The sequence below is a fragment of the Streptomyces sp. XH2 genome (assembly GCF_049725035.1).
Taxonomy (GTDB): Bacteria; Actinomycetota; Actinomycetes; order Streptomycetales; family Streptomycetaceae; genus Streptomyces; species Streptomyces roseoverticillatus.
The window spans coordinates 1-57,671 of the sequence record NZ_JBMMMZ010000027.1; the positions used below are offsets into that span (position 1 = coordinate 1).

Consider the following 57,671-nt stretch of genomic DNA (forward strand, 5'->3'; position numbering starts at 1 on the left):
TGCGTGAGTCGACGGGCAACCCCCGCGCCATCAACGACTGGGACGTCAACGCCGTCAACGGCGTCCCGTCGAAGGGTCTGCTGCAGATGATCGACCCGACGTTCAAGGCGTACCACGTCGAGGGCACGTCCTGGGACATCTACGACCCGGTCGCCAACATCACCGCCGCCTGTAACTACGCGGCCGACAAGTACGGCTCGATGGACAACGTGAACTCCGCGTACTGATCCACGACAAGCAGCCGAACGGCACCGTGAGGGCGGTGGCACCCCTGAGGAAGGGGCGCCACCGCCCTCACGCATGTGCGGGGAGGAATGGACGGCCCCGGATGTGGCAAGCGGTGGAGAGACGACCGATGAACACCGGAGGCACGCGATGTTACGGAACACTTCGCCCCTGACAGCAGCCGCCACGGCCGCGGCGATAGCGGCGGTGGCCGCCCTCGGCGCCGCGGGAACCGCCGCGGCCGATCCGGCGGCCGCCGGGAGGACGCCGACCTGCGACGTCTCCGGCCTGCAGGCCTCGCTGTCGGACAAGGGCGGCCACCAGAACGGCATGTCCCACGAGGGGACCGTGCTGGTGCTGACGAACACGTCCGCCCGCACGTGCGCCCTGCGCGGCTACCCCGGCCTGCAACTGGAGGACGCCCGGCACAAGGCGGTCACGACGCACACCACCTGGGGAAGCACGTACTTCGTCCCCGACCCCGGCAAGAACACGCTCCTCATACGCCCCGGCGGTACCGCTGAGGCCGCGCTGGCGTGGGCGCACGCCGATGCCCCGCTCATGGTGCGGGCCGGCTACCTGCGGATCACACCGCCCGCCTCCCGCGGCTTCCTGACGATCCCGTTCGAGAAGACCGTGACGAACGGCGACCTGTCCGTCACGGCCTTCGCGCGCAGCATCGACGTCTCCTGACCACGCACGGACGCCGAGCGCCCCCTGTCACCGTCGACGTAAAGTGCCGGCGCCCCCTGTCACCGCCGGCGTGCCGGCCCGCGGGCGCGGCGCGCCGCGCCCGCCGAAAGGACACTCGTTCGGCGTAACACCCGGTGGGCCGTCCGGGGTAAGTGACTGGTGGTACCCCACGGGTATCGGCGGCGTCCCGGATCCGCGATGCTCGCTCCTGCGAGCACCCGGTCCGGCGTACGGCAACAGGGGGCGAGATGAGCACACCCGCAGCGATCCGCATTCTGCGCGGCACCGACCTGATGGACCTCTCCTTCGGCTTCCCCGGGCTGCGGCTCGACGACTCGGCGGGCAGGCGGCGGCTGGTCCGCGCGGATCCGCAGCGGGACGGGCTGCTGGTCGTCACCTTCGGTCCGCAGCACGTGGTGGAGCACGCGTTCAACGACCAAGTGCCGGGCGAATCCCGGGACCTGCCGGTGGACTCCCGGATCAGCGGCCGCAGCGTGCTGGTCTTCGAGGTCGGGCCGCAGGAGGCGATCGACTACACCGAGGACGGGCTGCTCGGCGCCATGGGCAGACTGCCCCTGCGCGTCGTCGACGCGGCCCGGGAACCCGAGCGGCCGCCCCTCACCGTGACCATCCGGCCCGCCGCCGCGGAGGGCGGTCCCGGCGAGGGCGCAGGTGCCCGGGACTCCACGGCCAGAACTCTCGCCCTCGTACGCCTGCTGCGCACCACCGCCGAACTCACGGCGCGCTACGGCCTGCAGCCCACACGCGAAGCCGCCGCCGCGGCAGGAGCGGTGATCGAGCCGTCCGGTGCCGGTGCCGGTGCCGACGTCGGCTCCTCCGAAGAGGCCGGCCACTCCGAGGAGGCGGTCGCCGCCGGCCCCCAGGATCCGCTCGCCGACCCCGACCACCCCGCCACGGGCATCGAACTGCCCTACCGGCTCTACCTCTCGCCCTCCCAGAAGGGCCGCTGGATCCACCGCGGAGCGATCCCCGAGCCCGGACCGGGCGAGCGCGTCGAGCTGTGGCACACGAGGCTGGAGGGCACCAAGGTGCGTGCCCTGTGGGACCGGGAGGGCGGCCGGGGGCCCGGCCCCGTCGAACCCCCGCCCTTCCGGCAGGCGCTGCGGCCGGAGGACCGGCACGACATCGTCGACCTCACCTCCAACGCCGGTCTCCGGGGGCCCGGCGGGCAGCCCTACGTGCCCAGGCCCGTCGACGTGACCGTGCTGATGCTCTCGGCCGTCGGCGGCTGGCTGGACAGCCTCGGCACCTGGCCCGAACGTCCCGTGGGCATCTCGCTGTCGGAGTGGCGCAACCGCACGTCGATGGGGCGGGACCACTACGTCAGGGTGATGCGGGAGGGGTACCTGTGCCCGTTCGGGCACAAGGCGGTCCTCGTCACGGTCACCGAGCGCAAGTTCGACGACCCCCGCGCCGCCTATCTCGACCAGCGCGAATTCGTCGTGGTCCGCGAGCCCCTCCGCACGTACGACCCCTCGGTTCCCCTGCCGGGCAGCTCCGATCCGGCCGCCCCGCTGACGAACATGCTGTTCCCGTTCCGCAGCGTGCGCGTCGACACGGTCGTGACGCCCGACATCGTCCCGCCCGCGGACCGCAAGAAGTTCTTCCCCGCGACGCGGACAGAGACCCCGTTCCGGTTCGCCGTCACGGCGGTGGACCACAGCGGGCGGATGGTGGAATTCCGTACGCCGCTGCAGTTCCTCGACGAATCCAAGGCGTCGGGCAGCGAACTCGCCCGCGCCGTGGACGAGTACAACGCCCTGGACCGGAGCCCGCCCACCGCCGCCACCCCCGCCGCGGCCGTCGAGGTCCCCACCCTCAGCGGCGCCGACCTGCTCGGGCAGACCGTGGCGCTCGCGCCCACGCAGCGGGCCGACGACACGAGCCTCGACGTGGCGCAGATGGTGTGGGGCATGGCGGCCCCGCCCGCCCTCGCCGACCCCGCCCCGGCCGATCCGGCCCGCTCGAAGGCCGCCCAGTTCCTTCCGCAACTCCGCTGGGCCCACGCCACCGTGCCCGCGGTCAAGGCGCTCGCCGGCGGGGACGCCACCGTCCCCGTGGCCTACGCCAAGCGCTACGCCCTCTCCGGCTTCTCGCAGACCGCCGACCCCGTCCGCCTGCCCAACAAGGGCCAGGTCTTCCTCAGCCTGCTCACGCCCACCGGCAATCCGCTCACGATGGACTTCCAGCGGCAGAGCGACCGCTCGGGCGGGCTCTCGGCGCCCAGCATCGCCGTGGCGGGGCTGTCACGCCTGACGGGCCCCGTGTCCGGCGTCGCGGACGCCCTCCACACGGATCCCCTGGACCTCATCGCGAACGGCACCTTCCAGCCGGACAAGTACTTCCGTCCGCTGGACCTGATCGACAAGCTCGGCCCCAGGCTGCTCGGCCTGATCCCGCTCGCCCAGGTGATCAAGCTCGTGGACACGCTGGACAAGCCCCTGAAGGTGCCGAACTTCTTCACCGAGACCATCACCGCCGTCACCGGCTTCCTCTCCGACCTCCAGCGCGTCCGCGAGCTCATCACCCACGAGATCGACCGCTACCCGGCCGCCGCGCGCCGCGTCGCCGACACCGCGGAGGCGTTCGTCAGGACCGTCGGCGACTTCATCGAGCAGCGGCTCCCCGGGCGCACCGCACCGCCCACCACCTCGATGCAGGACGTCGACAACGCCTTCAACGCCTTCAGCGCCGCCCTGACCGACCTCCTCAACGCCCTGCCCGCCGACGCCGACCCCGGGGTGCGCGCCCTGCTGGCCCGCGTGCAGCAGCAGGTCGCGACCTGGACCACCGGCGCCGGACAGGCGGTCGCGCTCCGCGACGCCGTGCAACGCGCGGCCCAAGGCGCCAAGCTGCCCGAGACGGTCAACGCCCGGCTGGAGTGGAACCCCGGGATCCAGCAGTTCCCGGCGACCGACCCCGTCTTCGTCCCCGAGCCCGGCGGCCGCTTCTCGATCGTCGTCGACGTCCGCGGATCGCTGCGCTCCGACCTGACCGTGGGCGCGGACATCACCTGCAGCCTGGAGAAGTTCAGCCTCCTGCTGATCCCGCCGCCCTTCCGGGTCCTCAAACTGACCTTCAAACACGTCCGCTTCGGCATGCGCGCAGGCAAGAAGCCCGACATCGACGTCGTCCTCGACAGCATCGACTTCATCGGCCCCCTCTCCTTCGTGCAGACCCTGCGCCGGCTCATCCCCGTCGACGGCTTCAGCGACCCGCCGGGCATCCAGGTCACCCCCTCGGGCATCACCGCCCGCTACGCCCTGCCGCTGCCCAACCTCGCCATCGGCGTCTTCAGCCTGGAGAACATCCGCCTGGGCGCCTACCTCGATCTGCCGTTCATCGGCCGCACGGTCGAGATCGGCTTCTTCTTCTGCACCCGCCAGGCGCCGTTCCGGCTCACCGTCTCGCTCCTCGGCGGCGGGGGCTTCTTCGGCATCGTGCTGACCCCGGAGCGGGTGGCCGTGCTGGAAGGCGCCCTGGAGTTCGGCGCCGCGCTGTCGATGAACTTCGGCGTCGCGAGCGGCAGCCTGTCGGTGATGGCGGGCATCTACTACCGCCTGGAGCTCGATACGGGCGAATCCCGGCTGACGGGCTACTTCCGGGCCCGGGGCGAGGTCGACATCCTCGGCATCGTCTCCGCCTCCATCGAGATCTGCCTGGAGCTCACCTTCGAGCCGCCGAACACGGTCTCCGGACGCGCCCGGATCTCCGTCAGCGTCCACATCGGCTTCTGGTCGCAGTCGGTCACGATCGAGTGCGAGAAGCGGTTCGTGGGCTCCGGGAACTCCCTCACCCCGCTGACCGCGGACAGCGTGGAGGCGGCCGGCGCCGGCCGCCCGGTCACCTTCGCCGAGATGATGGCGCCCTACACCGACCCGGTCACCGGCGCCCGCCGCGACCCCGTCGCCGAGTACTGCACCGCCTTCGCGGAAGTGAGCTGAGCCATGCCCGAGACGATCCGGTGGACAGTACTGCCCGACGGGACCGCAGCCGACGGAAGGCTCCGGCTGACCGTCCTCGTCAGCCCGCGCCTGACCGGAGGCGACACCCTCAAGTCCTTCCCCGGCTTCAAGGACGACTGGCCGAAGACCCTGCGCGGTTACGCGGCCGCCCTCCAAGTGGAGTTCCAGGGCCCCGGCGGGACCTCCGTGACCGTGCCCACCCAGCCGCAGACCGACCGCTACCCGCCGGCCGACAGCGCCCTGTGGCCGAAGCTGTTCGGCCCCGACACGAAGGTGAGCCCGCCGCCCGGCGCCCTCGCCGCCGCGCCCGCCGGGCCGCCCACGCTGCGCTCGTTCCCCAGCAGGGCCGTCCACGAGCAGATCACCGCGCTGTACGAGGCGGCGGCGACCGCCACGGCCCACCGGCGGGCTTTCCCGGACACCGGCTCTGGACAGCAGCTCGGCGCGGCCGCGACGGCCACCGGGTCTTCGGCCACCGGGTCTTCGACGGCCGGCGCCCCGGCCGCCGAGGCTTTGGCCGCCGAGGTTCCGGGGAGCTGGGACCACCCGCGGACACAGGACCTCACCGGCAACCTCACCCGGACCGTCCGGTCCTTCTCCAGCGACGTCGCCACCCTCTACGGGCGGCTCGACCAGCTGATCCAAGGGACGTCCGGCGGCGGAGACCCGCACGCCGCCCCGGCCCCCGACCCGTACAGGCCGCTGTGCATGGACCGCACCCGGCCGGAGTACAAGGGCGACCAGGCCCTGCTCGGCCTCGCCGAGATGTACCGCTTCTACGACCGCGCGACACCCGCGAAGCCCGCCGTACCACCGGCCCGGCAGGCCGGGGACGCCCCCGCCGCGCCGCCCCCTCCGCCTCCGCCGCCCCCTCCGCCGCCCACGGTGCCCGACCTCGACTTCCACGCGGCCTGCGCCCTCCTCGCCGACTACCCGGAACTCCTGCGCCGCTTCGGCCTCGCCCTCGACCTCCTGGTCACGCCTCCGGCCGGGCTCGCCGACCAATGGCAGGCCCGGGTGTCCTTCACCGCACCGCAGGAACAGCTCAACGCCGACAAGAAGCTGCGCCCGTGGACCGCGCTGCGCTACGCCGCGGGCCGGCGCTTCGAGGCGTACGCGGCCGACGACGGGCTCCACGGCCACCGGATGCTGAAGCTGGGCGTCGACGAGGTCCACACCCTCGACCTCGACGTGGACGGCGCCGCGATGAAGTACGTGGAGTTCTCCCGCATCGTCGACCAGGTGCTCACCGGCGTGAGCGACCCGGGCCACGCCGCCTCCGGCGAGCCCACCGCGCTGCCCGCCCTCCACGGCGCGGGCCTGACCGTCCTCTACGAGGGCCGCGACGCCTTCCTGGCCGACCAGATGGCGGCCGACGCCCATCACACGGCCGGAGTCGGCCCCGACGGCCGGCCGGTCGAAGCGGCCGTCCTCGACGCGGCCCACCTCGTCCGCGGCTACCGCGTCGACGTCGGCGTCGTCGACGCCGCCACGGGCCGCGTCACCACGTGGTACCCGCTGTGCGCCCGCACCGGCGACTACGCCATCAGACCGCCCGGCAAACCCGCCGTGCCCCTCACGGCGGCCCCTGACGAGGGACAGGTCAAGGCCACCGCCGTCACCGGGGACAAGACCGGCGCCAACCAGCTCTTCGTCCACCAGGCCCTGTTCGGCTGGCACGGCTGGGCCCTGGCCGCGCCGCCGCCCGGCCGGACCATCGGCGCCGACAACGAGCCACGGGTGCCCGACCCCGAGGTGTCGGACAGATTCCCGCTGGACGCCACGTTCCGGCCGACCCCCGGGACCCTGCCCGCCCTGCGCTACCGCCGCACGTACCGGCTGCGCGCCCGCCTGGTCGACCTCGCCGGCAACAGCCTCGCCCCCGGGGCCCCGGCCGTCGAGGGCACCGCGACCGACCCCGTCACCTACGCGCGCTGGGAGCCCGTACCGCCGCCCGCGATCGTGCCGAAGTGGCCTTTCCTGGAGGGCGAGTCCGAGCCGCGGCTGGTGATCCGCAGCACCGTCGACGAGCAGGGCGCGCCCATGTCGCCCTTCGCATGGGCGGCGCGGAGGAACGGCGAAGTGCCCGACCACGGCCCGGGCGACCCCTTCGAGGGCCCCGACCGGCGCTACCGCTCCTTCGACGAACGGCACATCAGCCCGCCCAAGACCTCCCTGCTCATGGCCGAGCAGCACGGGCAGTACGACGGCGTCTTCGGCCCCGGCAAACCCGCCGACGTGCGCAGCGAGTACTTCGCCGCCGCCTCCCGCGAGGACGGCACCTACCTCGACACGGTCGTCCGCCTCGCCGAGAACCCGCGCGTCACCCGCGACCTGAAGGCCGCCCACGCCATCCACGTTGTCAAGCACAACCCGCACGACACCTCGGCCCTCACCCAGCTGCCCGTGGCCCGCGGCAGCGGCCTCAAACAGGGCGAGTACGTCATCCACAGCGCCGACCAGCTCCTCCTGCCCTACCTGCCCGACGTCCTGGCGCGCGGCGTCTCGCTGCGCGGGCTGCCGGGCGCGCGCCCCAACGAGACGTACGAGTTCACCGGGCCCTGGCCGCAGGCACGGCCCCTGCGGCTGAGGATCGAGGAGGGCAACGGCCCGCCGGCCGCCGGGGCCGGCGGCGTCGTGACCGTCTTCCTGCCCAAGGGCGAGACCGCGACCGTCCGCATGAGCTGCCGGGTCGACGCCGCCGACCTCGACCTCTTCCGCGCGTGGCGGATCCTGACCGGATCGGCCCTGTGGAACGACCCCGTGCGGCTGCCGCAGCCGAAGAAGGAGGAGCTGACGGCCGCGGCCGCCGCCGGCGAGAACTGGATGATCACCCCGTGGGTGGACGTCACCCTCGTGCACGCCGTGGAACGGCCCCTGGAACCCCCGGTGCTGGGCGACCTGACGTTCTCCCGCAGCGCGGGCCAGACCTTCGCCCAGCTCACCGGGGCCCTGCGCACCCATGCCAAGAGCACCGGGCGGGTCGGCCTCGACGCCACGTGGACGGAGTGGCACGACGACGTCACCGAACCGGAGCCCCGGCAGATCAGCGGGCACGACCACGTCGGCGAGATCACCGTGGAGCCGTTCGACAACGACATCAGGCTCGGCGACTTCCGGCACGGCGACGTCCGCCACGAGTTCCGCGACACCCGGCACCGCAACGTCACCTACACCCCGACCGCGACCACCCGCTTCCGGGAGTACTTCCACCCGGCGATCACCGACCGGACCGAACTCATCACCAGCCGGGGGCCCGGCAGCGCGGGGCCCTCCGGCAACGGCTGGGCCGTGCCCTCCACCCGCCGCCCCGAACCACCGGTGATCAGCCACGTCGTGCCCACCTTCGGCCGGCAGCGCACCGTCGACCACACCCTCCACCGCGTCACCCGGACCCGCCGGCACGCCGGCGTCCGCGTCTACCTCAGGCGCCCCTGGTTCTCCTCCGGCGACGACGAACTCCTCGCCGTCGTCCTCGACCCCGGCAGCCGGCTGCCCGCCGAACTGGTCACCCGCTGCGGCACCGACCCCGTCTGGGCCGACGACTCCGTCCTGCCCCGCCTGAGGCCGGGCAACTTCCCCAACGCCGAACGCGCCGCCACCGGCGTACTCGCCGAGCAAGTCGGCGACGCCCCCGTGACCGTCCCGCTGGCGCTCTTCCCGCCCGCCTTCGACCCGCGGACCGGGCTCTGGTCCTGCGACATCGACGTCGACCTCGGCGACCTCGCCGACAGCCCCGCCTACTTCCCGTACGTGCGCCTGGCCCTCGCCCGCTACCAGCCCTGCTCCCTCGACCCCCTGCACATGTCGAAGGTCGCCCTCTCCGAGTTCGTCCAGCTGCTGCCGGACCGCACCGTCACCGCCGCCATGGCGGCCACCGGCAACCAGATCCACCTCGAACTGACCGGGCCCGCCGCCCCCAACGCCCTCGGCGCGCTCGCGGGCACGGGCCAGGCCGCGATGGCGGCCAGCCGCCGCGTCGCCGCCACGGTGCAGAAGCGCGGCCGCGGCGCCGGCGACCTCGACTGGGCCGCCGCCACGCCGGCCCTGGAACTGACCTGCACCGCCCGCGGCACCGGCTTCGCCTGGACCGGCGACATCACCCTGCCGGCCACGGCCCTGTTCACCGACTACCGCCTCCTCATCGAGGAACACGAGACCTACCTCACCGACCGCGCCACGGCCACCGGCACGGTCACGGCCGGCGGGGCCGCGCGCCCTGTGGCGCGCCGGCTCGTCCACGCCGACTACTTCGGCCTGACCGTGTCGCTGCTCGGCCGGATCGTCCTGGAGGAGTGAACCGTTCCGGAAGGGTGCGGGGGAGGGGAGGCCGTCCAGGGGGAGTTCAGCCGGCTCCGGATCGCCTCCGCCGTCGTGGGCGCATGCTCCTCGTTCATGCTCCAGTGGTCGCCGGGGACCGTCACGGTGACGTGAGGTGACGGCCAGGAGGCCGCGGGGAACTCCGGGAGCCGTTCCGCGGCGCGGACCAGCAGCGTGGGGACGTCCGCCGGCTCCGGGCGCCAGCCTCGGGTCATCCGGGTGTAGGCGCCCAGGGCGGCCATGGACAGGTCGTCCACGGCGGTGTCGAAGGCCTCGCCCATGCCCAGAGCGAGGCGGGCGAGCATGCCGGACAGCCACGGCTCGGCCTCCCGCTCCGGGGTCACCTGGTAGGTGTCGACGATGACGAGGCCGGCCGGCGGCCTGCCCGTGGCGGCGAGCCGCGCGGCCACCGAGTGCGCGGGGCAGCCGCCCATCGAATAGCCGAGGACGACGTACGGACGGTCGCCGATACGCCTGCGTACGGTGGTGGCGTGCAGGTCCACGAGGGTCTGCCAGTCCCGCGGGACGGCCTCCCCGGCGGTGACCCCGGGGTGCCGGAGTTCGACGACATCCCGCTCACCGGCGAAGCAGGAGGCCAGCGCCCCGTACCAGGACGCGCCGATGACGGGCGAGAAGCCCGGCAGGCACACGAGCAGCGGACTGCCGCCGCCTTCCGCCAGTTCGAGCGGCGCGAGCGCGTGCTGCGCACCGGCGGCGCGGTCGAAGACGGGGACGGCGAGGGAAGCGGTCATCAGCAGGCGCATCGCCGCGACGGCGTCACCCGCCTCGCACACCCGCCGGTAGAGGGAGGCGAGGGTCTGCCGCGGGCGCGCCGCCCCGCGCGGGGCGGCAGGAGCTGCGGCGGGTGCCGCTGTGGCGACGGCGCTTTCGGTGGCGGTCCCTTTGGTGGCTGTCCCTTCGGTGGCGGCCTCTTCGGTAGTGGTCTCTGCGGTAGTGGTCTCTTCCGGCAGGGCCGGGGCGAGCTCCTCGTACAGGCGGCCGGCCAGCTCCGCCGCGCTGGGATGGTCGAACGTGACGGTCGCGGGCAGCGGCAGCCCGGTCAGCAGGCCCAGCCGGTTGCGCAGCAGCACTCCCGTCAGGGAGTCGAAACCCAGCTCCGTGAAGGGTCGTCCGTCAGCAACAGCGGACGCCTCCGGATGCCCGAGTACGGCGGCGACCTCCGCGCGGACCAGCTCCAGGAGGGTGGGAGCCCGGTCGGGCACGGGCAGCGCCGCGAGCTTGTCGCGCCACGCACCGGCCGCGTCCGCAGGCCCGTCGCCCGGCCTCTCGCCTTCGGACTGTGCGGCGACGGGGCGGGCCGCGCGCACCAGCCCTCGCAGCGGCGGTGGAACGGGCGGCCCGGCGGGGGAGGGCGGCCGGGAACGGTTCAGCAGGAGCGGGGCGAGCACCGGCTCGCCGCTGCCCAGCGCGGCGTCGAACATCGCCAGCCCCTGCGCGGGCGACACCGCGCTCAGCACGCCGTTGCCGTGCTGCTCGCCGCTGGGGTGGTTGGTGCGTGCTGCCATGCCCTCCCCCTCCGCCCACGGCCCCCAGACGAGGCAGAGCGCGGGGAGGCCGCGAGCGGCGCGGTGCTGCGCGAGGCCGTCCAGGAAGGAGTTCGCCGCGGCGTAGCCGGCCTGGCCCGGGTTGCCCAGCAGCCCGGCCGCCGAGGAGAACAGGACGAAGTGCGCCAGCGGCAACTGCCGCGTCAGCTCGTGCAGATGCCAGGCCGCGTCCGCCTTCGGCCGCAGCACCGCCGCCAGCCGCCCGGGTGTCAGCCCCTCCAGCACACCGTCGTCCAGGACCCCGGCGGCGTGCACGACGGCGGTCAGCGTGGGTGCGTACGCCCGGACCACGGTGGTGAGCCGGTCACGGTCGGCTGCGTCGCAGGCGAGGACGTCCGCGCGGGCGCCCGCCTCGCCGAGCACGGCCTGCAGCCGCTGCGCGCCCGGGGCCCGCAGGCCATGACGGCTGAGGAGGACCAGGTGCCGGACGCCGTGCCGGGCGACCAGGTGCCGCGCGAGCAACCCGCCGAGGGCCCCGGTGCCGCCGGTGATCAGCACGGTGCCGTCGGCCAAGGCCGTCCGGGTGCCGGCGCCGTGTGCCGTCAGGCGAGGGGCCCTCACCGCGCCTGCGGCGAGGGCGAGCTGCGGCTCGCCGGTGGCGAGGGCCGCGGGCAGCAGCCGAAGGGACCCGGGTCGTCCGTCGGTGTCCACGAGCACGATCCGCCCGGGGTACTCCGCCTGTGCCGAACGCACCAGGCCCCATACGGCGGCAGCGGGCAGATCCGGCACGCGCGCGGTGGCGTCCCGCGTCACCACGACGAGACGCGCGCCGGGCGCCGCCGGGGCGGACAGCCGTTCCTGCAGAAGAGCGAGGGCCCGCGCGGTCAAGGCGTGGGTGTCCGCGACCGGACCGGCGCCGGGGGACGGGGCGGAGAGGGAGACGACGACCGTGGCCGGGACGGTCTCCGGTGGGTACGGGGGCGGGCCGGGGAGTACGGAGCGCAGGCCGAGATCGTCGGGCGCGGCTACGGAGAAGGCCGGTGCCGTCGCTTCCGGTGCCGTCGTTTCCGATGCCTGCACCATTCCAGGGGCTTGCCCGCTGCCGGTGGGCAGGGCGACCCACCGCGGGGCGTACAACTCGCCGGTCCGGCCGGCGGCCGTGGCTTCGGCTTCGGACGGCCCCCGCACCGGCCGCGTGGTCAGGGAGTCCACCCGGGCCACCGGCCTCCCCGCGGGGTCGGCGAGATCCACCGTGACGGTGTCCGCCCCGGAGGCGCGGATCCGTACGCGCAACGCCGTCGCGCCGACGGCGTACACGCGCACGCCCCGCCAGGCGAACGGCAGCCGGGCGGGCCCGCCGCCGCCCGGTTCAGCGAGGAGCGCGGCATGCAGGGCGCAGTCCAGCAGGACCGGATGGATGCCGTACCGCCCGGCGCCGTCCCCGGCATCCTCCGGCAGCCGTACCTCGGCGAACACCTCGCCGTCCGGCCCCTTCCAGAGGGCTGTGACCCCCCGGAAAGCGGGCCCGTAGGCGTAGCCGGCAGCGGCCAGGCGCTCGTAGGCACCGGTGAGTTCCACGGGCACGGCACCCGGGGGCGGCCAGGCGCCGGCGGCCTTCCCCGGATCCCCGTCGAGACGTTCGCCGGCAGGGCGGCCGAGCCGCCCGGTCGCGTGGTGCGTCCAGGTGCCCAGAGCTCCCGTCTCCTCCGGACGGGAATGGACGTCGGCGGTGCGGTGGCCGGAGGCGTCCGGCTCCCCCAAGGTCACCTGCACCTGGACGCGGGCACCGCTGCCGGGCAGGGGCAACGGTGCCAGCTGGACGAAGTCCTCCAGCACCTCCGTCCCGCACGCGTCCCCCGCGTGGAGCGCCATCTCGGCGAACACGGCGGCCGGTACGAGCGGTTGCCCGGCGATGACGTGGTCACGCAGCCACGGCTGGGCCGCGGTGGACAACAGGCCGGTGCACAGCAGGCGTTCCGTGCCGGGCAGGGCCGTCGTATGCGTCAGCAGGGGGTGGCCCTGGGTGCCTTCCGCAGCGGGGGAAGCGGGGGAAGGGGCGGTGGGGCCGGACAGCCAGTAGCGCCGCCGCTGGAAGGGGTAGGTCGGCAGGTCCACCCGCCGGGCGCCGCTGCCCGCGTACACCCGCTGCCAGTCCACCGGCAGACCGTGCACGTGCAGCCGCCCGAGCGCCGCCAGGACCGCGTCCGGCTCCCGCGCGCCGGATCGCACGGCGGCCGTGAACAGCCGTCCCCCGCCGGCGAAGGCGGCCGAGGCCGCCGCGGTGAGCTGCGCGTCGGGCCCGAGCTCCGCGAACGCGGTCACCCGCTCCTCGTCCACGAGCCGCCGTACGACGTCCCCGAACCGTACCGCTTCACGGGCGTGGCGCACCCAGTACGCGGCCGAGCGCAGGTCGTCCCCGGTGGCCGGCCGTCCGGTCAGCGCCGACATCACGGGGAGCCGCGGCGGCCGGTACGCCACCCGGGCCGCCACGCGCCCGAACTCGGCCAGCATCGGCTCCACCAGCGGGGAATGGAAGGCGTGAGCGGTCCGCAGCCGCACCGTACGGCGCCCGCGCGCGGCGAAGCGAGCCGCGACGGCGAGCACGGCCGTCTCCTCCCCGGAGAGGACCACCGACCGCGGACCGTTCACGGCGGCCACCGCGACCCGGCCGCCCGGCCCTGCTGAAACCTCCAGCGACCCTGAAGTCTCCAGTGCCTCCAGGGCTTCCTGCTCGGAGGCGTCGACCGCCACCATGGCCCCGTTCCCCGGCAGCCTGCGCATCAGCCGGCCCCGCGCCGCGACCAGCGTCACCGCAGCCTCCTCCGACAGGACGCCCGCCACGTGCGCTGCCCCCACCTCGCCCACGGAGTGCCCGGCCACGACGTCCGGCCGTACGCCCCACGACTCCAGCAGCCGGAACAGCGCCACTTCGAAGACGAACAGACCCGCCTGCGCGAAGTCGGGACGCTCCAGCAGCGCGGCATCGCCGCAGCCCTCCTCCGCCCACAGCACGGCGCGCAGGGGCCGCCCGAAGCCCTTGGACTTGGCCTCGGCCTCTGCGCGATCGCCGTCCTCCGCCTCCTCGCTTTCCTGCGCTTCTTCGGCATCGAACCGTTCGCAGAGCGCGTCGAAGGCGGTGGCGAAGGCAGGGAAGGCACCGTGCAGCTCCCGCCCCATGCCGGGCCGCTGCGCCCCCTGGCCGGTGAACAGCAGCGCGAGCCGCCCCGGGGAAGCCGGCTCTTCCACGGCGCCGGCCTCGCCGAGCGCGTCCAGCGCGCTCAGCAGTGCCCCGCGGTCACCCGCCGGGACGGCCGCACGGTGCGTGAGTGCGGTCCGGGTCGTGGCCAGGGAGAACGCGATGTCCAGCGGGCGCAGCCGGGGCCGGCGCCGCAGCAGGGACGCCGTCCGGCGAGCCTGCGCGCGCAGGGCTTGCGGGTCGGCGCCCGACAGCACGAGCGGCGGCACCGCCTGCCACGGCTCGTGCTTCGACAGCTCCGGCTTCTGAAGCCCCTGCTTCCGAAGCTCCGCTCCGGCGCTTTCCTCGGTGCCCCCCTGAGCGACTTCCTGAGGGACCTCCTCCAGGATGACGTGGGCGTTGGTCCCGCCGATGCCGAACGCCGACACCCCGGCCCGGCGGGGCATGCCGGGGACAGGCCGCCACTCCTCCTCCTGCACCGGCAGCCGTACCCCGCCCCGCGACCAGTCCACGTGCGGCGACGGCTCATCGCAGTGCAGGATGCGCGGCAGCCGCCCGTGGCGCATCGCCTGGACGGTCTTGATGACGCCGCCGACCCCGGCGGCGGCCTGGCTGTGCCCGAGGTTGGACTTGAGCGCGCCGAGCCACAACGGCCGGTCACCGGGCCGCGCCCGCCCGTACACGGCCTGCAGCGCGCGGGCCTCCACCGGGTCGCCGAGGGCCGTGCCGGTGCCGTGCGTCTCGACGGCGTCGATGTCGGACGGGGACAGCCCGGCGTCGGCCAGCGCCCGGCGGATCACCTGCTGCTGGGCCGGGCCGCTGGGCGCGGTCAGCCCGTTGGAGGCGCCGTCGGAGCCGACGGCCGAGCCGCGGAGCAGGGCCAGGACCGGGTGGCCGTTGCGCCGCGCGTCGGACAGCCGCTCCAGCAGCACCACTCCCGCGCCCTCGGCCCAGGCGGTGCCGTCCGCCGAGGCGGCGAACGGTTTGCACCGGCCGTCCGGCGCCAGGCCGCGCAGCCTGCTGAACGCGACGAACGGCACCGGCGTGGCCATCACGGTGACGCCCCCGGCGACGGCCAGTGAGCACGCGCCGGAGCGCAGCGCCCGTGCGGCCTGGTCCATCGCCACCAGCGACGACGAGCAGGCGGTGTCCAGCGTGACGGCCGGCCCGTGCAGGCCCAGCGTGTACGCGACGCGGCCGGACGCCACGCTGCCGGCCGAGCCGAGCGCGAGGTGCGCTTCCAGGGCGTGCGGGCCGTGGTGCAGGAAGCGGGCCGCGTAATCGTCGTGCATCACGCCGACGAAGACGCCGGTGTCGCTGCCGCGCAGGGTCGCGGGATCGATGCCCGCCCGTTCCCAGAGCTCCCACGTGGTCTCCAGCAGCAGCCGCTGCTGCGGGTCCGTGGCCAGCGCCTCGCGCGGGGACATGCCGAAGAACGCGGCGTCGAAGTCGGCGGCCCGGCGCAGGAAGCCGCCGCGGCGGGTGACGGAGGTGCCGAGCCGGTCCGGGTCGGGGGAATGGAGGGCTTCGAGGTCCCAGCCGCGGTCCCCGGGGAAGTCCGAGGTCGCGTCGGCCCCGTCCGCGACGAGTTGCCACAGCTCCTCGGGGGAGGTGACGTCCTTCCCCGGGCCCGGGTACCGGCACGCCATGGCGACGATGGCCACGGGCTCCTGCGCGGGCGTGCGCGCTCCACTGCCGGTGGTACGGGCCGAAGGCGTTGCGGAGGGTGCGGGTGATTCAAGTGACGCAAGTGACGCAAGTGATGCAGGTAAGGGACTGCTGCCGGGCAGCAGCGCAGACTGCAGGAATCCCGCCGCGGCGGCAGGCGTCGGGTGGTCGAAGACCAGGGTGACCGGCAGCTCCAGCCCGGTCGCCGCGCCGAGCCGGTCGCGCAGCAGCACGCCCTGGAGCGACGTGAACCCCAAGGCGGTGAACGGCCGGTCCGGGGTCAGGTCCTGCACGGGCGCGCCGCCCGCGTCCTCCGTCGCCGCGAGAACGAGGCGCAGGACGGCGTCGTACCGCGCGGACGGCGCCAGGCCCTGCAGGCGCCGGCCCAGCGCGGCCGCGGCGTCCTTGCGGGCCGCCGACATCCGCTCGGTCAGCCGGCGTGCCAGTGCCGGGCGGTCGGTCTTGCCGGTGGCGGTACGGGGCACGGCGCTCGTTTCGAACACCTCGTCGGGCACCTTGAAGTCCGACAGCCGCTCCCGGCACGCGGCGCGGATCCGGTCCGCGTCGACGCCTTGCGCGCCGGGGACCACGAACGCGACCGGCACCTCGCCCAGCACGTCGTGCGGGCTGCCGATGACGGCCGCGTCCACGACTCCGGGGCAGGCGAGCAGCACCTGCTCGACCTCGACCGGGTTGATGTTCTCGCCGCCACGGATGATCAGCTCCTTGACGCGGCCCGTGACCCGCAGACCGCCGTGGCGGGTGCGGCGGCCGAGGTCTCCCGTGCGGAACCAGCCGTCCCTGAACGCCCGGGCGGTGTCGTCCGGGCGGCGGTGGTACCCGAGCATGAGGTTCGGGCCCCGGACCCAGATCTCCCCCTCCTCCGTGGCGGCCACGTCACCACCGCTCACGGGATCGGCCAGGCGCACCTCGACGCCGGGCAGGGGCGGGCCGGCGGAGCCGTCGTCCCGGGAGTCGCGGGAGCCGTCGAGCCGGGCGACCGCGATCTTCCCGCAGGTCTCGGTGCTGCCGTAGCCGTCGAGCAATGGAGCGCCCAGCACTTCCTCAACGTCCGCGCGCAGCGCCGGGGGACAGGGCGCGCCCGCGGTGGCGCACAGGCGCAGGCCGGGCCGCGGCCGCCGGCCCTCGCGCACGGCCTCCATCAGCAGGTGGTAGGTGGCGGGAACACCGGCCAGGACGGTGAACGCACCGTCGGCGAGAGCGTCCGCGACGCTCGCGCCCCGGTCCAGGAGGTGGGCGCTCGCCCCCACCGCGACGACTCCCAGCAGGCACAGGGAGAGTGCGTAGGCGTGGGAGACCGGCAGCGGCCACAGCAGCCGGTCCTGCGGCCCCAGCCCCCACAGCGGCGCGTAGGCCGCCGCCACCGACCACAGTCCGGCGTGCTGACTGCAGACCACGCCCTTGCTCCGCCCCGTGGTGCCCGACGTGTAGAGGATCCAGGCAGGCTCGTCCAGGCCCAGGTCGTCCCGCGGGGGCCGTCCGGGATCCGTCCGGGCGAGTTGCTCGAAGAGGTGCGCGCCCGCGGGCGGTGCGGCCGGGGCGGCACCCGTTCCCACGACCACGGTCAGCGGCGGCCCGGCTGCCGCCCGGGCGACCCGGGGCAGCAGCGTGTCCTCCGCGACGACCGCGACCGCGCCGCTGTCTCCGAGGAAATGGGCCAACTCCTCCTCCGCAGCCCCGGGATCGAGCAGGACTCCCACCGCCCCCGCCCGCAGCACCGCGAGAAGGCCCTCCGCCGTCTCCACCCGGTTGCCCAGCAGGAGCGCCACCCGCTCCCCGCGCCGCACCCCCAGCCGTACGAGATGACCGGCCAGCCGCGCCGTCCGCACCTCCAGCTCCCGGTACGTCACCCCACGCCGGGCATCCTGGAAGGCGGTCCTTCCCCCGGCCCGTGCCCCGTGCTCCCTGAGTAAACCGGGCACCGCACGGATCAACTCGCCGCGCACGTCCGCCATCCCCACCCACCTCTTCGGCCACCGGGTCGACTGCCATCGCTCGCGCCCGGACACCGTACCCAGCGGCCCCGGGCCGTGCCGCCCTGGAAGACGGACCTCCTTGGACCGGTACACGCACCGTCACCCTGAGTGCCGGATTTGCTGAATATAGCGATCGATGACATTTTCGTTCCGTTTGCGGCAATGCCTGGCGGGAAGCCTGGCAACGGGCGTTCAGGCGATGGGCGGGGGAGTGCGGTAGTGATGGGGCATCAGTTGCGGGTCGGTGCGGGCGTGGCGCTGGTGTGCGCGGCCGGACTGGCGCTGGCGGGCTGCGGCGGGGACGGCAAGGGGAGCAACGCCGACGGCTCGAAGTCGCCGGGCCGGAGCGCATCCCCTTCCCAGGCGGCCCCTTCGCAGGGAAACGGGAAGGGCGGCGGCCGTGACGTCCTGCCGGGCCTCCCGTCGGCGGGCGAGGCACGCAAGGAGCTCTCCGGCCTGACGGTGGCCAAGCCCCGCCCGATGACCGGCTACAGCCGCGACAAGTTCCCGCACTGGGCCCAGCAGGGCAACAAGTGCGACACCCGCGAGACGGCCCTGGAGCGCGACGGCCGGGACGTGAAGCGCGACGACCAGTGCCGGGCGGTGTCCGGCACCTGGCAGAGCTTCTACGACGACAAGACCTTCACCGCCGCCTCCCAGGTCGACATCGATCACATCGTGCCGCTGGCCAACGCCTGGCGCTCCGGCGCCGACCAGTGGACCACCGACCGGCGCAAGGCCTTCGCCAACGACCTCACGCACCCCCAGGTGCTGACCGTCTCGGCCGCGTCGAACCGCAGCAAGGGCGACCAGAGCCCGGACCAGTGGCAGCCTCCGTCGAAGGCCGCCTGGTGCGTGTACGGCCGGGCCTGGACCTCAGTGAAGTCCACCTACGGTCTGACCGTCACCGACGACGAGAAGAAGATGCTCACCACCATGCTGGACACCTGCACCTCCTGACCCCGGCCCTCATGCGACCTCCCGGAGGGCGTTCGTGGCGCAGTGCACCTCACCGCCGCCGAGATGGGCCCAGGAGAAGTTCTCCACCCAGTGGACGCGCACGCCACCGGTGGCCAGCGCCCGTTCGGCCTCCGCACGGAAGAGGTCGCGCCCACCGATCTGCGGCCCGTGCGGACTGGGGGCGGCGTAGTCGCGCGAGGTCAGGGACAGGCCGTTGGCGAGGGCGGGGGAGAGCGCTATGTGGCGCTTCGGCAGGCCCTCGCCCACGTCGGTCCTGAAGTAGAGCACCGGCAGCCGGACGATCTCCTGAGGCTTCAGCCCCGTTTCCCGCAGCAGCACTGACAGCTGCCCGTCGATGCGCCGGGCGGCATCCTCGTTGTCACCGGCGTGCTCCTCGTAGCGCAGGAACTGATCCACGGTCGGCTTGGCGTCGGCGACCGTGTCGGCGAAGAGGCGCTGCCCGCCCTCACCGGCCCGCCGGGCCTCCTTGAGCAGCTCCACGGCCTTGCGGGGATCGGAGACGGCCAGCGTCCAGCCGCGCGCATTGTTCGCCCGGACGACGTGGACGGTCTCGTCGACATGGCCGACCAGCAGCCAGGACGTGTCCAGCACGACCGGAGGCTGCTGCCCCTGGGCGGTGAGCATGCCCACGAACGACGGGTCGGGGCGGCGCTCCGCGCTGCTGCCGTAGAGGATCCGGCCCTGCGGATGACCGGCGTACGGCGGCAGGGACTCGAAGTTGCCCGTGAAGTTCAGCAGCTCGTCGACGTTCTTCCCGCGCTGCGCGGTGGGCGTGTACTGCTGGACCACGCCCACGCCGGGACCGCGCAGGTCGCGGTAGAGAAGCCGGCCCGCCCGGCGCAGGCTCGCGGAACGGCCGTCGGCAGAGGTCCAGTAGTTGGGGGAGCGCAGCAGGATGCGCAGGGTCTGCGGGCCGCGGGGCGTCGGCCTGGTGGCGTATCCCGGCTCGGCGATGTCCTGCCGCCAGATGTCACGCCACCACTGCGAGGTGCCGGGCTGGAAACGCAGCCCGCTGTCCGGCAGACCGGACTCCTTCGCCGCCTTGCGCAGGGAGCCCGCGAACTCCTGCCACTGCCCCGGAGGCCGCTTCGCGGCCGGGACCTCGACGGGCTGCCCCTCGCCCGGCCCGGGGGCCGCGGCGAAGACGTGCTGCGCGCGCTGCAGGTCGTGCTGCAGCAGCACCGGTGCCACGTGCAGGTCCGCACGGGCGGACCGCGTGACCCCGTGCTCCGCCACGGACAGCGTCACCTCGATCCGGCCGTCCCAGCGCTTCGGATCGCGCACGATGTCACGGGCCTCCACGGCCAGCCTCACCCCGCGCCGCAACTCCTCCGCGCCGAGCCGCCCGTCGGACCCCAGCGAGACGTACTTTCCGTCGCGTACGGCGAAGACGCGCGCGTAGGGACTGTGGGCGGCCGGCAGGGAGACCCTGGCCCGGGCACCCCCGCCCACGGCCATGGGCGCCACGGTCAGCGGGGTGAGGTCCTCGGCGTCCTCGGCGCCGTTGACCACGTCGTCGGCGGCGTCATTGCACGCGGCCAGCCGCTCGTCGACGGCCACGTCCAGCCGGTCCAGATCGTCCGGGCGCATGGTGCAGCGACGCGCGTCATCATCGAGATTCGGCAGCACGACCGAACCCTCGGGCATGCGCAGCTCGGGCCGCGCGGACAGCGAAAGGGACCCCGAAGCGGACTGGGCGCCGGCCGGAGACACCAGCGCGCCGGCGACCGCCGTACAGGCCAGCACGCCGGCCAGGGAGGTCCGTGTGAGCAGTGGTCTTTTCATGCCTTTTACTCTGGCGCCGCCGGGCACCGCGCCGCATCGGCCGACGGGTGGAGCGCGGGTTGAACCCTTCGGCGCAGCCTGGGGTGGAGCCGTCTCCACTCACGGGTGGAGACGGCTCAGTTCGCCAGGCCGGAGGTGACGACGGCGATCAGCCGCTCCTGCACCACCGGGTCCATCCGGATCCGCCCGTCGCGCACCGCCCGGATCGCCCGCTCCTCCCAACCCACCTGCCGATCGTCGGCCCGCGGGTTGAGCGGGGGGTTGATGTGCGGCTCGGCGGGCTGTCAACCCACGGGCTGACGACGAGGGATGACTCGACGGCGCCGCGGACACCGCTGCGGCCGGCGCGCGAAATGCGGGCGTCAGACCTTGGTGAAGCACATGGTGAAATCGGCGGCCCGGCGACTCGAGTACTGAATGCCGTAATCGAATGACGGACCGCACTTCTTGTCGGGACCGTAGAGCTTTTCGCCCATCTTGTACTGGGCCTCGCTCGATCCGCAGTCGACGATCACCGGCAGCGGCTCGCCCTGGGGGTCCTCGATCCTGACGCAGTCGCCGATCCGCGGATCGTGCTTCTTGTTCTCCTCGGCCTGCGCGGCCTGTGAGGCCTCCTTTTTGGCCTTGCCGCCGTTGGGGTTGGTGTTGTAGTCCCACACGTACCAGGCGCCGCCGCCGAAGACGGCCAGGACGACGAGGACGTTGATCAGTCGTCGCAACGGGCTGTTCCCTTGCGGTCGTTGCGGTGCCTGGGGGTGCTGCGGTCCTTGAGACGGCTGCGGATAGCCGTGCTGAGGCTGCGCATATCCCTGCGGATTTCCCTGCGGAGGCTGGTTCTGGTAGGGCGGAGGCGGTGTGGACATGGGTGACGTTCCCCGTGATCGACTGCACGAACGAAGACCAACGTGATGTTGACCGGTGCAGGTTACCCGCTGAATTCCGTCGGTCAATTCGGCGCGGGCCATTGCCCCTTGATGGCCGCTTGACGGACTTGGCGGGTACTTGATGGGAATTGACGGGTAATTGCGCCCGAATACGTGTCGGCGGGTGCCCCGCCGTGGGGGGTGGAGCAGGGCTCCTGCCCCGCACGGCGGGCGCCGGGACGTCAGATCCCGAAGGGGGCCGCGTAGCGGACGGTGCCGCTCGGCAGCGGGTGGGTCTCGTCCAGTGGCATGGCCATCATGGCCTCGTCCGGGACGTCGATGGTCAGGCCGATGCCGTGCGCGGAGGCCCGGCCGAAGCCGAACCGCGGGTAGTACGCCGGGTGTCCGAGGACGGTGACGTACCGCTCGCCCATGCCCTTGGCTGCCGCGAGCGCCGCTCGGACGGCGGCCGAGCCCGCGCCGCCGTGCTGGTACTCGGGCAGTACGGCGACGGGGGCCAGGCACAGGGCCGGGGTGTCGCCGATGTGGCAGCGGGTCAGCAGCGCGTGGCCGACGGGCTTGCCGTCCTCGCCGGCGCTGACGAGGGACAGTCCGTCGATCCAGGCCGGGTCGGTGCGCAGGGCGTCGACGAGGTCGGCTTCCAGCGGCGTCTCGAAGGCCGCGAGGTTGATCTCACGGACGGCGGGGATGTCTGCGCCGGTCTCGGCGCGGGTGATCCAGTGGTTACGGGTACGCATGACGGGATGGAGATCCGTTTCAGGGTCGGAATCGTGCGGGGCCGGCCTCGCGGGCTCACGCTCCGCGCGCGAGGCGGGGTGCCTGGGTCAGGCCGTCGCCCGGGACGCGAGGGCGGTCGGGGCGCTGCTCTTCGCAGTGGCCTTGAGCGCGGTCATCAGCCCCACCTCCCTTTCTTCGTCCTCAATCCGGATCAGCACGTACGTTCCCTGTCTATCACGCGGACCGGAACCTCTGCTTCGAATATTTGGGTCGGTGTCCGGCCGTGCCGTGGACTCGATCAGTCCTCAGCTGTAGTCGGCGAGGGCCGGGGCGAGCAGGTCGAACGCCCGGACGGCCTCCCCTTCGAGGACCGCGGCGATCTCCGGGTTGGTGCGCCCGGCCAGGGTGAGCTCCTGGATGCGCTGGAAGAGGACGCGGTGCACTCCGCCCAGCAGCGCCGCGGCCGCGCGCGGGGTGATGTCGCCGGCGGATGCGCCGGTGGCCTCGGCGAGGGCCGCGGCGAGGGCCTCCTCGCGCCGGTCGTGAAGTCCGCGCAGGCAGGCCGAGAGGGTCGGGCTTTCCACGATCATGCGGATGAACTCCGGTCCGGCGAATCCGGCGACGGGGTCCTGGGCGGCGACGGCGGAGAGGAACGCGCGCCGCAGGGCGGCGAAGGGCGACTCGCCGGGTTCCCGGCCGGAGACCGTACGCGCCGGGCCGGCGACGAACTCGTCCTGGTGGTCCAGCGCCATGTCCTCCTTGCGTGGGAAGTAGTTGGTGACGGTCTTCTTGGCGACGCGGGCGGCGTCGGCGATCTCCGCCAGGGTGGTGGCCTCGAAGCCCTGCCGCAGGAAGAGCCTGGTCGCGTGGTCGGAGATCAGCTGACGTGTCTCCCGCTTCTTGGTCTCGCGCAGGCCCGCCGCCGGCTCGTGCGGCCTCCTCTTGCCGGAGGTGAGGCCTCCGCTCGCCTCGGTGTCGATGTCCGTACCCATGCTCATGGGCGAATCTTACCCCGGGGGTATTTTTATATTGACTCTCCAGGGTGACCGAACGTAAAGTTACCCTCGATGTAAATTTGCTGGAGAGAAGATCGCCGAGACGCGGAGCGACAGCGGTGACGGCAGGAACGACGACAGTGACAGCGACACTCGCAGGAACGGGGCCCGTGACAGCAGCAACGGCAATGACCACGACCACGACCGAGACGGCATTCGACGCCGGAGCCGAGTTCGACCGCCAGGTCCGCACCCTGACCGGCCTCGGCTACCCGGCGATGGCGGGCCTCGCGCCCGAGGAGTTCGGCGCCCTGGTCGCACCCTTGCGCGCCGGCGCCGTGGCACACGCCGGCGCCGCGGCAGAGGCCGGTGGCCGGGAGCCGTGCGACGCTGAGGGAGGCCGCGTGCCCTTCCTGCTGGTCGTCCCCCGGAACCTGGCGCCCATCGAGGAGACGATGCCGCGCACCGTCCTGCACCGCGGGACCCGCCCCGGCTTCGTCGACCGATCCTTCGAGCCCGGCGCCCTCGAACGCTTCGTCGCCACCCGGGAAACCGGGCTTCCGCACGATCAGGACGCCGGCGCGTACCTGCTGTTCGACATCGAGCGCGGCGAGGAGTTCTGCGGCGCCGTGCCCCACGAGGCCATGGACACCATCGCCGGGCGAGGACGCACCCTGCTCACCATCGAGGAGGGCATCGCGCTCGTCACCCTCTTCCCCCGCATCCTCGTGAAGAACAAGTGCTTCTCCCTCGGCGGTTCGCGCTCCGGCGACCGCCGGGTCCCCGCCCTCTGGATCAGCCAGAAGGCGCCCAAGCTCGGCTGGTGCTGGCAGGGCAACCCCCACACCTGGCTCGGCATGGCCTCGGCGGGCGCCCGCAGCGCCACGGGGCCGCAGGAGTAGGGGCCGCAGGAGTAGGAGAGGACCACGGGACCCCCGCCCCGCGCCGTCACGGCGCGGGGCGGGGTCCAGGGTTTCATGGCTGATCTTGGTCTCCCTCCCCCTCGCGATCCGGGACAGCATGAGTGAGTGATGAGGCCGCCGGTACCGGTGCGCCTCATGACCGCCACGAGTCCCGTACGAAGAGGGGAAACTGAATGAGCGACAGAAGGCGTCTTCTGGCGGCTCTCTCCGGAGCCGCGCTGGCCGGCGCACTGCTCACCGGCCCGGCCTACGCCGCCCCGCAGGCGCAGGGCGAGGATCGGGAGCGAATACCGTCCGCCGCGGCCCCGCAGAGCGCCGGCGCCACGAAGGCCGCCGACCTCCGGGCGAAACTGTGCACCGGATCGTTCGACGCGAAGAACCCCCAGCTCGGCCCCGCCGCCAACACCCTGCCCGGCCCGGCGCAGAAGCCCGTGGGCCCCCTGCTGAGCGGCTACGACAGGACCGGCGGCCTCAAGCCCGACAAGTTCCTCAGCAAGTACTGGACGGGGAAGCCCACCTGGAGCTACCCGCCGAACGACGGCTTCGCCACACGGGGCGGCAAGCTCGACAAGAACAAGACTCCCCTCAAGGCGGGCCAGAAGCTGGACCGCTTCGGTCACGAAGGCGGTAGCTTCCTCGCCCCGGCCGGAGCCCGCTACTCGCAGCGCGCCCTGCCGCCGGACAACCTGCAGACCATCGACGACAAGTACCCGTGCAACTACCACGTCTACACCGTCGCGAAGCCCTTCACGGTCTGGCAGGGCAGCATCGCCGCGTGGTTCGAGCAGCCCGGCGGCGGGCAGCAGATCCAGCTCGACCCGGCGCTGGTCCCCGACGCGCCGAAGCCCAAGCTCAGCGTGGCGTGGCTGGTCGACAAGGGCTACCTCAAGCGCGCCGACACCCCGGCGAAGTGACCGAAGCGGCCTCCGACCGGCAGGCGGCACACGAGACCCTGCGCGCAGCCGGGGTGCCCGCTCGCCTCTACCGCATCGAAGGCGTCCACGAGCCGGCCACGCCCCTGCCGGACTTCCACTTCCTGCGGCTGCGCGACGGCATGTGGGAGACCGGCCTCTGCGAGCGCGGGCAGTACGCCGTGACCGCCCGCTTCCCCGGACACCAGGAAGCGGCGGCCTGCCGGCACCTGCTGGACGAGCTGATGCCGTACGGGAGCGGCTGACCGTAGAGGCTGTGTTACGCCGTGAACGCCGCGGACCGCTCCCGCGACGCCTCGGCGAGGGCCTTGGCGACCGCTTCGGCGCCCGCCCGGAGGCCGTAGACGGGCGTGGCGGGCTGCTGGCGCCAGGACTCGTCGATGCCGCCCGCGTCGACCGTGTCGAAGCCGAGCTCGTCGATGAGGCGGCGGACGGTCTCCTTGGCCGCCTCGTCGTCGCCGGCCACCGGCACGGCGATCCGCTCCGGGTGACCGGCGGGCAGCGGCCGTTCGACGATGTCCTGCGCGTAGGTGCCGTTGAACGCCTTGACGACCGCATGGCCGAGGTGCTGTTCGGTCCACCGGCTCTCCGGCAGGCCGTCCTCGATGGCGGCGATCCGGCCGTCGCGCTCCTTCGGGTAGTAGTTGCCGGTGTCGATGACGGCGGCGCCCGGCGCGGCCTCGTCGAAGAGGCCGGACGGCAGGTCGGGGACCGCCTTCAGCGGGACGGTCACCACGACGACCTCCGCGCCGCGCGCCGCTTCGGCGGCGGTGACGGGGGTCGCGCCCGTCTCCGCGGCGAGCCCGGCGAGGGTGTGCGGACCGCGCGAGTTGGCCACGGACACGTCGTGCCCGAGGGCCGTGAGCCGGCGGGTGAGGTTGCCGCCGATGTTCCCGGCGCCGATGATGCCGATTTTCATGGAGCTTCCTCCGAGGGCTGGTGATGTGCCGGCGGTGTTGCCGTGCCTGTGGCCAACTCCGGGGTCCCCGGGTCTATTCCGGAGGGTTCCCGTGAGGTGCCGCTCCGGGAGGCCGGCGTCCGCCACACGGCCCAAGGGAGGCCGCCGGCAGGGTGATCCCCTGCATCCCCGGGTTCCCGGCCCCGTTGACCACGGTGTGATCGCACTCCGTGACCCGTGGCGCACGGCAGCCGGCATCCTGCTCCTGCCGGCCCTCGGCCTCCTCACGTCCGCACACCCGGCCCCCGCCCCCACGACCCTCGCGCACGCGGTGGCGCGGCAGGCCGGCGTCCAGGACCAGGACCCGCCGTGGCCGGTCGAGCGGTTCCCGTCCCAGGTCAAGAACGCGTGCGGGATCTGGAAGGGGCTCGGCTGGCCGCAGGCGGAACGCCCCACCGACTACACGGCCGGCCCGGGGCTCGTCATCCGCGGCAGCAACGTCTACCGCAACCTCAGTCACGCCCTCCCGGTCGCCGGTCACTACCGCGAGTACGACGTCAACCCGCGCCCGGCGGGCAGCCACCGGGACGCGGAACGGCTCGTGCGCGACACGACCGCGCGCACCGTCTGGTACACCGGCGACCACTACGTGACCTTCCGGCAGGTCTCCGCCGGCTGCCCCTGACGTACGGACGGGCCGGGCCCCTTCCGGGACCCGGCCTCTCTGCAGTGGCTCAAGCAGCGCAGTGGCTCAAGCAACGCACTGGCTCAAGCAGCGCAGTGGTTCAAGTGGCTCAGTGGTTCGTACGGGAGGACCAGATCGCCTGGCTGCCGTCGTAGATGACGACGTTGCCGTCGTCCTGGACGGCCAGCCGCGAGCCCGGGTGGCCCGCCGTCCTGGACGACCAGACGGCGCGGCCCGAGGCGGTGTAGACGACGAAGTTGCCGTCCTCCTGGAACACGGCTCTCCAGCCCTGGCCAACGGTTCCGGTGGACCAGCGGGCTCTGCCGAACTCGTCGTAGATGACGAGGTTGCCGTCCGACTGCATGACCAGCTGGGCCGTGTTGGAGGTCACCGACTGGTTCCGCTCCAGGGAGAACGGCGCGTAGACGGTCTGCGTGGCCGTGGTGCCCGGCCGCACCGCCTTGGCCGCGGCGGTTTCGGCGGCCGGGGCGACGTTGCCGGAAGTCGCTGCGGTCGCCTGGCCGGCGAGTGCCATCACGGAGAGCGCGGCGGCTGCGACGAGTGTGGTGGTTCGCTTCCTCACGAAAGATCCTTTCGTCGAGTGGTGCAATCCACAGGAGCCCCCGGGTCGGGAGCGCCGCATGTGACGGTGGCATCTCCGTACTCCGGTTGAGCGTTGTATGACACGGAATGACGCATTCGCATCATCTATTGGCCGGGGTCGTGCTGATTCCGATCAGTGCCCCGGCAAGAGCTGCGGGCCCGCGGCCCGGCCGTACGCCCTCGCCGCTAGCATCCGCACATGGATGCGAGCGCCGGTTTCGACCCGTGGTCCCCCCGATTCGTCGCCGACCCGTACCCGGGGTACGCCCGGCTGCGGGCCGCCGGGCGTGTGCACTGGTTCGGGCCGAGCCGCCAATGGCTGGTGCCGCACTACGAGGACGTACGGACGCTGCTGCGTGACCGGCGGCTCGGGCGCACCTACCTCCACCGCTTCTCCCACGAGGAGTTCGGGCGCACCGCACCGCCCTCGGCCCACGAGCCGTTCCACGTCCTCAACGGCCACGGACTGCTGGACCTCGAACCCCCGGACCACACCCGCATCCGGCGCCTGGTGTCGAAGGCGTTCACCCCGCGCACGGTCGAGAACCTGGCGCCCGTCGTGGCGCGGGTGGCGCGCGAGCTGGTGGACGACCTGCTCGCCGAGGGCGGCGGCGACCTGATCGGCGCGGTCGCCGAGCCGCTGCCGGTGGCCGTCATCGCCGAGATGCTGGGCGTCCCGGCGGCCGACCGGAAACTGCTGCGGCCCTGGTCGGCCGCGATCTGCGGGATGTACGAGCTCAACCCGGACGAGGAGACGGCCCGGAACGCGGTGCGCGCCTCCCTCGAATTCTCGGCCTATCTGCGGGAACTGATCACCGAACGCCGCACCCGCCCCGGCGACGACCTGATCAGCGCGCTCGTCCTGGCCCACGACGAAGGGGAGCGGCTCACCGAGCAGGAAATGATCTCCACCTGCGTGCTGTTGCTCAACGCCGGACACGAGGCCACCGTCAACACCACGGGCAACAGCTGGTGGGCGCTCTTCCGCCACCCCGCCCAGCTCGCCGCCCTGCGCGCCGACCCCGGGCTGCTGCCGGGCGCGATCGAGGAACTCATGCGCTACGACACCCCGTTGCAGCTCTTCGAACGGTGGGTGCTCGACGACATCGAGATCGCCGGCACCGTCATCCCGCGCGGCAGCGAAGTGGCCCTGCTCTTCGGCTCTGCCAACCGCGATCCCGCCCGCTTCCCCGCGCCGGACCGCCTGGACGTCACCCGTACCGACAACCCCCACCTCAGCCTCGGCGTAGGCATCCACTACTGCCTGGGTGCGCCGCTCGCCCGGCTGGAGCTCCTCGCCTCCTTCGGCGAGTTGCTGCGCCGGGCGCCCCGGCTCCGGCTCGTGACGGAGCCGGAATGGAAACCGGGCTTCGTCATCCGGGGGCTGGGGGAACTGCTCGTCGAGTGCTGAACAACACGCGGGATCCGCACCCCGGCGAAACCGGAACCGACGAGTTCCTGGACGGCTTTGCCGGTCGTGATCGGGTGCTCCTTCAGAGGCTGCGGGCGGTGATGTTGCCGTAGGAGGTGGTCGCGTGGATGTGCAGGCCGGCGGCGCCGCCGGTGTTCCTGAGCGTGTTGTGGATCCGGCCGTAGGCGGTGCCGGCGTCCAGGGAGGCGGAGACGCCGCGGGTGGCGCCGACCGAGATCCCGCCGTGCTCGGTGCGCAGCGTGACCGTGCCGTGCTCGGCCTCGGCGATGTCGAGGTCGCCCTTCTGGGTGCGGATCTCTGCGGGGCCGGTCAGGCGGCCGATCGAGATGTCGCCGGCCGCGAGAGTGAGGCGGGCGCTTGCGGTCTCGTCGAGCTTGACCGTGCCGTGCGCACTGTCGAAGGTGACGTCGCCGAGCCGTCCGACGCCCCGGAGTTCGGCGCTGGCCGCCTTCGCCTCGACGCGGGAGCCGGCGGGCAGCTGGACGGTCACCTCGACGGATCCGGAGCTGCCGAGGAGCCGGCTCTTCGGCTCCGCGGCCTTGATCCGCAGGATGCCGTCGCCGTATGCGACGGTGATCCGTTCCGCCGCCTTCACGTCGCGGCTCCTGGACGCGTCCGCGGGCAGGATCTCCACCGTGGTGTCGGCCCGGTCGGCGGCGATGAACCGGATGTGCCCCGCGGGGACGTCGAGGACGGCGGTCACCGGGGTGGGGGTGTTGAACTTCAGCATCGCGCTTCCCTTCGGCTCGTTGTTTCTTATGGAGGAAACGCTACGTTGCGTTCGGAAGGTCGGCAACAAGCTCGTTGCGCAGAAAGTTCATATGTGCAGGTAGAGGCGGTGAAATTGTTGCAATGGCTTGGGAGGGAATGCAATATTCCCGCATCCTTCGTTGCAATGAATTAACAGTGAACGCTATGCCTATAGTCGCCTTTTCGGGTGATACGGCGCATCGAGTGCATGGCTGAGCAAACGGTGGAGAGGGTGACCCTGCCCGGATCGATCACCCACCCGGAGACCACCCGCATGCGTCGACTCCCCACAGACCCGCAACGACTGAGCCGCCTGGACGGTGAGGCCGGACGGCACCCTTGATGCGCCTTCGTACCTCGGCGGCCCGGTCCCTGGTCGCCGCCGCGCTCGTCGCCGGACTCGTGCTGACCGGCTGCACGACCTCGCGCCCCCGACCCGCCGCCCCGGACGAAGTGATCAAGGCGGCTACCGGCCGCCTCACCGACGCGTGCCTCACCCGGCAGGGCCTCACGCCGCCCCGTCCCGGGCAGGGCCCGCCGCCGGCCGCCGAACAACAGCGGGTCTCCGGCGCGCTCTTCGGTACGGGGCCGGCGGAGCTGTCCGTCACCCTGCCCACCGGTCATGTCGTACGCGCCCACACGGACGGCTGCCTGGCCGCCGCCCAGCAGCGCCTCTACGGCGACCAGCCCCGCTGGTTCCGGACGTCCGTGATCGTCAACAACCTCGAACCCGAAGCCGACCGCACCCACCGCAGCCTCGCCGACGTCCGCGACCGGCACCGTACGGAGATCGCCGACTGGCGGCAGCTGCGTGAACACGCCCTCGCCGCAGCAACCACCCTGCTCGACACCCCACCACCGACGGGAGACCCACGACCATGAAGCGCCTGACCGCCCTCCTCGCCGCCGCCCTGATCTCCACCGGCGCCGTCCTGACCACTTCGGCCGACGCCCAGGCGGCGCAGTGCCGCAGCGGCTACTTCTGCGTCTGGACGCACGCGAACTTCGACGGCATGAAGATCGAGCACAGCGGCGACGACCGCTGGTGGGAGGGCAACATGAACAACCAGGACTCCTCCTGGGCGAACCACGGCGTCTCCGGACCGGGTGTCAAGGACTACGTCAAGATCTACGACGGCCGCGAGCTGACGGGCCGCGTCACCCTCTGCCTGGCTCCCGGTCAGGAAGTCGGCTACAACGGGGGCGCGAACGACAAGGGCGGCTCCCACACCTGGACCTCCGGCTGCTGACGCTCCACGGAGGAGCCTGAGACGGGCCGGCCCGCGTGCCCCGCCGTACGGCACGGCGGCGGGGCATCAGGCCGTACCGAACCAGGCCTCGGCCAGTGAGGGCAGTGTCGCCTCGGCGGGCACGCGCAGCTCCCGCAGGTACCAGGGGAGATTGCCGTACACGTGCAGCAAGGTGTACGCGAGGAGTTCGGCCGGCGCGAACGTACGGCCGTACGCCCCGGTGAGCCGGGCCAGCAGCTCCGGGTCGCCCCGTGTGACGAACAGGCCGACCCCGACGAAGTCGTAGGCGCGGTCACCGATCATGGCCGGCTCGAAGTCGAAGAGGCCGGTCAGGTGCGGCCCGTCCGGGTCGACGAGGAAGTGCTGCCGCATGACCTCGGTGTGCAGCAGGCAACGGTGCGGCGCGCGCGGCAGCGGGACCGAGTCCAGGAACTCCGGGATCTGCTCCAGCCAGGCCTCCGGCAAGCCGTGCGCGCGCTGCTGGTCCACGGCGGCCGCGCGCCGGCGGTCCAGGAAGGCGCCCCAGTCCCCGGGGCCGAGCACGTCTTCGAGGGGGCCGGGATCGAGGGAGTGGAGCTCGGCGAGCGCCTCGCCGATCCCGGTGACCAGCCGCTCATGATCGGCCCGCCCCAAGCGGCTCCAGGCACCTGCCAGGTTCTCGCCGGGCAGCCGGGACATCAGGACGTACCGCCAGCCGTTCTCGTACGGGCCGAACGCGCGCACCCGCGGCGTCGCGACGGGCAGCCGCTCCTGCAGGTGCGACAGCACACGGCCTTCGGCGACGCCGTCCCGGGCGGCGGCTCCGGGGAACAGCTTGAGGACGTGTTCGTCGCCGACCGCGTAGACCGGCTGCGTCCCCTCCGCGAACCGGACCAACGGCGCACCGGCCAGGCCGAGACGTCCGCAGAGGTCCTCCACCCCGGGCCGCATCACCGACTCGTCCGGTACGACCGCATCCCACTGTTCGTCTGTTTCCACCGGCGGCAGCATGATCAGGACCGTAGGGCGCCGGCCGGGGAGGGGGCAACGGAGTTTGCGGCCGGGTGGCCCGGTGGCCGGGCGCGGCCGGGGCGCTCACGAGGCGAGGCGCCGGAGCATCTCCCGCCGGCCCCGCCGCGAACGCCGAGATCGAGGCCGTACGCCTTCCCTGGGACACCTGACGGGCCCGGCCCCGCAGCTACGCCGGGTCGTGGTCGTAGACGGTCACGGCGACCCCGCGCCCGGTCAGGTGCCGGGTGATGAGCGGCTCGATGCGCTCCCACCGGCCGCCGGCCAGCCCGCATCCGATCCGGGGCATGTGAACCGACGCTCCCAGCGCCACCGCCTCGTCCGCGAGCGACGCCAGGGCCTCGGCTATCGCCTCGTAGCGCACGGGCACGTCACCGGACGCGCCGGTGCGGGAGCGCGTGCGGATGCCGTGCTGGCCGATCATGTTGGCCACCCACAGGTCGTCCTCGACCCGGACGAGTCGCAGCGCGCCGAGGGCGAAGCCGCTGGTCGCCCGGTCGCGGTACCACGCGCGGAAGGTGGCCTCCGGCTGCCGCCAACGCCGCGAGACGGCGACGACGAAGCCCGCGCCCCATCCGCCCGCGTCATTGCACACATGGGCAATGACCTTCGGCCCGGGGCCGTGCGGCCGGGTCGCGTCGCCGCGCACGTATTCGATCTCGGTGCTCATGTACGCAAGCTACCGCCGGGGTCTGACAACCAGTCCGTTCCCGGGCGGTGGCCGTGAGCCTTGGCTTCGCGCGTTGTGCTGGTGAGGATGGGGGCATGAAGATTGGGATCGCTCTTCCTCAGTACGGCAGCCACGCCCGGGCCGAGCTGATCGCCGGGTTCGCGCGGGACGCCGAGGCCGCCGGGTTCGACTCGTTGTGGGTCGGGGACCGCGCGCTGACCCCCGTCGCGCCCAGCGACCTCTATCCGGGACACACCCCCGACAACCCCTACCCGCCCGGCTTCAAGACCTTCCTGGACCCGCTCACCGTCCTGACCGTCGCCGCCACGGCGACGAGCCGCGTGCGCCTCGGCACCAGTACCCTCAACGCGCCCTGGTACCCGCCGCTGCTGCTCGCCCGGACGCTCATGTCGATCGACCGGGTCAGCAACGGCCGGCTGGACGCCGGGCTGGGCATCGGCTGGATGCGGGACGAGTACACCGCCGTCAACGCCGACTTCAGCAAGCGGGGCGCCCGCCTGGACGAGATCCTCGACATCCTCCACGGCATCTGGACCGAGGAGACCTTCGGTCATGAAGGCCCCCACTGGACCATTCCCCGCTCGTACGTCGGCCTGCACCCCGTCCAGCGGCCCGGACCGCCCGTCCTCCTGGGCGGCTTCACCCCGGCCGCCATGCGCCGCGTCGGCCGCCGTGCCGACGGCTGGGTCGGCATCACCCTGCCGCCGGAGGCCCACGCCGGGCTGTGGGAGACGGCGCGGCGCGCCGCGGAGGAAGCCGGCCGTGATCCGGACGCGCTGCAGCAGCACATCCGCCACAACCCGGGCCCGGACGCCTCCTGCGAGGACATCGCGGCGGTCCTCGCGGGCGTCCGCGACTCCGGCGCCGACAGCTGCTTCATCGACCTGCAGCAGTCCGTGCCGACGCCGGACGGGGCCCTGGAGCTCGGCGTCAAGGTCCTGGAACGCGTGCGCGGCTGCTAGCGCCCGGCAGCGGCGGCCGCACGGCCGGCGAGGCGGGCACGGGCCTCCCGGTCGTAGGGGCACTGCGGGCGCAGGCTGACGCGTTCGCTCAGCAGGGTGCGGGCCAGGTGGAGGCGGCCCGCGTGCAGGGCGGCCTCCACCAAGGTCTTCTGGAGGGCGTCCCGCTGGGCGTGGCTGCCGCCGAAGGCGTGGAGGCGGTGCCGGAGCGGCAGCAGCAGGTCCACGGCCTCGTCGTACCGCCGCTGCCCGTACGCCACGAGGGCGCGGCAGACGGGCAGGCCGATCCCGGCCGTCATCGGCACGTTGGACAGGCCCGGGGGCGTGCCCGTCCCGGTGTTCCGGAGCCACGCCTCCCGGTCGCGGATGAGCCGTTCGGCGTCGGCGAGGCGGTCCGCTCCGACGTAGGCCATCACGGCGTGGACGTCGTTGAAGGCGTAGTAGGCGCCGTCCCGCCGCTGCTCCCAGGCGTCGGCGAGGGCGGGCCAGCGGTCGCCGGTGCCGGCTCCCGCGAGGTACAGCCGCCACAGCAGTGAGGACGCGTCGAGGAGTTCCATCGCCGCGCCGGCCGAGTTCTCGTTGTGCAGGGCGGCGTCGTAGACGGCCAGGACCTCGTCCGTGCGTCCCGCCTCCAGGACGTACAGGGCGTAGTGCCACCAGTTGTGGACGTTGAGGTAGTTGCCGTCGGACCAGTCGTCCTTGCGGGCGTCGAGGTAGCGGATGCCGTCCTCGTACCGGCCCTGCATCTCGTAGGCGTGCACGACGGCATGGATGCCCCACACGTCGCGCGCGTTGCGTTCCACGGCTTCCAGTGCCACGCGTTCGGCGAGGCCGTAGTGGCCGGCTTCCTCAAGGCCGAAGGCGTACATGCCCTGCAGCAGGCCGTAGTGGGGGTCGTCCGCGTCCCAGGCGGTCAGCGCGCCGCCGATGCGGTCGCGCAGCAGTACGGCGTTGCCGGTGAAGAAGTCGGTCTGGTGCCCCACTGCGAGGGCGAGGGCGTCTTTCGGATACGTCACGGCCAGCTCGGCGAGCACGTCGCCGGCCCGGTGGATGTCGCCGCCGAGCCACGCGCCGGCGGCCTCGGCGTGCATGCGCTCACGGGGTGTCAGCTCCGTGTCGGGCACGGTCCGGCGGAACTCCCGGAACGACTTCGCCGCGCCGGCCGCGTCCTTCTCTTCCGTGCCCAGCAGTCCGAGGTACGCCATGAGGACGTTTCCCATGGGGGAGCGGGGCGCGGCGTCGAGCACGGCCCGGGCCTGCGTGGCCACCTCTTCGCGGAAGAAGAGCAGGTCGTCCAGCGCCTTCTCGTAGTGCCGCACCGCGTCGGCGCCGGTGTGCGTCATCGCATGGGCGTGCCGGTCCGTTGCCACAGCCGTCCTCCCGCAGGGATCTCGTGTGCAGAGGGTAGATGCCTGCCCCGCTGTGCCGACCGGAAGCGCGGCGCCTGTCGCCGGGGCGTTGTCAGTGGTCGGTGAGATGCTTCCTGCACGCGGCGCGAGCACGCGCTGTGACGCTGTTACCTGTACCTGCTGTCCGGCACCCGGCGGTCCGGCGGTCCGGCGGTACCGAAGCTTAGGGGAGCCTCCTGTGCGCATCGTGGTGAGTGAGTTCATGAGTCTGGACGGCGTCGTGCAGGCGCCGGGCGGGCCCGAGGAGGACACCGACGGCGGCTTCGCCCACGGCGGCTGGTCGCACCCGTTCTTCGACCCGGAGGTGGTGGGCGGCGCCTTCGCCGACGCGCTGGCCGAGGCCGAGGCGCTGCTGTTCGGGCGCCGCACATGGCAGACGATGGCCGCGGCGTGGCCCGAGCGGGCCGGGGACCCGTTCGCCGACCGGATGAACGCCCTCCCGAAGTACGTGGTGTCCCGGACGCTGAGCGACGAGGACCTGACGTGGGACAACACCACGCGCATCCCCGGCGGCGAGGCCGTCTCCGGGATCCGGAAGCTGCGCGAGGCCGAGGGCGGCGACCTGCTGGTGATGGGCAGCCCCTCGCTCGTGCGGGCGCTGCTGCGGGAGGGCCTGGTCGACGAGCTCCGGCTCATGATCATGCCGGTGCTCCTCGGCGGCGGGAAGTCGGTCTTCCCCGGCGACGGTGCGCAGCGCACGCTCGAACTGGTGTCGGCGGTCACCAGCTCGGCGGGCGTGCAGGTGTGCACCTACCGGCCGGTCGCCGGGAAGGAGTAGGCAGGGGCCCGGCCCGCTCCTTCCCGGTTCCTTCCCGGCGGGCGGGGCCGGAGCCCCGTGGCCGCAGGACCGGTTCCCGCCGTGGCCGGTGGGCGTCAGCCCCTCAGCGGTCCCTCGCAGGTGAAGTCCGCCGTGCCCGCGGGCCGGCCGCTCCAGAGGTCGACCTTGCCGAAGTCGCAGTTCATGTCGGCGAAGTTGTTGGTGCCCTTCTTCGCGCGGTCGAGGATGAAGTAGTCGACCGTCTCGGACATGTCCTTGAAGACCAGGTCGGAGTTGCCCGGGTCGCTGAGGTTGGCGGTGATGCGGCCCGTGCAGACGAACCGGGGGCGGTCCGGGGAGCCGCTCGCGCGGCAGTCGGGCTGTATGCCGGTCGTGGCCTTGAAGGAGGCGCGCACGGTGGCGGGGTGCCCGGCGTCGAGCCGGTCCACGGGCGTGAACGTGGTCTCCGGCACGTACAGGTCACCGACGTGGGCGATCTGCTGGTCGAGGAAGGCGTCGTACGCGCGCTGCAGGGCGCCGTCCCGGCCGAGGCGGTTGCGCCAGGCGTCGAAGCCGGCCACGTCGTCGGCGCGGAGGTAGCCGTACATCTCCTTGAGCAGCGACGGGTGCTCGGTCCACAGGAACTCGAAGAACGTTCCGGCGTAGGAGTAGAAGCGGAAGCCGTCCCGGTCGTACTCGGCGTGCAGGAACTGGTCGACGGTCATGCGCGGCTTGCCGCCGGCCGTGTCGTTGATGATGCCCTGCACCAGCGACTTGCGGACCTTGATGCCGTTGCCGCGGGTGGAGCCGTCGAAGAACTCGGCCGTGCCCTCGTCCATCGCGGTGGTGCGGTCGCCCTGGTACCAGGGGCCCTCGCCGAAGGTGCCGGGCACCGCCCAGCGGCCGTTGAGGTAGTGCGTGTACTCGTGGCGGAACAGCTCTTCGAGCGTCAGCGTGGAGTCCTGCGGGACGCGCCGTTCGTACGTGTAGAAGGTGGCGCCCTTCTCGATGTAGATGCCGCCGTTGTTGGTGCCCATGCCCGTCAGCAGCGGGTGGTAGACCTCGTAGTCGGACCGCGAGGCGTACAGCACGATGTTCAGCGTCACGTTGGTGTCGCCCGCGAGCGGCTCCTCGGTGCCGAGGACGCGGTGGAACTGGGCCTTGACCTGCTTGCTCGCGTAGTAGAGCCGGTCGACGACGGCCCGGGGCAGGGCCGTGCGGACCTTGATGCCGCCCTTGTCGTACGTGTAGGTGTCCGGGAAGAGGCGGCTCTCGATGTCCGCCTTGCACACGCCGTACTGCTTGCAGGCGCCGAACTCGTTGAGCCAGCTGACGGTCTTGCCCCAGGGCTCGCTGCCCTCGCCGAAGGTGCGGACGACCGTGGACAGCACCTCGCCCAGGCCGGTCGTGATCTCGCTTTTCAGCGCGTCCACTTGGCCGAGCCGTCCGTACTCGCCGACGCCGTCGCGCGCCACCCAGGCGTTGGCCGTGCCCTTGAGATGGGTGTAGCCGGCGAAGTCCTTGAGGGCCGCGCGGTAGCCGGAGTCCGCGGCCACGGCGGCGTGGAAGGCGCTGTCGTGGTTGCCGGGGTAGACGCCGAGGTAGCTCAGGGAGAGCGCGGCCAGCGCGGCGCTGGCCCATGACGTGTCCTTGGCGGTCGCCGGGTGCGAGGCGTCCATCGTGGCCAGGACACGCTTCATCAACGGCAGCTGGTGCTGGCGCAGCCCGGGGGCGCTGGCCGCGTAGAGGGCCTCACGCAGGGATTCGGCGTTGGTGCGGGTGACGTCGAAGGTGCGGGCGGCGGTGCCGAAGGCGTACACGGCGCGCCGCATGGCCTCGACGGTCGGCGCGTCGGTGATGTCGATCTCGGTGTGCGAGAAGTCCTGGTAGGCGACCGCGTGGAGGTAGGTGAACATCTCCAGCAGGTGGCTGCCGTTCCTACCGTCGTGCGCGGCGGCGAGGCCCTCGATCCGGCGGGAGACGGCCTGGACGTGCTCCCGCGACATGACCGGGGCCAGCCGCTGGTCCCAGGTCCACAGGATGCTGCGCAGGCAGCCGTCGGCGGTGACGGCCTGGTCGGCGAGGAAGTCGGCGAACTGCTCGGGGGAGAGCCGCGTGACGCCGTCGAGCGTGCACGGGACGGCGGTGCCGCCGAGGGTGGCGTGCGGAGCGGGGGAGCTCGCCTTGCCCTTGCCCCCGTCCTTGCCCTCTTCGCCTCCGTCCTTGCCGCCCTTCGGCTTGTCCGTGCGCGGCGGGCCGGGCACGCGGCCGTCGGTGAGTCCGCCCGGCGCGGAGGGGGACTGCGCGGCCGGCTTCGGGGCCTCGGCGAAGCGGGTGACCTCGTCGAAGGGGTTCGGCGTGGGGGTGTCCCGGTGCACGGCCGGCGCGGGCGCCGTGGACGAGGCCGCCGCGGACGGGGCGGCCGGTGGGGGAGAGGCCGGTGGGGGAGAGGCCGCGAACCCGGGCTGCGCGGCGGTGGTGGCGCAGAGCGCCGTGGCTATGGAGGCGGTGAGCAGGGCTGCGCGCAGGGATCTGCGCGGGGTTCTGGAGCGATGCACCGATGGACTCCTGTGTGGGAGGTGTGGGAGGTACGGGGCGTGCGGGTCGTACGGACGCGAGTGGCGGCGTGCGTACGGAGCGTTGGCGCGCGTGGGCTTCGACTCCCGCCCGGTGGACGGGAAGTGGCGAGCCGGTTGTCCCCGCCATGTCATGTGTAACGTAGTAATGTGAAATGGTACTGACAACCCCTCAGACACCAAGGGTTGTCCAAAGCGTCAGCCGGAGGACTCCGGGAAGTGGCAGGCGACCTCCCGCGCCTCGCCCGGCGCCGCGATCCGCAGCAGCGGCGCCTCGGCCCGGCAGATCTCCCGCGCTTTGGGGCAGCGCGGGTGGAACGTGCAGCCGGGCGGGGGAGCCGCCGGGTTCGGGGGATCGCCGAGCAGGGTGATCCGCTCCCGCGCCCGTTCGGCCGCCGGGTCCGGCAGCGGCACGGCGGAGAGCAGCGCCCGCGTGTACGGATGGGCCGGAGCCGCGTACACCCGTTCCTTGTCGCCGACTTCGACGATCCGCCCGAGGTACATCACCGCCACGCGGTCGCACACCCGCTTCACCACCGACAGGTCGTGGGCGATGAAGAGGAAGGCCGGCCCGAGCTCCTGCTGCAGCCGCTCCATCAGGTTGACGATCTGCGCCTGCACGGAGACGTCGAGCGCCGACACCGGCTCGTCGGCGACGATCAGGCGGGGGCCGGTGGCCAGGGCCCGCGCGATGCCGATGCGCTGCGCCTGCCCGCCGGAGAACTCGTGCGGATAGCGGTCCAGGTGCTGGGGGAGCAGCCCGACCAGCTCCATCAGCTCCGCCGCCCGCCGCCGGGCGCCCGCCGCCGGACCGCCCTGCACCAGCAGCGGGTCGGCGATGATCCGGGCCGCGGTCCAGCGCGGGTTGAGGGAGGAGTGCGGGTCCTGGAAGACCATCTGCAGCTCGCGCCGCAGCGGCTTGAGCGCGCGCTGCCGCACGCGGCTGATGTCCCGCCCGTCGTAGACGACCGACCCGGCGGTGGGCTCCAGCAGCCGTACGACCATGCGGCCGGTCGTGGACTTGCCGCAGCCGGACTCGCCCACCAGGCCCAGGGTCTCGCCCGCCGCCAGGTCGAACGAGACGCCGTCGACGGCCCGGACGGGGGCGGAGCGTCCCCGCCGGCCGGGGAAGGTCATCCTCAGGTCCCGCACGGAGAGCAGGGGAGCGGCGGCGATCATCGGGGGCCTCCCCGGGCGTGGGCGGCGGCGTGCGGGGACAGGTGGCAGGCGACCAGGTGGCCCTCGGCGGCGCGCAGTTCGGGCCTGGTCCCCTCGCAGCGCGTGCGCTCGGCCGGTGCCGCGGCCGCCGCGCGCGGGCAGCGCGGCGCGAAGGCGCACCCCGGCACCGGGTCCAGCAGCGAGGGCGGGCTGCCGGGGATGGCCCGCAGGGGTTCGTCGTCGCCGTCGTCGAGGCGCGGGAGCGAGTCGAGCAGACCGCGGGTGTAGGGGTGGGCGGGCGCGGCGAACAAGGCGTCCACCGGGGCCTGTTCGGCAGCCCTCCCGCCGTACATCACCAGGACCTCGTGGGCCACGCGCGCGACGACGCCGAGGTCATGGGTGATCATGACGACGGCGAGGCCGCGCTGCTCCTGCAGGCGGGCGATCAGCTCCAGGATCTGGGCCTGGACGGTGACGTCGAGGGCGGTGGTCGGCTCGTCGGCGATGAGCAGTTCGGGTTCGCAGGCGAGCGCCATGGCGATCATCACGCGCTGGCGCATGCCGCCGGAGAACTGGTGCGGGTACTCGCCCGCGCGCCGTGCGGGGTCCGGGATGCCGACCTCGCCCAGCATGCCGACCGCCCGTTCGCGGGCCGCCCGGCGGCCGGAGCCGAAGTGGACGCGGTGGTGTTCGGCGATCTGCTCGCCCACCGTGTAGTACGGGTGGAGGGCGGACAGCGGGTCCTGGAAGATCATCGCCATGCGGCGGCCCCGCAGCCGGTTCAGCTCGCGCTCGGCCAGTCCGGTCAGCTCCTGCCCGTCGAGGACGACGGAGCCGGTGACCTCGGCGCCGGTGTGCAGGCCCATCACGGCCAGGGAGGTGACGGACTTGCCCGAACCGGACTCCCCGACGATGCCCAGGGTGCGGCCGCGGTGCACGGAGAAGCCGAGGCCCTCCACGGGCCGGACCGGACCGCGCCCGGTCGGGAAGGTGACGGTCAGATCCCTGACGCGGAGCAGGGGTTCGTCGGCCATCAGTACCTCACTCGCGGGTCGACGACGGCGTAGAGCAGGTCGACGGCCAGGTTGGCGACGACGATGAAGGCGGCCGCCAGCAGCGTGACGCCGAGGATGACCGGCTGGTCGCCGGTGGACAGGGCGCCGTAGAAGAGGCGGCCGATGCCCGGCAGCCCGAAGATGGACTCGGTGATGACCGCGCCCGCGAGCAGCCCGCCCAGGTCCATGCCGAAGAGGGTGAGGACCGGGGTCATGCCCGCCCGCAGCCCGTGCTTGACGACGACGGCGCGGCGCGGCAGGCCCTTGGCGCGGGCGGTGCGGATGTACGGCTCCGCCATCGTCTCGATCATCGAACTCCGGCTCTGGCGCGCGTACATGGCGGCGTAGAGCACGGCCAGCGCGAGCCAGGGCAGGAACAGGTTGGACGCCCAGTGCAAGGGATCGCCGGTGAGGGGAACGTACTGCGGGTAGGGCAGCAGGCCGGCCGTCCGGACGACGCCGTAGATCAGCATCATCGACGTGAAGTAGACCGGCAGCGAGGCCGCGGCGACGGCGCCGACCATCAGGGCGCGGTCGGTGAGGGTGTCCTTGCGCAGGGCGGCGGTGACCCCGGCGCCCAGGCCGAGGACCAGCCACAGTACGGCCGCGCCCAGCGCCAGGGAGGCGGAGACCGGCAGCCGGTCCATGAGCAGGTCCCAGACGGCCTCGGAGTTCTCGTACGAGTAGCCGAGGCAGGGGAAGGCGCAGTGCAGGGCGTACCGGCCGCTGCCCATGGTCCGGCCGGTGAAGATGCCGGTGACGAAGTCGGCGAACTGCCGCCACAGCGGCTGGTCCAGGCCCATGTGGGCGCGGATCGCCGCGAGCCGCTCCACGCTGCACGACTTGCCGCAGGCGGCGGCCGCGGGATCGGAGGGCAGGACGTAGAAGATGGTGAAGGTGACGGCCGCGACGGCGACGAGGACGCCGGCGACGGCGAGGAGCCGGCGGCCCAGGTAGAGGATCATGCGCGGGCGCTCCTCGGGTCGAGGACGTCGCGCAGCGCGTCGCCGAGCAGGGTGAAGGCGAGCACGGTCAGGAACAGGCAGGTGCTCGGGATGACGAAGTACATGGGGTCGGTGTCGTAGAAGGCGACGCTCTCGGCGATCAGCTGCCCCCAGGAGGGGGTGGGCGGGCGCACGCCGACGCCCAGGTAGCTCAGGGCCGCCTCGGTGGCGATCATGCCGGGGACGATCAGCGTGGTGTACGCGATGACGGGCCCGGCGACGCCGGGGAGGACGGCGCGGGTGAGGATGCGCCAGGGCCCGGCGCCGGCGAGGCGGGCGGCGTCGACGTACTCGCGGTGCTTGAGCGAGAGGGTCTGGCCGCGGACGACGCGGGCGATGCCGGGCCAGCCGAACAGGCTGATGACGGCGGTCATCAGCACGATGCGGTTGACGTCCCTGGCCACCGACAGCATGGCGATCATGAAGATGAGGGAGGGGAAGGACATGGTGAGGTCCATCAGGCGGGAGAGCGCGGCGTCGGTGCGGCCGCCGAAGTAGCCCGCCGCGATGCCGGCGGCCGTGCCGGCGACGACGACGATCGCGGTGGCGGTGAGGGCGATGAGCAGGGAGACCTGTGCGCCGTGCACGACGCGGGCGAACAGGTCGCGGCCGGTGACGGGTTCGACGCCGAGCCAGTGGCGGGGGGAGATGCCGCCGAGCGGGCCGAGGGGCCGGCCGCCGAGGTAGGGGTCGACGGCGGTCTTGTCGAACGCGTCGGGCGCGTGGCCGCCGAGCGAGCTCAGCAGCGGGGCGCCCGCCGCCATGAGCAGGAACAGCGCGACGACGGCGAGGGAGACCTTCACGGAGGTGCGGCGGCGCAGCTCGGCGCGGGCGAGCCGCCAGGGGCCGCTGCCGGCGGGGACTTCCGAGGGGACCTCTGCGGGGGTGGTGGTCACGGCGGCCTCAGTCCCGGCTCTTCGCGGGGTCCTTGAGGCCGGCCGTCGCGTAGTCGAGCTGGCCGCCGAAGGACGTGTGCCCGTACGCCCCGGCGATGTTGCTGCCGAGGACCAGCGGCCACCGCCGGACCAGCACCGGCACGGCCGGCGCCACGGCGAGGATCTCGCCGTCCAGCCGCTGCCAGGCCTCGGCGGCCGCCCCGGCGTCGGTCATGGCCGCTATCTCGTCCATCCGCTTCATCGTCGCGTCGTCGCGGAAGAGGGAGTGGTTGCCGGAGTTGCCCTTCTCCTTGATGAAACGGCCGTCGAAGACGAAGGGCAGGAAGGTGGAGCCGGAGGGGTAGTCCGGGCACCAGCCGGTGTACACCAGGTCCGTGCGGTTGCCGGTGTCGCCGATGGTGGCGTAGAACGCGGACGGGTCGACCGTCTCGATGGTGACCTTGATGCCGGCCTTGGCGAGGGACTGCTGTATCGCCTCGGCCCGCCCCTTGTCGCCGGTCGAGACCGTCATCCTGGTCGTGAACCCGTCGGGTTTGCCGGCCTCCTTGAGCAGCTGCCGGGCCTTCTCCGTGTCGCCCGTGACGGGGATCCCGAGGGTGTCGGGCTGCTTGCCGCCGAAGAGGCCGGCGGGCATGTACGCGGTCGACAGGTCGTTGAAGGCGGGGCCGCCGGAGGCGGTCAGGACGGCGTCGCGGTCGAGGGCGTACTGCACGGCCCTGCGGACGCGAACGTCGTCGAAGGGGGCGCGGCCGGTGTGCATCTGCACCATGTCGGTGCAGTTGGTGGACTCGGCGATCAGCCGCTGTCTGACCTCCGGGTCGGGCAGCACCTTGGCGCCGCTCTCGGGGCGCAGGGCGCCCCAGGAGACGGCGGAGGCGTCCGCGCCGCGGCTCGCCGTCAGCCGGTCGTCGATCTGGTTGGCCTTCAGGCCCATCACGACGACGAACCGGTCCGGGTACGCCTTGCGGACGTCGTCCGTCGCCGGGCTCCAGTGCTCGTTGCGGACGAGGACGAGCTTCTTGCCGCGCGCGTAGGACTCGATCTTGTAGGGGCCGGAGGAGAACGGCCGGTTGTCGTACCGGGGGCCCTTGTCCTGCGCCTGCGGGACGGGCGCGAAGGTGGGCATGACCGTGGCGTACGGGAACTCGGCGAAGGGTTTGCGCAAGTCGAAGACGATGGTGCGGTCGTCCGGGGCGCGCACCGAGTCCAGGTGCTTGCCCTCGGCCGGGCCGCGGTAGCCCTCGGCGCCGGCGAGGTAGCGGGCGGCGTAGTCGGCGCCGCCGGGCAGGTCGGGGGAGAAGGACCGCTCGACGTTGTACTTGACGTCCCGCGCGGTGACGGGTGAGCCGTCCTCGTACTTCACCCCTTGCTTGAGGTGGAACGTCCAGGTCCTGGCGTCGGCGGAGGGCGTGCCGAGGTCGGTGGCGAGGTCGGGGGTCAGCTGACCGCCCTGCTTGCCGGGTGCGGCCTTGTACGTCACCAGGGTGCGGTAGAGCAGCCGGGTGCCGAAGTCCATGTCGTTCATCACCCAGTTGCGGGCCGGGTCGAGGTGGGTGAAGTCCTGGTTGGACAGCACGGTGAGGGTGCCGCCCTTCTGCGGAGTGCCGCCGACGGCCTCGCCCTCGTGGACGGCGGCGGGATTCTTTCCGTCCGCCGGCCGCTGATCGCCGGAACAGCCGGCCGATCCGAGGGCGAGGGCGGCCGCCGTGACGGCGGCCAGGGCGGTACCCGTGCGCTTGTTCATCAGTGGTCACTCCGTGAGCGGTCGAGCAGCCGTCCGGGCAGGTGGCCGCCCAGGGCTGAAATGTGACCCGTAACATAGTAATGTGAAATTGCACTGACAAGACGTCAGTCACATTCCCTTCAACCGGCGATGGATCCGTTACCCGCCCGTGCCCGAGGAGGACATCACATGAAGGAAAAGACAGCCGAAGCCGGCGCGATCCGCACGGCAAGTCACGACCTGCCCGTCTCCGACGAGTTCGGGGCCTTTATGGCCGGCAACTGGGCCCCGACCCCGCTGCCCGACGACATCCGGCTGCCCGTCGCGGACCTCGCCGCGGCGCGCAGGGCGAAGCTTTCGGCCCGCTTCCCCGGCGAGCGCCTGATCGTGCCCGCCGGCGAGCTCGCGGTGCGCTCCAACGACTGCGACTACCGCTTCCGGCCGCACAGCGCGTACGCCTGGCTGACCGGGCTCACCGGCGAGGAACAGGTCGGCCACGTGCTGGTCCTGGAGCCCGACGGCCCGCACCGGCACGAGGCGGTGCTGTACGCGCGGCCGCGCTCGGCCCGCAACGGCACGGAGCTCTACCGCGACCGCCGCTACGGCGAGTTCTGGGTCGGCCGCCGCCCCGACCTCGGCGAAACCGAGCGCATGACCGGCATCCGCTGCGCGCACCTGGACGCCTACGGCCAGCTGCCCCCGGGCCGCGACGCCTCCGGCGACGCCGAACTCGCCACTGTCCTCAGCGAACTGCGGCTGGTCAAGGACGCCTGGGAGATCGGCCAGCTGCAACTGGCCGTCGACCACACCGTCGCCGGCTTCGAGGACGTCGTACGGGCGCTTCCGCGCGCGCTCGCCCACCCGCGCGGCGAGCGGTGGATCGAGGGCGTCTTCGGCCTGCGCGCCAGGGCGGAGGGCAACGGCACCGGCTACGAGACCATCGCCGCCTCGGGCCCCCGCGCCTGCTACCTGCACTGGATACGCAACGAGGCCCGGCTCGACCGCAACGAACTCCTGCTCCTGGACGCCGGCGTGGAGACCGACACCCTCTACACCGCCGACCTCACCCGCACCCTGCCGCTGTCGGGGCGGTTCTCGCCCGTCCAGCGGCAGGTCTACGAGCTCGTGCTCGCCGCCCAGGAGGCGGGCATGGCCGCCCTCAAGCCCGGCGCGAGCTTCCGCGACTTCCACCGGGCCGGGATGCGCGTCATCGCCGAAGGGCTCGCCGAGTGGGGCGTGCTCCAGCACGCCGAAGGCGACTTCCACCGCCGGTACACCCTGTGCAGCAGCGGTCACATGCTCGGCCTGGACGTCCACGACTGCGCCCAGGCGCGCGCGGACGCGTACCTCGACGGCGTCCTGGAGGAGGGCCAGGTGCTCACCGTCGAGCCCGGGCTCTACCTCCAGGCCGACGACGAGACGCTGCCGGCCGAACTCCGCGGCATCGGCGTGCGCATCGAGGACGACCTGGTCATCACCCCCGACGGGGCACGGCTGATGTCGCACGCGCTGCCACGCACGCCCGACGCCGTCGAGACGTGGATGGGCGAACTCCTCGCCGGGTGAGGGGAAGTGGGGGATCGTCAGGTCCGGACCAGCTCTTGGCAGCGGCAGTGCAATGTGAAATATTACTGACGTGCCCTTGAGCAACCGCCCGGACGTCAGCGACGTCTCCGACCTCATCGTCGTCGGAGCGGGAGTGGTCGGCGCCGCCTGCGCCTACTACGCCGCCCGCTCCGGCCTCACCGTCACCGTGCTCGACCGCGGCCCCGTCGCCGGCGGGACCACGGGCGCCGGCGAAGGCAACCTCCTGGTCTCCGACAAGGAACCCGGCCCCGAGCTCGAACTGGCCCTGCTCTCCGCCCGGTTGTGGCAGGAGCTGGCCCAGGAGCTCCCCGCCCGGATCGAGTACGAGGCCAAGGGCGGCCTCGTCGTCGCCTCCGACGCCGCCGGCATGGCCGCGCTGCGGAAGTTCGCCGCCGCCCAGGCCGAGGCGGGCGTCACCGCCGAGGAGATACCCGCCGGCCGGCTGCACGAACTGGAACCGCACCTGGCACCCGGTCTCGGAGGCGGCTTCCACTACCCGCAGGACGCGCAGGTGCAGCCCGCCCTCGCCGCCGCCCACCTGCTGCGCGCCTCGGGCGCCCGGGTGCGCACCGGCGAAGAGGTCACCGCGGTCCTGACCGGCGCGCACGGCGAGGTGCGGGGCGTCCGTACGGCCGCGGGCGACCTGCACGCCCCGCACGTCGTCAACGCCGCCGGCACCTGGGGCGGCGACGTGGCCCGGCTCGCCGGCGCACACCTGCCCGTACTGCCCCGCCGCGGCTTCGTGCTCGTCACCGAACCCCTGCCGCGCGTGGTGCGGCACAAGGTCTACGCGGCCGACTACGTCGCCGACGTGGCCAGCGGATCCGCCGCGCTGCAGACCTCCGCGGTGGTCGAGGGCACCCCCGCGGGCCCGGTCCTCATCGGCGCCAGCCGCGAACGGGTCGGCTTCGACCGCACGCTGTCGGTCGAGGCGCTCCGCCGCCTCGCCGCACAGGCCACCGCGCTCTTCCCGGTCCTGGCCGGGATACGGGCCATCCGCACGTACGCCGGCTTCCGCCCGTACCTGCCCGACCACCTGCCCGCCATCGGCGCCGACCCCCGCGTCCCCGGCCTGCTGCACGCCTGCGGCCACGAGGGCGCCGGCATCGGGCTCGCCCCGGCCACGGGGGAGCTGATCGCCGCGATCCTGACGGGCCGGCGGCCCCCCGTGCCCCCGGCACCCTTCAGGCCCGACCGCTTCGGGCCGGCGTGAACGCCCGCCGGTCCGGCCGGTGCCGTCACGGCGCCCGGTCCCGGGACGCCGCGCCACCGCTGTCCCCTCACGTCAACACCCCAGCTGGAAGGAGCCCTGCCGTGGCGCGCGACCGCACCCCCGCCGACCTCGCCGGCGCGGACCCCGGACCGCCCTTCGAGATCACCTTCGACGGCCGTACGGTCACCGCCCTGCCCGGCCAGTCCGTCGCCGCCGCCCTGTGGGGCGCGGGCATCCTCGCCTGGCGCACCACCCGGAACGGAGGCCGCCCGCGCGGCGCCTTCTGCGGCATCGGGCAGTGCTACGACTGCCTCGCCACCGTCAACGGGGAACCCAACCGCCGGGCCTGCCTCGTACCCGCCCGGCCCGGCGACACGATCACCACCCAGGAGGGAGACGGCCATGCCGGGCTCGCCGTCTGAACCGCACGAGCGGGCCGAACCGCACGAGCGGGCCGTAGCGGATGAGCAGGCTGTTTCGGCTGAGCAGGCTGTTTCGGACGAGCAGGCCGTCCCGGATGAGCGGGCCGCCCCGGATGCGCCGTACGACCTCGCCGTGATCGGCGCGGGCCCCGCGGGCCTCGCCGGAGCCGTCACCGCCTGCGAACTCGGCCTGTCCGTCGTCCTCCTGGACGCCGCCCCGCAGACCGGCGGCCAGTACTTCCGCCACCCGGCCCCGGGCCTGCGCGCCGCGCGCCCGCAGGCCCTGCACCACGACTGGGCCGAGTTCGCCGCACTTCGCCGCCGCTTCGAGGAGAGCGACGTCACCCACCTCGCCCACCACCACGTCTGGACCGTCACCCGCCAGGGCGGCGACGGCACGTGGACCGTGCACGCCCTCACCGGCCCCGACGGCGGCAGCGGCACCCCGGCCCGGGTCCGGGCCCGCGCGGTCCTCCTCGCGACCGGCGCGTACGAGCGGCAACTCCCCTTCCCCGGCTGGACCCTGCCCGGAGTCGTCGGCGCCGGCGGCGCCCAGGCCATGCTCAAGTCCGGGCTCGTGCTGCCCGGACGGCGGATCGTCGTCGCCGGCAGCGGACCGCTCCTGCTCGCCGTCGCCTCCTCGCTCGCCGCCGCGGGCGCCCGCGTGCCCGCCGTGGTCGAGGCCTCCGGCTACCTCGGCTACGCCCGCAGCCCGCGCGCCCTCGCCGTCAGCCCCCACAAGCTCCTCGAAGCGGCGGTCCACGGCTCCGCGCTGCTGCGCCACCGCACACCGCTGCGCACCCGCAGCGCCGTCACCCACGTCCACGGCACCGACCGCGTCGAGGCCGTCACCGTCACTCGGCTCGACCGCGCCTGGCGGCCCCTGCCGGGCACCGGCCGCCGCATCGCCTGCGACGCACTGGCCGTCGGGCACGGGCTCGTACCGCAGACGGAACTGGCCACCGGCCTCGGCTGCGCGACACGCCGCACCCCCGACGGCACGCACGCCCTCGCCCTGGACGCCCTCCAGGAGACCTCGGTGCCCGGCCTGTGGGCCGCGGGCGAGACCGGCGGCACCGGGGGCTGGCAACTCGCCCGCACCGAGGGCGAACTGGCGGGCATCGCGGTGGCCGCCCGGCTGCGCGGGCTCCCCGCCCTCACCCGCGGCCGGCGCGCCCGGGACCTGGCCCGCCGCCGCGACCGCATGCGCGCCTTCGCCGACGCCATGGCCGCCGCCCACGCACCCGGCCCCGGCTGGACCGCCTGGCTCCCCGACGACACCGACGTCTGCCGCTGCGAGGAGGTCACCGCCGGCAGTGTCCGCGAGGCGGCCGGCGAACTCGGCGCCCGCGACGCCCGGACCGTCAAGCTCCTCACCCGGGCGGGCATGGGCTGGTGCCAGGGCCGGATGTGCGGCGCGGCCGTCGCCTGCCTCGCGGCGGAGAGCCGTACGGAGAGCTGTGCAGACAGCCGTTCGGACAGCCGTACGGAAGGCGGCGTGGAGGGCGGCTCGGAGGGCGGCCCGGGGGGCGGTACGGCGCAGGGGACCGTACCGCCCTCCGCCGAACGCCGGCCGCTCGCCGTGCCCGTACCGCTCGGCGACCTCGCCGGCCTGCCGGAGGAGACCGGGCACGCCCCGGCCGCCGGCTGACGGGCCGACGCGCCGACGGGCCTGAACCACCGACCGATCGCATCACGAAGGGCTACGCACATGACCACCGCCACCGCCTCCTGGACCGCCGACCGCCCCTGGCGCGGCATCATGGTCGCCACCGCGCTCCCGCTGCGCGAGGACCTCACCGTCGACCACGACGCCTACGCCGCGCACGTCCGTCACCTCCTGGACAACGGCTGCGACGGAGTCGTCCCCAACGGCTCCCTCGGCGAGTACCAGACCCTCACCCCGCTCGAGCGCGCCCGCGTGGTGCGCACCGCCGTCGAAGCCGCCGGCGACGCGGCCCGGGTGATGCCCGGCGTCGCCGCCTACGGCAGCGCCGAGGCCCGCCGCTGGGCGGACCAGGCCGCCGAGGCCGGCTGCGGCTCCGTCCTGCTGCTCCCGCCCAACGCCTACCGCGCCGACGAGCAGGCCGTACGCGCCCACTACGCGGACGTCGCCCGGGCCGGGATACCCGTCGTCGCCTACAACAACCCCATCGACACCAAGGTCGACCTGACCCCCGGCCTGCTCGCCCGGCTCCACGCCGACGGCAGCATCGTGGCCGTCAAGGAGTTCACGGGCGACGTCCGGCGCGCCTACGAGATCGCCGAACTCGCCCCCGACCTCGACCTGCTGATCGGCGCCGACGACGTCCTCCTGGAGCTCGCCACGGCGGGCGCCGCCGGCTGGATCGCCGGCTATCCCAACGCCTTCCCCGCCACCTGTGCCGCGCTCTACCGCGCCGCCGTCGCCGGGGACCTGCAGACGGCACTGCCGCTCTACCGCTCGCTGCACCCCCTGCTGCGCTGGGACTCCAGGACGGAGTTCGTGCAGGCCATCAAGCTCTCCATGGACCTCACCGGACAGCACGGCGGCCCCACCCGCCCGCCGCGCCTGCCGCTCACGGGCGAGGCGGAGGCCGCGGTGCGCGCCGCCACGGAGAAGGCCGTCGCCGACGGCCACCACTGACCCGGCTCCTTGCTCCCCGCTGTCCGGCAGAGCCGAAAGGAAAGGACGTCCGTGCGAACCCGTCACCTCTTCCATGCCGTCGACTCGCACACCGAGGGCATGCCGACGCGCGTCATCACCGGCGGCGTCGGCGTGATCCCCGGCGCCACCATGGCCGAGCGCCGGCTCCACTTCGCCGAGCACATGGACCATCTCCGTACGCTCCTGATGTACGAGCCGCGCGGCCACGCCTCCATGAGCGGCGCGATCCTCCAGCCCCCCACCCGGCCCGACGCGGACTACGGCGTCCTCTACATCGAGGTCTCCGGGCTGCTGCCCATGTGCGGGCACGGCACCATCGGCGTCGCGACCGTGCTCGTCGAGACCGGCATGGTGCCGGTCAGCGAGCCCGTCACCACCGTGCGCCTCGACACCCCCGCCGGCCTGATCACCGTCGACGTACAGGTCGAGGACGGCGCGGCCAAGGCCGTCACGCTCACCAACGTGCCCTCCTTCTGCCTCGGCCTCGACCGCAAGGCGGACGTGCCGGGGTACGGAACGGTCACCTACGACCTCGCCTTCGGCGGCAACTTCTACGCCTTCGTCGAACTCGACGCCCTGGGGCTGCCCTTCGACCGCGACCGCAAGGACGACCTGCTCGCCGCCGGGCTCGCCGTCATGGACGCGATCAACGCCTCGCCCGACCGGCCCGTCCACCCCGAAGACCCCGGGATCAACGGCCTCAAGCACGTCTACCTCGCGGCTCCCGGCTCGGACGCGCACCGCTCCCGGCACGCCATGGCGATCCACCCCGGCTGGTTCGACCGGTCCCCGTGCGGCACCGGCACCTCGGCGCGGATGGCACAGCTGCACGCCCGCGGCGCGCTCCCGCTGGAGCGCGACTTCGTCAACGAGTCCTTCATCGGCACCCGGTTCACCGGCCGCCTGGTGGGGGAGACGCAGGTCGCCGGCGTGCCGGCGGTCGTGCCCGCCGTCACCGGACGCGCCTGGATCACCGGCACCGCCCAGTACTTCCTCGACCCCGACGACCCCTTCCCCGGAGGTTTCCTCCTGTGACCGCCGCCCCCACCACCCCCCTCGTCTCCGTCAACCCGGCCGACCCCTCGGACGTCGTCACCGAGATCGCCGCGCCCGGCGCCGCGGCCGCGGCCGCGGCCGTCGAGCGGGCCCGCGCCGCCCGGCCCGGCTGGGTGCGTGCCGGAGCCGCCGCCCGCTCCGCGGCGCTCGGAGCCATCGCCTCGGCCGTCGAGGCCGCGGCCACGGAACTGGCCGCCCTCGCCGTGCGCGAGACGGGCAAACCCCTCGCCGAGGCACGGGCCGAGGCCGCGCGGACAGCCGCGATCTGGCGGTACTACGCCCAGGCCCCCTACGAGGCGGCCGGCACGGTCCACGAGACGGCCGCCGGCCCCGGGCTGCTGCTGACCCGCCGCCGCCCGTACGGCGTCGCCGGCCTGATCACGCCGTGGAACTTCCCCTTCGCCATCCCGTCGTGGAAGGCCGCGCCCGCCCTGGCGGTGGGCAACACGGTCGTCCTCAAGCCGGCGCCCGAGGCCACCGCCTGTGCGCTGCGCCTGGCCGAGATCGTCGAAGCGGCGGTGCCGGACGGCGTGTTCACGGTGGTGCCCGGCGGCGCGGCGGAAGGCGGCGCCGTCGTCTCGGCCGCGGACGTCGTCTCCTTCACCGGCTCCACCGCCGCCGGCGATGCCGTCGCCCGGGCCGCCGCCGCCCGCGGCGTCCCCGTCCAGGCCGAGACGGGCGGGCTGAACGCGGCGATCGTCCTGCCCGACGCCGACATCGGGCGGGCCGCCGCCCACATCGCCGCCGCCCTCGCCGGCTACGCGGGGCAGAAGTGCACCGCCACCAGCCGCGTCATCGCCGTCGGCACCGCCCTCGGCCCGCTCCGCGAAGCCCTCGCGGAGGCGCTGCGCGCCCTGCCCGTCGGCGACCCGGCCGACCCCGCGACGGTGTGCGGCCCCCTCATCTCGGGCCGGGCCCTCGACCGCTTCGGCCGGGCGCTGACCGGCGTCCCCGTCCTCGCCGCGGGCAGCACCGCGGAGGGCCCGGGCTGGTACGCGCCTCCCACGGTCGCCGAGAAGGTGCCCGACGGCCACCCGCTGCTCACCGAGGAGGTGTTCGCGCCCGTCGCCGCCCTGCTGCCCGCCGACGACCTGCAGCACGCCGTACGGATCAGCAACGCGGTCCCGTACGGGCTGGTCACGTCCGTCCACACCGCCGGCCTGGAAGCGGTGCTGCAGGGCCTCGACGACCTCGACACCGGCATGATCCGCGTCAACGCACCGTCCACCGGCGCCGACTTCCACGTGCCGTTCGGCGGGACCAAGGCCTCCGGCCACGGGCCCCGCGAACAGGGCCGCGCCGTACTGGACTTCTACACCTCCAGCCGCACCTACACCCTGGCACCCTGAGCAAGATGTGACATTGTACGCTTGGTGGTCCAGTCCATCGGGGCACGAAAGGGACACCATGGGCCACCTCAAACAGCGCAACCTCATCACCGCCACCGAGCGGCTGCGCGACCAGGTCGCCCACGCCCTGCGCGCCGCCCTCATCTCCGGCGAACTGCGCCCCGGCGAGGTCTACTCCGCACCGCAGCTCGCGGTGGACTTCGGCATCTCCGCGACCCCGGTGCGCGAGGCCATGCTCGACCTCGCCCGCGAGGGCCTGGTCGAGCCGGTCCGCAACAAGGGCTTCCGGGTCACCGAGGTCAACGAGCGCGACCTCGACCAGTACACCGAGATCCGCACGCTCATCGAGGTCCCCATGACCGGCCGGATCACCCGCGCCGCGGCGCGCGAGGACCTCGAAGCGCTCCGCCCGGTCGCCGAGGAGATCGTGCGCGCCGCCCGCGACCACGACCTCATCGGCTACCTGGAGGCCGACCGGCAGTTCCACCTCACGCTGCTGGCCCTCTCCGGCAACGAACGCCTCGTCGAGACGGTCGGCGACCTGCGCAAGCGCTCGCGCCTGTACGGGCTGACCGCGCTGGACGAGCGCGGCGACCTCATCCCCTCCGCCGAGGAACACCTCGAACTCCTGGACCTGATGCTCGCGGGCGACGCCAAGGGCGCCGAAAAGTGCATGGCCCGCCACCTCGGCCACGTGCGCTCCCTGTGGGCGAAGGGCGGGGACAGGCCGTGACGCCGCCCCGCCGGCTTCAGTTCTCCACCGTCTGGACCTGAGGCGGGTGGCCGTTCCAGGTGACGAACAGTGACGTCGTCCTCGTGCCGGCCATGAAGTCCACCCGGATCCACGCGCTCTGCTTCCACACGCGCATCTGCCAGCCCTCGTCCGGCGTCGCCGAGACGAGCGCGGCCGAGGACTCGCCCAGGTCGAACACCGCCCGCCCGCCCCGGACGGGAAAGCTCTTCACGTCGCCGTTGCCGCCCGACGGCGAGGGGGAGCCGGGCCGCGGTGACGCTGCGGCGCCCGGCGCGGGTGCCGTGCCGCTCCGGGGCGGTGACGACGGGGCCGGCTGTTCCGGCGTGCGCGGCGAGCGGGCCGGCTCGCTCGCCCCCGGGCCGGGCGGCGGTGTCGTGCCGGAGATCGGCAGCGCGCGCGGCGGCTCGTAGGCCGTGCCCGTCAGCACGGTCCGCACCCCGTACCAGGACACCGCCATGGCCGCCGCCGTCGCCAGCACCCACGCCAGCACCTGCATGATTCCTCGCCTCACCTGGCTCATAGTGCCTCACCCGTATGGCGTACGGTGCGGGCCATGGCAAGACTGCTCGTAGTCGAGGACGATCCGTTCGTGCGCTCCGCCCTCATCCGGGAGCTGACCGAGGCCGCGCACACCGTACGCAGCGTCGGGACCGCCCTCGAAGCGCTGCGCGAAGTCGCACAGGTCGGCTTCGACCTGGTCATCCTCGACCTCGGCCTGCCGGACCTCGACGGGGCGCAGGCACTGAAGATGCTGCGCGGCATCACCGACGTGCCGGTCATCGTCGCCACCGCGCGCGACGACGAAGCCGAGATCATCCGGCTGCTCACCGACGGCGCCGACGACTACCTCGTCAAACCCTTCTCCGTGGCGCACCTGACCGCGCGCATGGCCGCCGTGCTGCGCCGCACCGGCAGGGGCGGCGGCGCCGCGGGCGACGCGGCGCCCTCGGGGGCACTGCGGGTCGGCGCACTGGCCGTCGACCCGCTGCGCCGGCTCGCGGAACTCGACGGGACCGCCCTGGACCTGACCCGGCGTGAGTTCGACCTGCTCGCCTACCTGGCCGGCCGCCCCGGCGTCGTCGTACCGCGCAGGGAACTCCTCGCCGAGGTCTGGCAGCAGTCCTACGGCGACGACCAGACCATCGACGTGCACCTGTCCTGGCTGCGCCGCAAACTCGGCGAGACGGCCGCCAGCCCCCGCTACCTGCACACCGTCCGCGGGGTCGGGGTGAAGCTGGAACAGCCCCCGGCGGAACAGGCATGAGATGGGCGCTCGTCAGAGTGTCGCTGGCCGTCACGGTGATGGTGGTCCTGGCCTTCGCCGTGCCCCTCGGACTGGTCGTCAAGGAGCTGGCCCGCGACCGCGCCTTCGCCGACGCCGAACGGCAGGCGGCCCAGATCCGGCCCGCGCTCGCCATCACCACCGACCGCGACCAGCTGGAGCGCGCCGTCGCCAGCTCGCAGGCCGGCGGCGAGGAGCGGATGGCCGTCCACGTCCCGGGCGACGGCTCCGCGCGCCGGGGAACGGGCGGCGGCCCGCACGACGCACACCCGGTGCCGGTGCGCGAGGCCTACGACATCGGCCGCAGCCGGGCCGAGCCGCGCGACGTGGAGACCGCCCGCCGCGGCCGCTCCGCCGTCACCTCCGTGCCCGGCGGCTACGCCCTGCTCCAGCCGACGGCCCTGAGCACCGGCGAGTTCGCGGTCGTCGAGGTCTACGTCCCGCACCGCGCGGTCGGCAACGGCGTCACCACGTCCTGGGCGATCCTCACCGCCGTGGGCCTCGGCCTGGTCGTCGGCTCCGTCGCCCTCGCCGACCGCCTCGGGCTGCGCCTCGTACGCCCGGCGGAGCGGCTCGCGCGGGCCGCCGCCGAGCTGGGGGAGGGGAAACTGGGCGTGCGCGTCCGCGAGGGCGGCCCGGCCGAACTGCGCGCCGCGGCCGTGGCGTTCAACTCCATGGCCGACAAGATCGTGCAGCTCCTCGCCGCCGAACGCGAGCTCGCCGCCGACCTCTCGCACCGGCTCCGCACCCCCCTCACCGTCCTCCGCCTCAACGCCGCGTCCCTCGGCGAGGGCCCGGCCGCCGACCAGACCCGCGCCGCCGTCGCCCAGCTGGAACGCGAGGTCGACCAGCTGATCCGCGCCGCCCGCGAGCAGGGCGAGCAGAAGGAGCGGCCCCCGCTCGGCTGCGACGCCTGCGAAGTGATCCGCGACCGGATGGACTTCTGGTCCGCGCTCGCCGAGGACGAGGGGCGCGCGGCCGGGCTCGCAGGCGTCGACACGACCGCACGCGTCCCCGTCGCCCGCCCCGAACTCGTCGCCGCGCTCGACGCGATGCTCGGCAACGTCTTCCGGCACACCCCGGAAGGCACCGCCTTCGCCGTCGACGTGCACCGCAGCGAGGAGGCCGTGATCGTCCTCGTCTCCGACGCGGGCCCCGGCATCCCCGACCCCGACGCCGCGCTGCGCCGCGGCCACGGCGACGGAGGCCCCGGATCCACCGGACTCGGCCTGGACATCGTGCGCCGGGTCGCGGAGTCCACGGGCGGCGACGTACGCATCGGGCGGTCGGTGCTCGGCGGAACGGAGGTGCGGGTGTGGCTCGCGCTCGACGGAGGGGCCGGACCGCGGCGCCGCGCCCGCCGCCGGGTACGGCGCGGCCGGGCCCGGCATTAACGCCCGCCCATGCCTTCCTTAAGCGAGTCATAAGAAGCCCGCCCCGGGCCGTGGTTGGGCGAATTGCCCGGTTCCCTCTCGCTAGCGTGCCGACCGTACCCACCCCCCGAAGTGAGAACAGGCAGGCATGCGATGGGATCCAACGCACACCGCCGGCGAGTCGGCCGCAAGGCGCGGCTCGCCGGCATCGGGGCCGCCGCGGCACTCGCGACGGGCGCCGCGTTCACCCTCACCGGCACGGCACAGGCCACGCCGGTCGGCGCGGACTTCTCCACCACCGGCTCCTGGTCCGGCGGCTACACCGGGCAGTACGTCCTCACCAACGGCACGGGCAAGGAACTACCGGGCTGGAAGCTGACGTTCGACCTCCCGGAGGGCGCGAAGATCACGTCCCTGTGGAACGGCAAGCACACCGTCAGCGGCCGCAGCGTCACCGTCGAGCCGGAGAGCTGGAACAGGACGATCGCCCCCGGCGCGTCCGTGACCGTCGGCTTCGTCGCCACCGGTGCCGCGGGCGGCGCCGCCCCGGCGAACTGCCGGATCAACGGCGCGAAGTGCTCGGCGGACAAGAACCCGGACCCGCGGCCGACCAGCCCCGCGCCGAGCCCCTCCCGTCCCGGGCCGACCGGCACCCCCGCCCCCGGCGGCGCGAAGGCCGCCTTCGCCCCGTACGTCGACACCCTCCTCCACCCCTCGTACGACCTCCTGGCCACCGCCGGGAAGACGGGCGTCAAGGACTTCACCCTCGCGTTCGTCACCTCCGGCGGCGGCTGCACCCCCAAGTGGGGCGGCGTCAGCGACCTCGGCAGCAACCCCGTCGCCCAGCAGATAGGCCGGCTGCGCGAGGCGGGCGGCGACGTACGGGTCTCCTTCGGCGGCGCCGCCGGCTCCGAGCTGGGACTCGCCTGTTCCTCCGCCGGAGACCTCGCCGCCGCGTACGGCAAGGTCGTGGACGCGTACAAGCTCACCAAGGTCGACTTCGACATCGAGGGCGGCGCGCTGCCCGACACCGCCGCCAACACGCGCCGCGCCCAGGCCATCGCGCTGCTGCAGAAGAAGCACCCCGGCCTCGACGTCTCCTTCACGCTCCCCGTGATGCCCACGGGCCTCACCCAGGACGGCGTCAACCTCCTCGGGAACGCCAAGAAGAACGGCGCGGCCGTCTCCTCGGTCAACATCATGGCCATGGACTACGGGTCGTCGTTCAACGGCGACATGGGGCAGTACGCGATCGACGCCGCCACGGCGACGCAGGCCCAGGTCAAGGGCGTGCTCGGGCTGAGTGATCCGGCCGCGTGGAAGGCCGTCGCGGTCACCCCGATGATCGGCGTCAACGACGTGTCCAGCGAGGTCTTCAAGACCGACGACGCCGAGCAGCTGGTGAAGTTCGCCCGCTCCAAGGGCCTCGGCCGGCTGTCGATGTGGTCCGCCACGCGCGATAAGCAGTGCCCGGGCGGCGCGCAGAACTCGGCCTCCGCCACCTGCAGCTCCGTCCTGCAGGACGAATTCGCCTTCACCAAGGCCTTCGCCGCCTTCAAGGGCTGAGGCGCTTCCCGTTCCCCGTGCGGATTCCCCCCACTCCCCCCCACTTCCCCCCACACCCTTCCCCGATGATGAAGGAGACACCCCCCATGCCCACACGCAACAAGGCCGTCCGCATCTCCGCACTCGGCCTCGCACCCCTCACGCTCGGCTTCACCCTCACCGCGCTGGCCGCAGGGCCGGCCGCCGCGCACGGCTCCATGACGGATCCGGTCAGCCGGATCTCCGCCTGCTTCGCCGAGGGGCCGGAGCACCCGCGCTCGGCGGCCTGCAAGGCGATGGTCGCGGCCGGCGGAACCCAGCCGCTCTACGACTGGAACGAGGTCAACATCGGCACCGCCGCCGGCCGCCACCGCCAGATCATCCCGGACGGCAAGCTGTGCAGCGCCGGGCGCGACAAGTACAAGGGGCTGGACGCGGCACGCGCCGACTGGCCGGGGACGAAGCTCGCCCCGGGCAAGCACACCTTCAAGTACCGGGCGACCGCCCCGCACCGCGGCACGTTCGAGCTGTACGTCACCAAGGACGGATACGACCCGCGGAAGCCGCTGAAGTGGTCGGACCTGGAGGCGAAGCCGTTCGCCAAGGTCACGAACCCGACCCTGAAGGACGGGAGCTACGTCTTCGACGGGACGGTCCCGAAGAAGTCCGGCCGCCACCTGATCTACAGCATCTGGCAGCGCTCGGACAGTCCCGAGGCGTTCTACACCTGCTCCGACGTGGACTTCGGCGGGAGGACGGCGGCGACGAAGGCCGTTGCCGCG

General features: G+C 73.3%; 44 protein-coding genes (1 of these 44 running past the window's edge). 26 read left to right on the plus strand and 18 right to left on the minus strand.

Annotated features, from left to right (window positions below; translation table 11 throughout):
* From ACOTKD_RS36860 to ACOTKD_RS36875, 4 genes are all read left to right on the plus strand, one after another.
* Positions 1-227 (plus strand): transglycosylase SLT domain-containing protein (locus tag ACOTKD_RS36860; protein ID WP_424892743.1); only part of this gene is annotated, 227 nt, incomplete at its 5' end.
* 148 nt (positions 228-375) lie between these two features.
* Positions 376-918, plus strand: a complete 543-nt coding sequence (locus tag ACOTKD_RS36865; protein ID WP_424893371.1) for a DUF4232 domain-containing protein — start codon at positions 376-378, stop codon at positions 916-918.
* A 248-nt stretch (positions 919-1,166) separates the two neighbouring features.
* Entirely contained in the window at positions 1,167-4,883 is a 3,717-nt protein-coding gene (locus ACOTKD_RS36870) for a hypothetical protein (RefSeq protein ID WP_424893372.1), read from the plus strand.
* A 3-nt stretch (positions 4,884-4,886) separates the two neighbouring features.
* Positions 4,887-9,203 (plus strand): hypothetical protein, encoded by a 4,317-nt coding sequence (locus ACOTKD_RS36875; RefSeq protein ID WP_424893373.1) that lies wholly within the window; start codon positions 4,887-4,889, stop codon positions 9,201-9,203.
* On the opposite strand, the gene ACOTKD_RS36880 is transcribed toward ACOTKD_RS36875, so the two are convergent.
* Positions 9,152-17,569, minus strand: a complete 8,418-nt coding sequence (locus ACOTKD_RS36880) for a type I polyketide synthase (RefSeq protein WP_424893374.1) — start codon at positions 17,567-17,569, stop codon at positions 9,152-9,154. The two genes, ACOTKD_RS36875 and ACOTKD_RS36880, sit on opposite strands and share 52 nt — an antisense overlap.
* A gap of 243 nt (positions 17,570-17,812) precedes the next feature.
* Here ACOTKD_RS36880 and ACOTKD_RS36885 point away from each other — a divergent pair, with 243 nt between their 5' ends.
* The gene (locus ACOTKD_RS36885) at positions 17,813-18,550 is read left to right on the plus strand and encodes an HNH endonuclease family protein (RefSeq protein ID WP_424893375.1); all 738 of its coding nucleotides are present in this window, start codon (positions 17,813-17,815) and stop codon (positions 18,548-18,550) included.
* Positions 18,551-18,559: 9 nt separating this feature from the next.
* Here the strand turns inward: ACOTKD_RS36885 and ACOTKD_RS36890 are convergent, their stop codons facing one another.
* From ACOTKD_RS36890 to ACOTKD_RS36905, 4 genes are all read right to left on the minus strand, one after another.
* The gene (locus ACOTKD_RS36890) at positions 18,560-20,356 is read right to left on the minus strand and encodes a protein-arginine deiminase family protein (RefSeq protein ID WP_424893376.1); all 1,797 of its coding nucleotides are present in this window, start codon (positions 20,354-20,356) and stop codon (positions 18,560-18,562) included.
* A 362-nt stretch (positions 20,357-20,718) separates the two neighbouring features.
* A complete protein-coding gene (locus ACOTKD_RS36895) occupies positions 20,719-21,075 on the minus strand; it encodes an LppU/SCO3897 family protein (protein ID WP_424893377.1) in 357 nt (118 codons plus the stop codon).
* Between the two features lie 386 nt (positions 21,076-21,461).
* Positions 21,462-21,977: a GNAT family N-acetyltransferase gene (locus tag ACOTKD_RS36900; protein WP_424893378.1), complete on the minus strand. Its 516-nt coding sequence runs from the start codon at positions 21,975-21,977 to the stop codon at positions 21,462-21,464.
* A 285-nt stretch (positions 21,978-22,262) separates the two neighbouring features.
* Positions 22,263-22,949, minus strand: a complete 687-nt coding sequence (locus ACOTKD_RS36905; protein ID WP_424893414.1) for a TetR/AcrR family transcriptional regulator — start codon at positions 22,947-22,949, stop codon at positions 22,263-22,265.
* 191 nt (positions 22,950-23,140) lie between these two features.
* Between ACOTKD_RS36905 and ACOTKD_RS36910 the strand changes: the two genes are divergently transcribed.
* From ACOTKD_RS36910 to ACOTKD_RS36920, 3 genes are all read left to right on the plus strand, one after another.
* Positions 23,141-23,854: a DUF5701 family protein gene (locus tag ACOTKD_RS36910; RefSeq protein WP_424893379.1), complete on the plus strand. Its 714-nt coding sequence runs from the start codon at positions 23,141-23,143 to the stop codon at positions 23,852-23,854.
* Between the two features lie 194 nt (positions 23,855-24,048).
* The gene (locus ACOTKD_RS36915) at positions 24,049-24,789 is read left to right on the plus strand and encodes a TNT domain-containing protein (RefSeq protein WP_424893380.1); all 741 of its coding nucleotides are present in this window, start codon (positions 24,049-24,051) and stop codon (positions 24,787-24,789) included.
* Positions 24,786-25,052, plus strand: coding sequence for a hypothetical protein (locus ACOTKD_RS36920; protein ID WP_424893381.1), 267 nt, complete (start codon positions 24,786-24,788; stop codon positions 25,050-25,052). The genes ACOTKD_RS36915 and ACOTKD_RS36920 overlap by 4 nt, the downstream gene beginning before the upstream one ends.
* A 14-nt stretch (positions 25,053-25,066) precedes the next feature.
* Here ACOTKD_RS36920 and ACOTKD_RS36925 read toward each other — a convergent pair whose 3' ends face one another.
* Entirely contained in the window at positions 25,067-25,726 is a 660-nt protein-coding gene (locus ACOTKD_RS36925; protein ID WP_424893382.1) for an NADPH-dependent F420 reductase, read from the minus strand.
* A 196-nt stretch (positions 25,727-25,922) separates the two neighbouring features.
* On the opposite strand from ACOTKD_RS36925, the gene ACOTKD_RS36930 reads away from it, so the two are divergent.
* Positions 25,923-26,390: a ribonuclease domain-containing protein gene (locus ACOTKD_RS36930; protein WP_424893383.1), complete on the plus strand. Its 468-nt coding sequence runs from the start codon at positions 25,923-25,925 to the stop codon at positions 26,388-26,390.
* 109 nt (positions 26,391-26,499) lie between these two features.
* Here the strand turns inward: ACOTKD_RS36930 and ACOTKD_RS36935 are convergent, their stop codons facing one another.
* A complete protein-coding gene (locus tag ACOTKD_RS36935) occupies positions 26,500-26,973 on the minus strand; it encodes a hypothetical protein (RefSeq protein ID WP_424893384.1) in 474 nt (157 codons plus the stop codon).
* A gap of 219 nt (positions 26,974-27,192) precedes the next feature.
* On the opposite strand from ACOTKD_RS36935, the gene ACOTKD_RS36940 reads away from it, so the two are divergent.
* Positions 27,193-28,404 (plus strand): cytochrome P450, encoded by a 1,212-nt coding sequence (locus ACOTKD_RS36940; RefSeq protein WP_424893385.1) that lies wholly within the window; start codon positions 27,193-27,195, stop codon positions 28,402-28,404.
* An 82-nt stretch (positions 28,405-28,486) separates the two neighbouring features.
* Here ACOTKD_RS36940 and ACOTKD_RS36945 read toward each other — a convergent pair whose 3' ends face one another.
* A complete protein-coding gene (locus ACOTKD_RS36945) occupies positions 28,487-29,155 on the minus strand; it encodes a DUF4097 family beta strand repeat-containing protein (protein ID WP_424893386.1) in 669 nt (222 codons plus the stop codon).
* 362 nt (positions 29,156-29,517) lie between these two features.
* On the opposite strand from ACOTKD_RS36945, the gene ACOTKD_RS36950 reads away from it, so the two are divergent.
* Both ACOTKD_RS36950 and ACOTKD_RS36955 read left to right on the plus strand, forming a co-directional pair.
* Positions 29,518-30,057 (plus strand): hypothetical protein, encoded by a 540-nt coding sequence (locus ACOTKD_RS36950; protein WP_424893387.1) that lies wholly within the window; start codon positions 29,518-29,520, stop codon positions 30,055-30,057.
* Entirely contained in the window at positions 30,054-30,425 is a 372-nt protein-coding gene (locus ACOTKD_RS36955; protein ID WP_424893388.1) for a peptidase inhibitor family I36 protein, read from the plus strand. Before ACOTKD_RS36950 ends, ACOTKD_RS36955 begins: the two co-directional genes overlap by 4 nt.
* 66 nt (positions 30,426-30,491) lie before the next feature.
* Here the strand turns inward: ACOTKD_RS36955 and ACOTKD_RS36960 are convergent, their stop codons facing one another.
* A complete protein-coding gene (locus ACOTKD_RS36960) occupies positions 30,492-31,415 on the minus strand; it encodes a phosphotransferase family protein (RefSeq protein ID WP_424893389.1) in 924 nt (307 codons plus the stop codon).
* 187 nt (positions 31,416-31,602) lie between these two features.
* Positions 31,603-32,103 (minus strand): macro domain-containing protein, encoded by a 501-nt coding sequence (locus ACOTKD_RS36965; RefSeq protein ID WP_424893390.1) that lies wholly within the window; start codon positions 32,101-32,103, stop codon positions 31,603-31,605.
* 95 nt (positions 32,104-32,198) lie between these two features.
* Here ACOTKD_RS36965 and ACOTKD_RS36970 point away from each other — a divergent pair, with 95 nt between their 5' ends.
* Positions 32,199-33,086: a TIGR03619 family F420-dependent LLM class oxidoreductase gene (locus ACOTKD_RS36970; RefSeq protein WP_424893391.1), complete on the plus strand. Its 888-nt coding sequence runs from the start codon at positions 32,199-32,201 to the stop codon at positions 33,084-33,086.
* Here the strand turns inward: ACOTKD_RS36970 and ACOTKD_RS36975 are convergent.
* Positions 33,083-34,453, minus strand: a complete 1,371-nt coding sequence (locus ACOTKD_RS36975) for a tetratricopeptide repeat protein (protein ID WP_424893392.1) — start codon at positions 34,451-34,453, stop codon at positions 33,083-33,085. The two genes, ACOTKD_RS36970 and ACOTKD_RS36975, sit on opposite strands and share 4 nt — an antisense overlap.
* Positions 34,454-34,670: 217 nt before the next feature.
* Here ACOTKD_RS36975 and ACOTKD_RS36980 point away from each other — a divergent pair, with 217 nt between their 5' ends.
* On the plus strand, positions 34,671-35,270 hold the full coding sequence (locus ACOTKD_RS36980; RefSeq protein WP_424893393.1) for a dihydrofolate reductase family protein: 600 nt from the start codon (positions 34,671-34,673) through the stop codon (positions 35,268-35,270).
* Between the two features lie 95 nt (positions 35,271-35,365).
* Here the strand turns inward: ACOTKD_RS36980 and ACOTKD_RS36985 are convergent, their stop codons facing one another.
* From ACOTKD_RS36985 to ACOTKD_RS37010, 6 genes are all read right to left on the minus strand, one after another.
* On the minus strand, positions 35,366-37,807 hold the full coding sequence (locus tag ACOTKD_RS36985) for a collagenase (protein WP_424893394.1): 2,442 nt from the start codon (positions 37,805-37,807) through the stop codon (positions 35,366-35,368).
* A gap of 216 nt (positions 37,808-38,023) precedes the next feature.
* Positions 38,024-39,004, minus strand: coding sequence for an ABC transporter ATP-binding protein (locus ACOTKD_RS36990; protein ID WP_424893395.1), 981 nt, complete (start codon positions 39,002-39,004; stop codon positions 38,024-38,026).
* A complete protein-coding gene (locus ACOTKD_RS36995; protein WP_424893396.1) occupies positions 39,001-40,017 on the minus strand; it encodes an ABC transporter ATP-binding protein in 1,017 nt (338 codons plus the stop codon). Before ACOTKD_RS36995 ends, ACOTKD_RS36990 begins: the two co-directional genes overlap by 4 nt.
* Positions 40,017-41,003: an ABC transporter permease gene (locus ACOTKD_RS37000; protein WP_424893397.1), complete on the minus strand. Its 987-nt coding sequence runs from the start codon at positions 41,001-41,003 to the stop codon at positions 40,017-40,019. The genes ACOTKD_RS36995 and ACOTKD_RS37000 overlap by 1 nt, the downstream gene beginning before the upstream one ends.
* Positions 41,000-41,938 (minus strand): ABC transporter permease, encoded by a 939-nt coding sequence (locus ACOTKD_RS37005; protein ID WP_424893398.1) that lies wholly within the window; start codon positions 41,936-41,938, stop codon positions 41,000-41,002. The genes ACOTKD_RS37000 and ACOTKD_RS37005 overlap by 4 nt, the downstream gene beginning before the upstream one ends.
* Positions 41,939-41,945: 7 nt before the next feature.
* Positions 41,946-43,682 carry an ABC transporter substrate-binding protein gene (locus ACOTKD_RS37010; RefSeq protein WP_424893399.1) on the minus strand — a complete coding sequence of 579 codons (1,737 nt, stop codon included), beginning with the start codon at positions 43,680-43,682 and terminating at the stop codon, positions 41,946-41,948.
* A gap of 168 nt (positions 43,683-43,850) precedes the next feature.
* Between ACOTKD_RS37010 and ACOTKD_RS37015 the strand changes: the two genes are divergently transcribed.
* From ACOTKD_RS37015 to ACOTKD_RS37050, 8 genes are all read left to right on the plus strand, one after another.
* On the plus strand, positions 43,851-45,227 hold the full coding sequence (locus ACOTKD_RS37015) for an aminopeptidase P family protein (RefSeq protein ID WP_424893400.1): 1,377 nt from the start codon (positions 43,851-43,853) through the stop codon (positions 45,225-45,227).
* Positions 45,228-45,303: 76 nt separating this feature from the next.
* Complete coding sequence (locus ACOTKD_RS37020) at positions 45,304-46,461, plus strand: NAD(P)/FAD-dependent oxidoreductase (RefSeq protein ID WP_424893415.1); 1,158 nt, start codon at positions 45,304-45,306, stop codon at positions 46,459-46,461.
* A gap of 101 nt (positions 46,462-46,562) precedes the next feature.
* Complete coding sequence (locus ACOTKD_RS37025) at positions 46,563-46,883, plus strand: (2Fe-2S)-binding protein (protein WP_424893401.1); 321 nt, start codon at positions 46,563-46,565, stop codon at positions 46,881-46,883.
* Complete coding sequence (locus tag ACOTKD_RS37030; protein ID WP_424893402.1) at positions 46,864-48,534, plus strand: FAD-dependent oxidoreductase; 1,671 nt, start codon at positions 46,864-46,866, stop codon at positions 48,532-48,534. Before ACOTKD_RS37025 ends, ACOTKD_RS37030 begins: the two co-directional genes overlap by 20 nt.
* Before the next feature lie 60 nt (positions 48,535-48,594).
* The gene (locus ACOTKD_RS37035; protein WP_424893403.1) at positions 48,595-49,509 is read left to right on the plus strand and encodes a dihydrodipicolinate synthase family protein; all 915 of its coding nucleotides are present in this window, start codon (positions 48,595-48,597) and stop codon (positions 49,507-49,509) included.
* Positions 49,510-49,560: 51 nt separating this feature from the next.
* Positions 49,561-50,565: a proline racemase family protein gene (locus ACOTKD_RS37040; RefSeq protein ID WP_424893404.1), complete on the plus strand. Its 1,005-nt coding sequence runs from the start codon at positions 49,561-49,563 to the stop codon at positions 50,563-50,565.
* A complete protein-coding gene (locus tag ACOTKD_RS37045; protein ID WP_424893405.1) occupies positions 50,562-51,935 on the plus strand; it encodes an aldehyde dehydrogenase family protein in 1,374 nt (457 codons plus the stop codon). The genes ACOTKD_RS37040 and ACOTKD_RS37045 overlap by 4 nt, the downstream gene beginning before the upstream one ends.
* A gap of 58 nt (positions 51,936-51,993) precedes the next feature.
* On the plus strand, positions 51,994-52,668 hold the full coding sequence (locus ACOTKD_RS37050; RefSeq protein ID WP_424893406.1) for a GntR family transcriptional regulator: 675 nt from the start codon (positions 51,994-51,996) through the stop codon (positions 52,666-52,668).
* Between the two features lie 16 nt (positions 52,669-52,684).
* On the opposite strand, the gene ACOTKD_RS37055 is transcribed toward ACOTKD_RS37050, so the two are convergent.
* Positions 52,685-53,209 (minus strand): hypothetical protein, encoded by a 525-nt coding sequence (locus tag ACOTKD_RS37055; RefSeq protein WP_424893407.1) that lies wholly within the window; start codon positions 53,207-53,209, stop codon positions 52,685-52,687.
* Between the two features lie 33 nt (positions 53,210-53,242).
* On the opposite strand from ACOTKD_RS37055, the gene ACOTKD_RS37060 reads away from it, so the two are divergent.
* The 4 genes from ACOTKD_RS37060 to ACOTKD_RS37075 form a co-directional block, all read left to right on the plus strand.
* Complete coding sequence (locus ACOTKD_RS37060; RefSeq protein ID WP_424893408.1) at positions 53,243-53,953, plus strand: response regulator transcription factor; 711 nt, start codon at positions 53,243-53,245, stop codon at positions 53,951-53,953.
* The gene (locus ACOTKD_RS37065; RefSeq protein WP_424893409.1) at positions 53,950-55,365 is read left to right on the plus strand and encodes a sensor histidine kinase; all 1,416 of its coding nucleotides are present in this window, start codon (positions 53,950-53,952) and stop codon (positions 55,363-55,365) included. The genes ACOTKD_RS37060 and ACOTKD_RS37065 overlap by 4 nt, the downstream gene beginning before the upstream one ends.
* A gap of 132 nt (positions 55,366-55,497) precedes the next feature.
* Positions 55,498-56,910 (plus strand): cellulose binding domain-containing protein, encoded by a 1,413-nt coding sequence (locus ACOTKD_RS37070; RefSeq protein WP_424893410.1) that lies wholly within the window; start codon positions 55,498-55,500, stop codon positions 56,908-56,910.
* A gap of 86 nt (positions 56,911-56,996) precedes the next feature.
* On the plus strand, positions 56,997-57,671 hold the 5' portion of the coding sequence (locus ACOTKD_RS37075) for a lytic polysaccharide monooxygenase auxiliary activity family 9 protein (protein ID WP_424893411.1). The gene runs 336 nt beyond the window's last position; only the first 675 of its 1,011 coding nucleotides appear in the window; it begins with the start codon at positions 56,997-56,999; its stop codon lies off the right edge, out of view.

What these genes read in the sequence shown, in the direction of transcription:
- ACOTKD_RS36865 (WP_424893371.1), top strand. Translation starts at nt 376, where the DNA reads ATGTTACGGAACACTTCGCCCCTGACAGCAGCCGCCACGGCCGCGGCG.
- ACOTKD_RS36870 (WP_424893372.1), top strand. Translation starts at nt 1,167, where the DNA reads ATGAGCACACCCGCAGCGATCCGCATTCTGCGCGGCACCGACCTGATG.
- ACOTKD_RS36875 (WP_424893373.1), top strand. Translation starts at nt 4,887, where the DNA reads ATGCCCGAGACGATCCGGTGGACAGTACTGCCCGACGGGACCGCAGCC.
- ACOTKD_RS36880 (WP_424893374.1), bottom strand. Translation starts at nt 17,569, where the DNA reads ATGGCGGACGTGCGCGGCGAGTTGATCCGTGCGGTGCCCGGTTTACTC.
- ACOTKD_RS36885 (WP_424893375.1), top strand. Translation starts at nt 17,813, where the DNA reads ATGGGGCATCAGTTGCGGGTCGGTGCGGGCGTGGCGCTGGTGTGCGCG.
- ACOTKD_RS36890 (WP_424893376.1), bottom strand. Translation starts at nt 20,356, where the DNA reads ATGAAAAGACCACTGCTCACACGGACCTCCCTGGCCGGCGTGCTGGCC.
- ACOTKD_RS36900 (WP_424893378.1), bottom strand. Translation starts at nt 21,977, where the DNA reads ATGCGTACCCGTAACCACTGGATCACCCGCGCCGAGACCGGCGCAGAC.
- ACOTKD_RS36905 (WP_424893414.1), bottom strand. Translation starts at nt 22,949, where the DNA reads ATGGGTACGGACATCGACACCGAGGCGAGCGGAGGCCTCACCTCCGGC.
- ACOTKD_RS36910 (WP_424893379.1), top strand. Translation starts at nt 23,141, where the DNA reads ATGACCACGACCACGACCGAGACGGCATTCGACGCCGGAGCCGAGTTC.
- ACOTKD_RS36915 (WP_424893380.1), top strand. Translation starts at nt 24,049, where the DNA reads ATGAGCGACAGAAGGCGTCTTCTGGCGGCTCTCTCCGGAGCCGCGCTG.
- ACOTKD_RS36925 (WP_424893382.1), bottom strand. Translation starts at nt 25,726, where the DNA reads ATGAAAATCGGCATCATCGGCGCCGGGAACATCGGCGGCAACCTCACC.
- ACOTKD_RS36940 (WP_424893385.1), top strand. Translation starts at nt 27,193, where the DNA reads ATGGATGCGAGCGCCGGTTTCGACCCGTGGTCCCCCCGATTCGTCGCC.
- ACOTKD_RS36945 (WP_424893386.1), bottom strand. Translation starts at nt 29,155, where the DNA reads ATGCTGAAGTTCAACACCCCCACCCCGGTGACCGCCGTCCTCGACGTC.
- ACOTKD_RS36950 (WP_424893387.1), top strand. Translation starts at nt 29,518, where the DNA reads ATGCGCCTTCGTACCTCGGCGGCCCGGTCCCTGGTCGCCGCCGCGCTC.
- ACOTKD_RS36955 (WP_424893388.1), top strand. Translation starts at nt 30,054, where the DNA reads ATGAAGCGCCTGACCGCCCTCCTCGCCGCCGCCCTGATCTCCACCGGC.
- ACOTKD_RS36960 (WP_424893389.1), bottom strand. Translation starts at nt 31,415, where the DNA reads ATGCTGCCGCCGGTGGAAACAGACGAACAGTGGGATGCGGTCGTACCG.
- ACOTKD_RS36965 (WP_424893390.1), bottom strand. Translation starts at nt 32,103, where the DNA reads ATGAGCACCGAGATCGAATACGTGCGCGGCGACGCGACCCGGCCGCAC.
- ACOTKD_RS36970 (WP_424893391.1), top strand. Translation starts at nt 32,199, where the DNA reads ATGAAGATTGGGATCGCTCTTCCTCAGTACGGCAGCCACGCCCGGGCC.
- ACOTKD_RS36990 (WP_424893395.1), bottom strand. Translation starts at nt 39,004, where the DNA reads ATGATCGCCGCCGCTCCCCTGCTCTCCGTGCGGGACCTGAGGATGACC.
- ACOTKD_RS36995 (WP_424893396.1), bottom strand. Translation starts at nt 40,017, where the DNA reads ATGGCCGACGAACCCCTGCTCCGCGTCAGGGATCTGACCGTCACCTTC.
- ACOTKD_RS37000 (WP_424893397.1), bottom strand. Translation starts at nt 41,003, where the DNA reads ATGATCCTCTACCTGGGCCGCCGGCTCCTCGCCGTCGCCGGCGTCCTC.
- ACOTKD_RS37010 (WP_424893399.1), bottom strand. Translation starts at nt 43,682, where the DNA reads ATGAACAAGCGCACGGGTACCGCCCTGGCCGCCGTCACGGCGGCCGCC.
- ACOTKD_RS37015 (WP_424893400.1), top strand. Translation starts at nt 43,851, where the DNA reads ATGAAGGAAAAGACAGCCGAAGCCGGCGCGATCCGCACGGCAAGTCAC.
- ACOTKD_RS37030 (WP_424893402.1), top strand. Translation starts at nt 46,864, where the DNA reads ATGCCGGGCTCGCCGTCTGAACCGCACGAGCGGGCCGAACCGCACGAG.
- ACOTKD_RS37035 (WP_424893403.1), top strand. Translation starts at nt 48,595, where the DNA reads ATGACCACCGCCACCGCCTCCTGGACCGCCGACCGCCCCTGGCGCGGC.
- ACOTKD_RS37050 (WP_424893406.1), top strand. Translation starts at nt 51,994, where the DNA reads ATGGGCCACCTCAAACAGCGCAACCTCATCACCGCCACCGAGCGGCTG.
- ACOTKD_RS37055 (WP_424893407.1), bottom strand. Translation starts at nt 53,209, where the DNA reads ATGAGCCAGGTGAGGCGAGGAATCATGCAGGTGCTGGCGTGGGTGCTG.
- ACOTKD_RS37060 (WP_424893408.1), top strand. Translation starts at nt 53,243, where the DNA reads ATGGCAAGACTGCTCGTAGTCGAGGACGATCCGTTCGTGCGCTCCGCC.
- ACOTKD_RS37065 (WP_424893409.1), top strand. Translation starts at nt 53,950, where the DNA reads ATGAGATGGGCGCTCGTCAGAGTGTCGCTGGCCGTCACGGTGATGGTG.
- ACOTKD_RS37070 (WP_424893410.1), top strand. Translation starts at nt 55,498, where the DNA reads ATGGGATCCAACGCACACCGCCGGCGAGTCGGCCGCAAGGCGCGGCTC.